This window comes from Rhodanobacter sp. C05 (assembly GCF_002001165.1).
Lineage (GTDB): Bacteria > Pseudomonadota > Gammaproteobacteria > Xanthomonadales > Rhodanobacteraceae > Rhodanobacter.
Genome location: NZ_MUNQ01000005.1, coordinates 113,411 through 171,081, shown reverse-complemented (window position 1 = coordinate 171,081; position 57,671 = coordinate 113,411). Strand labels below are relative to the sequence as shown.

Below are 57,671 nucleotides of genomic sequence, written 5' to 3'. Positions count from 1 at the left end.
TTTCATCGGATCAACGCCGCCGGCGGCGCCACACGATCAGGCCGCCGATCAGCAGCAGCAGCGCAGGCAGGGCGATCAGGAAGCCGATGCTGATCGTGTTCAACTCGACCTGGCTCATCTCGATCAGCCGATCCGGCGCGCCGCGCGGGGGAAGGTCGACCAGCTTGTCGTCGCCGAGCAGCCAGTCGAACATGCGCTCGCCCAGCGCGCGATTGCCGCCGTTGCCGAGGAAGGTGTTGGAGAGGAAGTCGCCGTCGCCGATCACCACCGCACGCTGTTCGCTCTTGTCCGGGCTCGGCGACAGCCGGCTCAGCGCGAAGCCGAAATCCAGTGGTCCCTTGAGCTCACCCGAGCTGGCGTCGAAGCGGATATCCGAGGGCTTGTTGTTGTCGACCGGATGAAATTCGGTCCAGCTCTGCGCGCTGGAGCGCAGGAACGACTTGACTCCCCAGCCGGCCTGCGACACCTGGGCCAGCGCGGATACCTGCGGGAACAGCGTGGTCAGCGTGAAGCCGCGGGTAATCGCCTGTGGCGGATAGTCGCCCAGTGCGATCAGGCGCGGGTCGTGCAGGCCCAGGGCCGCACCGGAGCCGTCGACCAGGACGCCGGGCAGCACGTGTACACCGAGCGCGTCGGCCAGCGGCTGCAAGCCAAGATCGTCATTCGACGGCTCGGTCAGCCACAGCAGATTGCCGCCGCCCTGTACGTAATTGACCAGTGCATGCACCGCGCCTGGTGGCAGCGCCAGTGTGGGGCTGGCCAGCACCACCAGATCGGTGTGCTGCGGCACGTCGGTGACCTGGGCGAAGTTCAGCGGCACCGCGCGCATGCCGCGGCCTTCCAGCTGGGTGATGAAGGTGCCGAGGTCGGCGTTGCCTGGGCCATCGGTGCGGCGCTCGCCATCGCCGGTGACAAACGCGACGATGCGGTCGTTGCCGCGGATCAGTCGCTCCAATGCATTGGTGAGGCTGCGCTCGGACAGTTCGTCCAGTCGCTGCTCGCGGTCCTGGTAATGCAGGATCAGCGCGCCATCGACGGTGATGCCCAGTTCGCGCATCTTCGCCGGATCCTGCTGCGGGTCGACGAAGCGCAGGCTGAAGTCGGGCTTCACCGTCTGGTAGCGCTGCAGGAAGCCGGCCACGGTCTGGCGCAGGTCGCCCTGCGGATTCGCGTAGCTGACGATCTCCACCGGACCGTGCAGTTGGGCCAGCACCGCGCGGCTTTCCGCCGACAGGCTGGTGCGACCATTCGCGGTCCAGTCGGCCTCGTGCATGTAGCGTGTGCTCAGGTAGCCGATCGCGCCCGCTGCCAGCAACAGCAGCAGCGCGAACAGCCAGCCGTCCAGACGTCTGAACAGCATGCCCATCAGTTGCGCTCCTTGTCGGTGGCCAGCCGGCGCGTGGCCAGCGCCAGTGCCAGCACGATCAGCAGCACGAACCAGACGATGTCGGTGGTCGATACCAGGCCGCGCAGCAATGGCTGCAGGTGCGAACTCATCGCCAGCCAGTTGATCGCACCATCATTCATGCCGGCCATCTGCGCGCCAAGGTTCACGCTCCACAAAGCCAGTGCAATGACCAGTGCGGCGCTGGCGGCAATCGCTGGATGCGAGGCAAAAGCAGAACAGGCCACGCCAATTGCCCCGAGGGCGGCCAACATCAGCGCCAGACCCAGCGTGGCGGCTGCCAGCTTGCCCCAGTCGAAATGGGTGGAGTGCATCAGCGTCAGCGGCATCGCCAGAGTCAACGCCAGCCACACCAGCAGCCAGCCCAGCACGGCCAGATATTTGCCCAGCACGATGCGGGAAGCGGGCAGGCCGGCGGCGAACAACAGCGGCAGTGTGCCGTTGCGGCGCTCGTCGGCAATCACCGACATGGTGATCAGCGGTACCACCAGAAAGGCCAGTTGGGCGAGCTGACCGAGCAACGGGACGCCGACCAGATCGATGAAGCCCGGACCATCCGGCTGTGCGGCACGCTGGATCTGCGAGGATAGAAAACTGCCAAGCATCAGTGTGAAGTTCCATGCCAGCCACGCCAGGGTCAGCGCTGCCAGTACCCAGGCCAGCGGACGAACCAGCAGTCGACGCCATTCCAGTCTCGTCACGGCAAACGGACTCACGAAGGCAGGAGTCATGCGGCGCGCGCCGGTTGGGGTTGGCCGTTCATCGCGATCTCGAAGAAGGTTCGTTCCAGTGCCGCGTGATCGTCACTGTGCACCGAGCCGTCGTGGCGCAGCGTGCCATCGTGCAGGATCGCCACGCGATCGCAGACGGCGGTGACTTCGGCCAGAAGATGGGTGGAAAGGATCACCGCGGTGCCGGCCGCAGCCTGTTCGCGGATCAAGGCACGCAAAGCAGCGACCTGCACCGGATCGAGCGCGTTGGCCGGTTCGTCCAGCACCAGCAGCGCAGGGCGATGCAGCAGTGCGCAGGCCAGGCCGAGGCGTTGGCGCTGGCCCTGCGACAGCACCCCGGCCAGGCGTCGGGCCAGCGGCTGCAGTTCGAGCCGTTCGATGATTGCCATGCGTGCCTGCTTCAGCGTCGCGCCACGCAAGCCGCGCAGGTGACCATGCGCGTCCAGATGCTCGCTCACCGTCAGTTCCGGCCACAGCGGGGCACGTTCGGGCAGCCAGCCGATCAGTTGGCGCGCCAGTTCCGGCTGCTCCAGGAAATCCGCCCCGTTCAGCTGGATGCTGCCGCTGTCTGGCCGCAGCGCGCCGGCAATCATCGACAAGGTGGTCGATTTGCCGGCACCGTTGACGCCGAGCAGGCCCAATACCTGGCCGCGGGGCAGCGACAGGCTCAGGCTCTGCACGGCCGGGCGACCGGCGCGGCGGCGGCTGAGCTGGTCCAGTTGCAGCATGGGCGCTGCGGATACGTCGGTTGGCAAGGTCATTGCCTGATTGTCACGGTGCCCCCACTGTTTAGACAACAGGTGATTGTCACGCGCGTGAACTAACGACGTATTAGCTTCTCCCTCTTGACTGGCTGTTATTATTGTGGGCTAGGCCATGCTGGCGGGTATGGAAGCCCCTCCACTAGACTGAATTCGTCCCCTACCCGGTGCTCTCCATGCTCGATGCAGTGCTCAATTTCCTGAACAACGGTCTCACCGGCGCAAGCTGGGGGCAGATCGTGGTCTACATGCTGATCGTGACCCAGCTCACCATCTTCACGGTGACGCTGTATCTGCATCGCAGCCAGACCCATCGCGGCGTGGATTTCCACCCGGTGCTGGCGCACTTCTTCCGTTTCTGGGGCTGGCTGACCACCGGCATGGTCACCCGCGAGTGGGTGGCAGTGCATCGCAAGCACCACGCCAAGGTCGAGACCGAGGAAGATCCGCACAGCCCGATGATCTACGGCATCAAGAAGGTGTTTTGGGACGGCGTCTCGCTGTACCGCGATGCCTGCGAGTCGAAGCAGGACATGGAACAGTATGGCCGCGGCACGCCGGACGACTGGGTCGAGCACAAGGTCTATGGCGCGCATCCGTATTGGGGTCCGACCCTGATGCTGCTGATCAGCATCGCGCTGTTCGGTGTTATCGGCGCCGCGCTGTGGGCCGTGCAGATGGTGTGGATCCCGTTCTGGGCCGCCGGCTTCGTCAACGGCATCGGCCACTGGGCCGGCTACCGCAACTTCGAGAGTGCCGACACCGCGCGCAACCTGATCCCGTGGGGCTTCTGGATCGGCGGTGAAGAGCTGCACAACAATCACCATGCCTTCCCCAGCTCGGCCAAGTTCGCGCTGCGCAAGTGGGAATTCGACATCGGCTGGGCGGCCATCTGCATGTTCCGCGCAGTCGGTCTGGCCAAGGTGCTGCGCGTGGCGCCGTCGCTCGATGTGCGTCCGAACGTGCGCCTGCCGGACGCTGACACGCTGAAAGCCGTGCTGACCCACCGTTTCCAGGCGATGACCGACTATTACCGCGGCGTGATCGTGCCGACCCTCAGCGACGAAGCCTTGCATGCCGGGGAAAGCCTCAAGTCGATGCCGCGCCGTATCCGCCTGGCCATGGCTGACGGCGGCCGCTGGCTGGACAGCGAAGGTCGCGAGCGCATGCAGGCCGTGCTGGCCAAGCGCCCAACCCTGACCATCGTGTTCGAGTTCCGCAACCGCCTCGCGGCGCTGATGGAACAGCGCGGTGCCGAGCAGGCGCTCAAGGGTCTGCAGCAATGGATCCACGAGGCGGAGGAAAGCGGCATCCGCGCGCTGCAGGATTTCGCCCAGCGGTTGAAGGGTTACGCGGTCGCGACGGCCTGATCGCGTAACCACCAAAGCCATTGGAACAAGCCCGCCGCATGGCGGGCTTTTCTTTTGTGCCGAGCTACGGCGTGCGAGAGTTGTGATGCACGAGTCGAGTATTTCTCAGGGAGCGGGTATGGCTTTGCGGGTGGTCTTGATCGGTGCAACGGGCGTGTTCGGTTCGCGTATCGCGCGGCGGCTGACGGGTGACCCGCGCTTCGTATTGATCCTGGCGGGCCGACAACGGTCGGCACTGGAAGCGTTGCGTGACGAACTGGGCGACAGTGCGGCGCAAGTCGCCACGCTCGATGTCACGGGCGTCGAGCTGTCCACAGCGCTGGCGCGGTTGGCACCGCAGCTGGTGATCCATACCGCCGGCCCGTTCCAGAGCCAGGACTATAGGGTTGCGGAGGCCTGTCTGGCCTGTGGCAGTGACTACATCGACCTGGCGGATGGTCGCGATTTTGTCAGCGGCATCGGGCGTCTGGACGAACGTGCCCGCGAAGCCGGTCGACTGCTGGTGAGCGGTGCGTCGAGCGTGCCGGCGCTGAGTAGTGCGGTAGTCGACGCGTTGCTGCCGCGCTTTGGCGCCCTGCAGTCGATCGAACATGCGATCAATCCCGGCAATCGCACGCCGCGCGGTGATGCCACGGTGGCCTCGATCCTCGGCTATTGCGGGCGGCCGATCCGGGTCTGGCGCGATGGTCGCTGGCAGCACGTCTACGGCTGGATGTCCGGCAAGCGGCAGCTGTTTCCGTTCGGGCGTCGGCACGTCGGTGTATGCGAGGTGCCGGATCTGGAGCTGTTCCCGATACGTTACCCGCAGGTGCGCACGGTGTTGTTCCGCGCCGGACTGGAGTTGCCGCTGCTGCAATGGGGCACCTGGTGCGCGGCGTGGCTGGTGCGGCTGGGCTTGGTCCGCAATCTCGCCGCGTATGCGCCACGCTTGCGTCGCTTCGGTGAGCGCTTCATCCGTTTCGGCTCGGATGTCGGTGGCATGGTGATGGAGCTTGCCGGCCACGATATGAATGGTGCGCCGTTGCAACTGCGCTGGTGGCTCGATGCGGCGGCGGGCGACGGCCCACAGGTGCCGGTGACACCTGCCGTGCTGCTGGCGCAGCGGCTGGCCGATGGTCTGGTCACGGCGAAGGGCGCGCAGCCATGCACGGGTCTGCTTACCCTGGATCAGCTGGTGGATGGTTTCGCCGGTTATGCGCTGCGTACCGGGCTGGAGATGCTGGATTGAGTGGAATCAGTCCAGAAACCGTGCGGCATGCGCGGCTTCAGGCAAACGGCATTGCTCGCGTCGCCCGAACAAGCGGTAGCGATGCCGCGCAATCCAGCGATAGGCCGGGTCGCGCAGGAACCGCGGTACGGCACACAACAAACCGCTGACCAACGTCCAGCCACCGCCCAGTTGACGCAATACGCGTGCGATCGCGTCCGTATCGATATAGCCTTGGCCGTCCTGCACCAGCAGGAAGGACGACGGGTCATCCGGGGACAGGCCATGTGCCTGCAGCAGGAGCGTGCCGTGACTGCCCTGCATCGCGGCGAGCCGGAAACGGCCGTCACGATCGTGTCGCAGGATGAAGTCGACCCAGCGACTGCACAGCAGGCAGACGCCGTCGAACACGATGACCGGCCCATCTTCAGTCGCCATCGACGATCTCCAGCCAGCCGCGATAAGCGACCAGGCGGCCGAGCAACGGCAACCGGGTGTCGATGTGGAAGGCGTAGCGGCCGTCCTGCTCACCACTGCGCGACAGCACCTCGCCGAACAGTGCGCGTGGTAGTGGCAAACCGAACATTCGCGCACCACGCAGTTGCCAGTCGAGGGTCCTGTCATCGCGGAGCAACTCGAAACGCAGCGTGATCGGACCCAGTCGTTCGCTCAGCAGTGGTGAGTTGGTCGCGCGATCGAGTACCGAGCGCATTTGCTTGCCGGCGAAGCGGCGCGTCCAGATCTCACGCGTGCCGCGGCGCTCGATGCTCACTTCCAGTGGTTGTTGCAGGCCGGGCTCCGGCAGTCCCAGCAGGTGCCGCAACCAGCGTATGGGCAGGTTCGTGGCGCCTTCCACATCGGCTGCGCCGCGTGCCAGCACATGCGGTGTGTCGCCATGCATCTGCTGTATGGGCGCGGCCAGCTGCTGCCAGTGGTCGCCGAGCAAGGCAGGGAACAGGGCCGGGTTCGAGGTCATTGCGAAATGATGATGGTTGCGTTGCGCTGGCGGCAAGCGGGCAAAAGAAAACCCGCCACGGGGGGCGGGTTTTCTTGGGGGCATTTTAATGTCGCTATTGCAGATGCGGAAGCAAGAGCAAAAGCGATCCCTGCCTTCGCAGGGATGACCAAATGGCTAGCCACGCGCTGCGCGCGTGGGCCATTTGGTCACTTGATCTTGCCTTCCTTGTAGATCACGTGCTTGCGCACGACCGGATCGTACTTCTTGAACTCGAACTTTTCCGGCGTGTTCTTCTTGTTCTTCTGCGTGGTGTAGAAGTGGCCGGTGCCGGCCGAGGAGATCAGGCGGATCTTGTCTTGGGTCTTGTTAGCCATGATTTAAATCCTCAGACCTTGTCGCCGCGGGCGCGCATCTCGGCAATCACGGCTTCGATGCCATTCTTGTCGATCGTGCGCAAGGCGTTGTTGGACACACGCAGCTTGATCCAGCGGTTTTCGCTGGCAACCCAGAAGCGACGCTCATGCAGGTTCGGCAACCAGCGGCGACGGGTACGGTTGTTGGCGTGCGAGACGTTGTTGCCGCTCTGCACACCCTTACCGGTGACTTGACATACACGGGCCATGACGACCTCCGTTGAATGACTTCAGAAGCCGAGGCTTTGAAAGTCGGTAAACACCCGTTAGCCAGGGTGACATCGGCCCAGCGGCGCCGTGCGCCACGCGATGCTGGAGGTTGTTGCCACGCTTGATCGTGAGGTCCGTACCGCGTGGCGGACTGCCCGGAAACACCGGGTCGATCGAGGCGAGCCGCGTATTCTCGCAGAAAAACAAGGCTGTGCGCAATCTTTCCAGGCCCGGCGGATTCCGCTCGACGTGCGTCGCGGGGGGATGTATGGAACAATCGATCTCTTTTTGACGACCGAACTTGAGGGATTCCCGATGGCTGAAATGAACACCAACGACTTGTCCAACGGCCAGGACAACGAGCCGCAGCTGATATTGCAGAAGATCTATGTGAAGGATGTCTCCTTCGAGGCGCCGAATGCGCCGCAGATCTTCCAGGAAATCGACTCGCAGGAACAGCCGCAGGTGCAGCTCAACCTCGCCCAGCGGGCGACCGACCTGGGCAGCAACATGTACGAAGTGGTGCTCAACCTCACGCTGACCTGCACGGTCGGCCAGCGCACTGCATATCTGGCCGAAGTGGAGCAGGCCGGCCTGTTCGGCGTCTCCGGCTTCAACGAGACGGATCGTGCCGGGATCATCGGCAGCTATTGCCCGAACCTGCTGTTTCCGTATGCCCGCCAGGTGATTTCCTCGCTGGTGATCGAAGGCGGTTTCCCGCCGTTCCTGCTGCAGCCGATCAACTTCGACGCCTTGTTTGCCGAACAGCAACGCCGCTCGATGGGTAGTGGGCAGGCCCCGGCCACGCTCAACAGCTGATCGATCCGACATGGCTGAACGTCCGACTCTGGCCGTCCTCGGTGCCGGTTCCTGGGGCACTGCACTGGCGGCCCTGGCGGCGCGCAACGGAGTGCCAATCCGGCTGTGGGGGCGCGACCGGCAGGCGCTGGCGGCGATGGCGAGCAGCCGTTGCAACCAGCGCTACCTGCCAGACGTCGAGCTGCCGCCCGGGCTGAATTACGAAAGCGACCTGGCTGCCGCCGTGCGCGGTGCCGACATCGTGCTGATCGTGGTGCCCAGCCATGCATTTGCCTCGATGCTGGCCGAGCTGGCGCCGCTGCTCGACGCAGGCACGGCGATTGCGTGGGCGACCAAAGGTTTCGAGCCCGGTACCGGGCGCTTCCTGCATGAACTGGTCGCGGCGCAGTTGCCTGGCCGCGCAGCGGCGGTGATCACCGGTCCATCGTTCGCGCGCGAAGTGGCTGCCGGGCTGCCCAGTGCGGTCACCGTGCATTCGGAAGACGACGCGTTTGCGCAGCAGCTGGCCAGTCTGCTGCATGCGCCAAATCTGCGTGCGTACTCCGGCAGCGATGTACTCGGTGCCGAACTTGGTGGTGCGATGAAGAACGTGCTGGCGGTTGCCACCGGCATCGCCGACGGCATGCAGCTGGGCCTGAATGCGCGGGCCGGCCTGATCACCCGTGGCATGAACGAGATGCTGCGTCTCGGCGTGGCGCTCGGCGCTCGGCCGGAAACCCTGATTGGCCTGTCCGGCCTCGGCGATCTGGTGCTGACCTGCACCGGTGACCTGTCGCGCAACCGCCGGCTTGGCCTCGCGCTGGGACAAGGCGTGGCGATCGACGAGGCGGTGCGCCGGATCGGTCAGGTGGTCGAGAGCATCCTCACTGCCGACGAGGTGGCACGTCTGGCCGACAAGCATGGACTGGATCTGCCGATCAGCGCCGGTGTGCGCGCCGTGTTGCACGGCGAGGTCACACCGGTCGATGGGCTCAAGGCGTTGATGGCGCGCGAGCAGAAACCGGAATATCCGCGCGGCCTGTTCGGTACCGCCTGAGTCTCTCCCGGCGGCCCGTGGTGCGGGCTGATAAATCGTCCGCACGATGACGCCGCACGGAGCTCCGGCACTGCTAAGCTCAACGTTTTGGTTATCGCCACGGATCGCATGCGCATGCAGCAACCGGACGAGAAGCAGCACGACGCTACCGCGCCAGTCGGCGATGACGAAGCCTTGCCGCAGGCATGGCGACGACTGCTGGCCGCACCTAAACCGGTCGCGGTCGAGGATCGCGGCGTACTCGGTTTCTTTCTGGACGTGGTGCCGGAAGAAGGTGCCGCCTTTGCCCGGCTGGATGTGGCGCCGGTTCTGCTGAGCACGGCCGAACATGGTCGTTACGCGCGGCCGGTGCCGATGGACAGCCGGCACCTGGCACAGTCGACCCTGCCACCGCACGAGCAGCGGCTCGCCGCGACCATGCTCGGGTTGCCGCAGAACGTGCGCAAGAGTCGCAGCTATGCGCGCCTCGGTGGTCACGTCGGTGACACCTTGCTGGCCGAAATCCTCGACACGGCGCCGTGTTTTCTCGGTGGTCTGGCCGGGTTGAGGTTGTCGCGCGGCAAATCGCATCAGCTCAACTGGCACTGGCAGATGGAACCAGACGGCAGCCAGCGCCTGCTGCCGGTGCTGCCGCACAGCCAGCGTCTGCTGCGTCTCGACAGTCTGTGGTACCTCGACGCCGAGCGCGCCACCCTGGGGCTGCTGGATGCTGCGGCTGAGGAAACCCATTGGCTGGAGCTGCCGCCGCTCAAGCATGAGCACGGTCGCCGCCTTCGCAATCGTCTGCCGGGCAGCCGGCTGGCGACGCGAGTGCCGCTGCCGCAGGTATTCGGTGAACTGCGGCGCTCGCAACTGGCGCCCAAACCGGTGTTGATTCTGCACGCCTTGACCCGGCACGCGCGGTTGGCGGCCGGCACGCCGCCGCTGGGTTATGCGCGGCTGGCGTTCGACTATGCGGGCGAGCGTCTGCCCGGCCGCGGTGGCGAGCCGCTGGTACGCCGTGTACGCAACGGCCAGCTGGTCGAGATCACCCGCCGTCGCGCCGAAGAGCTGTCCGCCATGGAACAGCTCGAACGCGCCGGGTTGACGCCCGGTGTGGACACCGAAGGGCTGCCGTGGGACGTGGCCGACACCTTGCCCGATGATGCGTGGCTGTTTCCGGGCACCGGCTACGCCGGTGCGCTGGAGGTCAACACGCCGGCGCGCTGGCTGGCGTTGCGGCCGAAACTCGAAGCGGAAAATTTCCAGGTCGAGTACGCGCCAAGTTTTCCGTTCGAGGTGCTGGAAGGTCCGGTGCGCTGGTATGGCCATGCGGTGGAGGATGCCGACGACCACGCGTTCGATCTGGAGATCGGCATCGAGCTGGACGGCCAGCGGCACAACCTGCTGCCGGCCGTGGCGCAGGCTTTGGCCGAGCATCAGTTGAACCTGAGTCCCGCGCCGAACGAGCCGGAAGATGCTGTGTGGTATGCGCCGGTTGATGCGCGCCGTCGCGTGCCGGTGCGACTGAAGGAGCTGCGCGGCCTGCTGGCGCCACTGGCCGAATATCTGGAGAAGCCGCGCAAGAAGCTGCATCTGCCGCGGGTGCAGGCCGGGCGACTGGAAGAGCTGGTCGTGGCGATGCCCGCTGGCAGCACGCTGGAAGCATCAGAGCCGTTGCGTGGTTTTGCCGCGCGCCTGCGCGATGCCGCCGAGCGCGCCAGCGACGTGGCACCAGAAGGGCTTACCGTGGAGTTGCGGCCGTACCAGCGCGAGGGTCTGCGCTGGTTGAACGCGCTGGCCGAAGCCGGTGTCGGCGGCGTGCTGGCCGATGACATGGGTCTGGGCAAGACGCTGCAGCTGATCACCCATCTGTTGTCGCTGAAGCAGAGTGGCGCACTGACCCAGCCGGCGCTGATCGTGGTGCCGACCAGCCTGATCCCGAACTGGCAATCGGAGATCGCCCGCTTTGCGCCGGACCTGCATGTGCTGACCCTGCACGGGCCGCAACGCGCCGAGGAATTCATCCAGCTCGGCGCGCAGGACATCGTGCTGACCAGCTATGCCTTGTTGCCGCGCGACGTGGTGACGCTGCGCAAGCAACCGTTCACGCTGATCGTGCTGGACGAGGCGCAGCAGGTGAAGAACCCGCGCACGCAGGCGCGCCGTGCATTGCTCAGCCTGCGCACCTCGCGCTATGTCTGTCTTACCGGCACGCCACTGGAAAACCATCTGGGCGAGCTGTGGTCGCAGATCGATCTGGCAGTTCCGGGACTGCTCGGCGACGAGGGCGCCTTCCGCCGTTTCTACCGTGTGCCGATCGAGAAGCAGCACGACGAGGAATGCCAGCAGCGACTGAACCTGCGCCTGGCGCCGTTCATCCTGCGTCGGACCAAGGCGCAGGTCGCGCAGGAATTGCCGCCGAAGACCGAGATCACCCGCCGGGTGGTGCTGGAAGGCCGCCAGCGCGAACTGTACGAAGGCCTGCGCCTGTCGCTGGCGGAGGAACTGCGCGAGGTGATCGCCCAACGCGGCATCGCGCACTCGGGCATCGTGGTACTCGATGCGCTGCTCAAGCTGCGTCAGGTCTGCTGCGATCCACGCCTGGTGAAACTCGAGGTGGCGCGTGGCGTGCACGAGTCGGCCAAGTTCGAACTGCTGATGGACATGCTGCCGGCCCTGCTCGACGAAGGCCGCAAGGTGTTGCTGTTCTCGCAGTTCACCGGCATGCTGAAACTGATTGCGGCCGAACTCGATCGAAGGCGCATCCGCTACGTCACCCTGACGGGCGAGACGCGCGATCGCGCCGAGCCGGTGCAGCGTTTCCAGAACGGTGAGGTACCGCTGTTCCTGCTGTCGCTGAAGGCTGGCGGCGTTGGTCTCAACCTCACTGCCGCCGACACCGTGATCCACTACGACCCGTGGTGGAATCCTGCTGCCGAGGCACAGGCCAGCGATCGTGCGCACCGCATCGGCCAGGACAAGCCGGTATTCGTGTTCCGCCTGATCACCTCGGGCACGGTGGAAGAGCGCATCGAGGAACTGAAGGCGCGCAAGGCCGAGTTGGCCGCCGCCGTACTCGAGGGCGGTGGCAGTCGCGAGAAGCTCAGCTTCGACCAGGTCGATCTGGATGCGTTGTTGGCGCCGGCCTAGCGGCAGCGCCTTGCATGCAAGACGGAATGCCCGGTTTCAATGGTGCAGCAGCGAGCCACCCGACTCCATCACCGCCAGCGCGGCCGCGCCGAGCAGGCCCGGCTCGGGGTTCATGATCGCCTGGGTCGGCACCTTCTCCATGATGTCGCGGAAGCGGCCCTTGGCCTCGAAGCGCTCACGGAAGCGACCGCGCTCCAGCCAGGGCAACAGGACCGGTATCAGGCCACCGGTGAGATAGACGCCGTCCCAGGCGCCAAGCGTGAGCACCAGGTCGCCGGCGACGCTGCCGAAGATGCCGGCAAAGGTTTCCACGGTGCGGGTACATAGCGGGCACCCGTCCTCCTTGGCGCGTGCGGTGATGTCCTCGGGCTTGAGGTCGTCGGGGCGGGCGCCGACGATATGGCAGATCGCGTCGTAAAGATTCACCAGGCCCTGGCCGCAGATCAGCCGTTCGTTCGAGACGCGCCCATACTTCTGGTTGAGATAGTTGAGGATCGCGATGTCTTCCGGCGAATGCGCGGCGAAACCGGCATGACCGCCTTCGGTCTGCAGCACGCTGCAATGGCCGCCACGCACCAGCAGGCCGCCGACGCCGAGCCCGGTGCCCGGGCCGACGATGGCGAAGGTCTGCTCGTCTTCGGCGCCGACCACCGGGCGCGGTGCCGTACCCACGTCGACCAGATCATCGCCTTGCAGCAGCGTCACCGCCATGCTCTGCGCGGCGAAATCGTTGACCAGATGCACATATTCCAGGCCCAGCGCGGCGGCTGTCTGATGGGCCGAGATGGCCCACGGATTGTTGGTGACCTTGACCGTCTCGCCGTCGACGATGCGCCCGGCAGCGGCCACGATGGCGCGGCTCACCTGCCGGCCCGTGTCGGCCAGGTATTGCTTCGCGGTCGAGACCAGCGAATCGTGCTCGGCCACGCGATAGCGCCGGATGCTGTCGGTCAGCAGCGGCTTGTCGCGTGATGGATCGGCCACCCCGAAACGGACATTGGTACCACCGAGATCGACGAGCAGGGTGGGGGCGGCAGGCACGTGCATCGGAACTCCGTGGGAGTGAAGCGGGAAACAGCAAGCCTGCCGTGAATGCCGGCCAGCGTCCAGCACCTGGTGCAGCAAGAATGCCGACGTAGCGGACATAGTGCTTGCTGACCCGGCGGTTCCTACAATTTGCCCTTGTGTTTTTTGCCGCCCGAGGCAGGTGGTTTGGGCTTGTGTTTGTGCGGTGGGCTTGGTGCAGGTGCAGGTGCTGGCGCAGGGCTCGGTGCTGGCGCCGGACTTGGCGCTGCGCCTTGCAGGGCGCCGAGCAGGGCCTGCCCGTTAGGGCTGCCCAGGCCGGTGCAGGCATCCCAGCCCGGGCCGGCGGTGTAGCTGCCGTTGTTGCCCTGGGTGATGTCGTGGAACGCCGTTTCGCCGATGGCGTACAGGGCGGCATTGGCGGCACCCAGCGAGCGGCCGAGCTGCTGGTTGAGGCGCGCCACCAGCGCGGCCCACAGCGGCGCGACTGCACTGGTGCCGCCAATGACCTCGCTCTGGCCGTCGACCAGCATGCTGTAACCCGTGAGCGGATCCGCGTTGCCGGCCACATCCGGCACGCCACGGCCGACGAAACCGCCTGTTGCCACAGGCACCTTCGATGCCGATTGCCATGCGGGCAGCGCGAACACGGTGCTGACGCCGCCGCCGGTGGCGCCCTCGTTGCCGGCGGTCTCGTTCCATACCACCTCGCTGCTGATCGTGCTGCCGCTGCTGATCAGTTCGGTGCCGCCGCAACCCAGCACGGATGGGCTGGATGCAGGGAAATCCACCGTTGCTTGACCGCCGCTGACACCGTCGCTGGAGCCGTTGTCGCCAGCCGCCACGGTCACCGTTACATCGAGCGCGGCGGCATCCTCCAGCGCGGTTTCCATCGCATTGCGCGAGGCTGTGCTCCAGCTGCTTTCGGGACCACCCCAGCTGATCGACATCACCGTGGCCGGCTGGGTGGTGCTGTGTGCGGCCTGCGAGATCGCGTTGTAGAAACCCTGGTCGGTGTTGCCGCCGAAATAGACGACCAGTTTGGCTTTCGGTGCCAGCGCACCGGAAACCTCGATGTCCAGCATCACTTCCGCATCCGCGTCGCCGCCGGGCTGGTTGCTGCCGCCGTCGACGGACACGGCCGTGATGGACGGTGTCGCCAGGCCGAGTCCCTTGAAGTACGTGTCCAGATCGGCCTGCTGGTAGCCACCACCGAGTTCGATGATCGCGATGGTCTGACCACTGCCGTCACCGGCGGGGAAGTTGTACAGCTCGCCGATCTGCAGCGGCGTGTAGGTATTGGCCGGTGTTGCCTGTGCGATACGGAAATGCGGCTGCGCGACCGGGCGCTGATCCAGCCCGAGCACGGCGATCACCGCGGGATCGGGCAGCGTAGGTGCTTGCGCGGAGCCGACATAGGACGCCCCGCCGGGTGTCAGCTCGTAATGCCCCAGCTGCACACCGAACGCCTGCTGCAGCGATTGCACGGTGCCGCGCAGATGCAGCGTGCGCCGTCCCGGCTCGCAGGCCAGTTCCTGCAGGCCATGCTGGCGGCTGAAACTGCGCAGGCGTTCCACATCGGCCGGATCGGCGCCGTAGCGCGCCATGAAATCGGCATGCCGGGCGCTGCGCGATGCTGACGGAGCCAACGTGCCCAGCGGGCTCTTGCGGCGTAGCACCAGGGTCACATCGAGCGATGCATCCGGGGCATGCGGGCCCAGATAACGGGCGCTGGTCGGCAGATGCCAGCCGGCAGTCGAGGCGGTGGGCATGGTCTTGCTCATGAGACTTCCTCCGGCGGGGATAACGGCGGGTCGTGACGCCGAGCGTGCACCCGAAAACGTGACGGGAAAGTGTCGTGGTCGATCGAATCAGCGATGGCACGGATGCAACCAATGTCGCAGCGCGGCCGCAGGCTTTGCGTTGTGGCCTAAAATGCCCGGGATATCACACGTCAGGATCTGCCATGAGCTTTCCCGCCATCCGCATGCGCCGCATGCGCCGCGACGCCTTTTCCCGCGCACTGATGCGTGAGCACACCTTGCTGGCGAGCGACCTGATCATGGTGGCGTTCGTGATCGAAGGCGAAGGCCAGCGCGAAGCCGTGCCATCGATGCCGGGCGTGGATCGGCTGTCGATCGACGAGCTGCTGAAACTGGCCGGCGAATGCGTGCGTCTCGGCATCCCGGCGCTGGCACTATTCCCGTCACCGGGTTCGGCAGTGAAGAGCGAGGATGCAGCCGAAGCATGGAATCCGCAGGGCCTGATGCAACGCGCCACCCGTGCACTGAAGGCGGAGTATCCCGAGCTGGGTCTGATTGGTGACGTCGCGCTCGATCCGTACACCACGCACGGCCAGGACGGCCTGATCGACGACACCGGCTACGTGATGAACGAGCCCACCGTCGAGGCGCTGATCAAGATGTCGCTGGCGCAAGCCGACGCCGGCATGGATTTCGTGGCGCCGTCGGACATGATGGACGGCCGCATCGGCGCGATCCGCGAAGCGCTGGAGGAAGCCGGCCACATCCACACCCGCATCCTCGCCTACTCGGCGAAATACGCTTCCGCGTTCTACGGCCCGTTCCGCGATGCGGTGGGTTCCTCGGCGAACCTCGGCAAGGGCAACAAACACACCTACCAGATGGACGTTGCCAACAGCGACGAGGCACTGCACGAAGTCGAGCTGGACATCAACGAAGGTGCCGACGCGGTGATGGTGAAGCCGGGTTTGCCTTATCTCGACATCGTGCGCCGGGTGAAGGACACGTTTGGTGTGCCGACGTTCGTGTATCAGGTGTCGGGCGAGTACGCGATGTTGAAGGCGGCGTCGCAGAATGGGTGGCTGGATGAGAAGGCGGTGGTGCTGGAGTCGCTTACCGCGATGAAGCGGGCGGGGGCAGATGCGATTCTCACGTATTACGCGATTGATGCGGCAAGGTGGATTCGTGGGGAGTAGGTGAAGCCAGTTTTGCAATTTTTCGCGGAGGGGTCATGCGCACGAAATGGTTTGCGGTCTTTGCGGTAGCAAGTGTGTGGTTCGCCTCATATACATATGCAGCGTCGCTAAGTCCGCTGCAACGCGACGCGATATATGAGGCCTATTTCAGCACGTTCCACAATGCACTTCGAAACCTTCACTCGTATGACAAAAGCTCCGTCGACGGCACCAAGGGGTACGAAATGTATACGCCTGTCGGACAATATTTTGATGTTGCCGGCTTTGCGCCTTACGACAGCGAGGACGATGCGCAACTCCACGCTTGGTACTGTCATTCCGACGCTATCGTTTTCGCGACCAATGTTTCGTCCCAATCATATTTCGGGGGTAACGAGGGCACAATATTTACGGATTCGACGTTTGTCGTAGATGAAGTTATTAAAGGGCAACCGGGCGCCATTCGCGCAGGCTTTCCCGCTGACGTGGTTCGCATTGGAGGAACGGTCGAAGACGGTGCGGACACTCTCAAGGTAATGGTCGCCAATCGGCCCGATTTTGAGAAAGGAAAAGAGTACTTTCTCCTCCTGAATAAACCGAACCAGCCAGTCTTCCAGGCTTGGCATACTTCCGACTGGGTCACGGTTGAAGTTGCAGCCGATCGCTTCCATCCATCTATGAAGTCTCCCTTCGGCATCATGCCAGGCGAGAGTCCTGAAGCTCTACGTTCGAGAATCGACTGGCTTGCCCACAGATTTGCCTGTCATTGAGAACTTCATTTCTCTAAGCGGACCTTCACGCGTGCTGCGCGATCCCATTTCCAAACGACCAGTTCTCCTTCGCCACCTCGATCAGATTGATGAACACATCTTCGGGACGCAGGCCCGGGTCTGCGGAAAAATTCTCAGCGATGCCGCGATATAGCGCCTGTTTCTGTTCCACTGTACGGCCGCTGTTGCAGGTGATCTGCACGACCACCAGATCGTCGCTGCGGGCGATGCCGAGGTAGTTCGGGTCGTAGTCGAATTCGTCGGCGTCGTGCTGGCTGATCAGGATGAAGCGGTCGTTCTCCGGCACGTTGAAGGCTTCGCGCATGGCTTGGTAGATGCCGTTGCGCAGGGCGGCGATGTGAGCGGACGACTTGCCGCGGCGGAGCGAGATGCGAACCAGTGGCATGGGGACTCTCCACGAGGATGAAGCACGGTAGATGGGGGTAGGCAGTGCGTACCCCAACACCCATCTGCTTTCTGAAGTCCGGGTTCGCATTGTGCGCCCGGTCTTCGGTGCCTTGAGCTGTGGGATCGCAGTCGAAACAAACCGGGGTGGCGGCGCGATACCATGTGCCATTGGCAGCCATGCCGCGAGGCATTCGGCATGTGTCAGCCACGTGAGCAACACCGACACCTGCTGTGAGCTTCTCTCGATCCGCTATCCCGAGTCCGCAAACCATGACACCCACGCGTCTTGAAATCACCCGCCCCGATGACTGGCACCTGCACCTTCGCGACGGCGATGCGCTGGCCTCGGTGATCGCCCACACCGCGCGGCGATTTGCGCGCGCCATTGTGATGCCGAACCTGAAGCCGCCGGTGACGACGGTCGCACAGGCTGAAGACTATCGCCGCCGGATTCTGGCGAGTTTGCCGGTGGGCATGCGCTTTCAGCCGCTGATGACGCTGTACCTCACCGAGAGCACCCCGGCCGAGGAGATCGTCCGCGCCAAAGACAGCGACAGCGTCGTTGCGGTCAAGTATTACCCCGCTGGCGCCACCACCAATTCACAGTCCGGCGTGCGCGAGCTGTCGCGGGTGTATACCGTGCTCGAAGCCATGGAGAAGCACGAACTGCCCTTGCTGCTGCATGGCGAAGTCACCGATCCGGACATCGACATCTTCGATCGCGAACGCGTTTTCATCGAGCGCCATCTGCTGCCGCTGCAGGCCAGATTCCCGGCCCTGCGCATGGTTCTGGAGCACATCACCACCCGTGATGCGGTCGAGTTCGTCCGTGGTGCCCCGGCCAACGTGGCTGCCACGATTACCGCGCATCATTTGTTGCTCAACCGCAACGCGCTGTTCGAGGGTGGCATCCGCCCGCACAACTACTGCGCTCCAATCCTCAAGCGCGAGACGCATCGTGCCGCTTTGCTGCAGGCTGCCACCAGCGGTGATTCGCATTTCTTCCTCGGCACGGACAGTGCGCCACATCCCCGCGAAGCGAAGGAGTCGGCCTGCGGATGCGCTGGACTGTATACGGCCCATGCGGCGCTGGAGCTGTATGCCGAGGCGTTCGATCAGGCCGGCCGGCTGGATCGGCTCGAAGCGTTTGCCAGCTCCCATGGCCCGGACTTCTACCGCTTGCCGCGCAACCAGGATCGCATCGTGCTAGAACGCGCGTCATGGATCGTGCCGGACGAATATCCCCTGGCCGGATCCACCTGCAAGCCCATGCGAGCCGGCGAGTCCGTCGCATGGACGCTCGTGGAGGCGACCGCTTCCTGATTCGGATGGTATTGGCTCAAGCGTAAGAACCTCACATGCCGTCATTCCGGCGTAGGTCGGAATCGCTTCAGCACGAAACCGGTTATCGCATTTCGTCACACGGCCGGATGCCGCCAGCGAAGCCAAATGCGATTACCAGCTGCGCTGTTGTGAAGCTCCTTCGGCCTACGCCGGAATGACGCTATGTGGGAGTTTTCGGCGCAGTGGCGCCGGTGCTTTCAGTACGCAAACTCGCGGAATACCGGATCCACACTGCCGCCCCATGTGCTGTGGAATAGTTCCAATTTGCGCTCGGCCGGGGTCTGGTTCGCTTGCACGATCTCGATCATCGGTTCGAGGAAGATGCTTTCGTCGGCACCGTTCTTGTTGAGCCGGGCGCGACGCTTGAGGCCGTGGCCGGCGATCTTCAGCGCTTCCTCGGCGAGGTCGCGTACGCTGCGGCTGCGGAACGGCAGTTTCAGCGCATGCTTCGGCACACCGTCGCGTAGCGCGTGGCGTTCCTCGCGACTGAAATCCTTGACCAGATCCCACGCGGCATCCAGTGCCTCATCGTCATACAGCAGGCCGACCCAGAATGCGGGCAGCGCGCACAGCCGGTTCCACGGACCGCCATCGGCACCGCGCATTTCCAGGTACTGCTTGAGCCGTACCTCAGGAAACGCGGTGGTGAGGTGATCGGCGAAATCTTTCATGTTCGCCTTGGCGCCGGGCAGCATCGGCAGTTCGCCGGCCATGAACTGCTTGAAGTCCTGGCCGGCCAGATCGATGTACTTGCCGTCCTGGAAGCTGAAGTACATCGGCACATCGAGGATGTAGTCGACATAGCGCTCGTAGCCGAAGCCTTCGGCGAACACGAAGTCGAGCATGCCGGTACGGTCCTTGTCGGTATCGGTCCAGATGTGCGAACGATACGACAGATAGCCGTTTGGACGTCCTTCGGTGAACGGCGAATCGGCGAACAGCGCGGTGGCGATCGGCTGCAGCGCCAGGCTCACGCGGAATTTCTTGATCATGTCCGCTTCGGACGAGAAATCCAGGTTCACCTGCACGGTGCAGGTGCGCGTCATCATGTCCAGGCCGAGCGATCCGACCTTGGGCATGTATTCGCGCATGATCTTGTAGCGGCCCTTCGGCATCCACGGCATCTCGTCGCGGCGCCACTTCGGCTGGAAGCCCATGCCGAGGAAACCGAGGCCCATGCCGTCGGCGATCGAGCGCACTTCCTCCAGATGCGAGTTCACCTCGCAGCAGGTCTGGTGGATCGTCTCCAGCGGCGCACCGGACAACTCCAGCTGGCCGGCCGGTTCCAGCGTGATCGACGCCTTGTCGCGCGACAGCGCTACCGGATTCTCGCCTTCGCGGGCCACGTCCCAGCCGTAGCGGGTGGCCAGGGTTTCCAGCAGCAGCTTGATGCCGCGGTCACCCTCGAAGGTGGGAGGGCGCAAGGTGTCGGTGAGGAAGCCGAACTTCTCGTGCTCGGTGCCGATGCGCCACGCCTCGCGTGGCTTCTCGCCCGCGGCGAGATAGTCGGTGAGTTGCTGGCGGTCCCGGATCGGGGTGCTCTTGACGGCACTGGGTATGGACACGGGCAAAGCCTCGCTGGGTGAGCGAGTCACTATGGGGGTGTTGCGTGACAACGAAAAGGGGGTAACGGGAAATAATTGGACGGGACGGTACAGATGGCGGTCGCACGATGCGCGCACGAAGCGGATGCGTCGCGTCATGCAGATACCCGAAGGTTGCTTCAGTGTGTTGAGGTAACCGAGGGACAGGCCAGCCGCTGCACAAGCGTCTCGGGCAGGCCATTGCGACGCCCGATGCTCGCCAGTGAGGCGCCAGGCTTGCGCAATTGGATCTGGCGGTCGTCAATACACGGGTCGGCGCCGTGATCGAGCAGATGCTGCACGACGGCGGCATCACCGTGAACCGTGGCTACAGTTAGCGCATCGACGACATTCGGTGCCCGACGTGCCATGACGTTGGCATGGTGACGCAACAGCACATCCAGCGTGGCTACGTCGCCGCACTCGGCGGCTGTCGTGAGGGCCGGACCGAGGCGCTGTCCCTGATTATTCACTATCCCGGCTGCCGCGAGCCCCTTGACGCCGGCCGGCCCGCCAAAGCGCGGATCCTGCTGCATGTCGCCCAAGGTCTGCTGGTAGAAGCCGCCCTTGAATGGAGGTATCCAGCCGAGGCCGTCGACTGCCGCACCGTCGTCCAGCAGCGCATCCACGATGGCGGCTTGTCCGGCCCAGACGGCAGTGAGCATCGCGGCCTGTCGCCATTGCGGGACTTCAGCCGGTTTCAGTTCGGCGAGTTGTTGGCGTACCTGCGGCAACTTGCCATCGATCACGTTGACCATCAGCGCCGCTACCTCTGGAGGGGCGTCATAGAGATCGTGTAGCCACAGATCGCGGATCACCGGGGTGTTCTGGCGGCAAAATTCGCGCAGCGATGGCGCGTTGTCTTTGGCGTAAGCGGGAGTGATCAGCAGGAGCGCCCATGCCAGCCATGCGATACGTGAAAGCATCCGTGCGATCTCCCGTGATGTTGGCCGATTTCAACCCAAACTAACGCGGCCCACAAGTATCCGGAAGCAGAAAGGCCGGCGACGAGCCGGCCTTTCTGGGTGATGCGATGAAGCGGAATCAGCGCTTCATCGAATTGAAGAACTCGTCGTTGGACTTGGTGTTCTTCATCTTGTCGAGCATGAACTCCATCGCGGAGAGCTCGTCCATCGGGTGCAGCAGTTTGCGCAGGATCCAGATCTTGGCCAGCATGTCCGGGTCGATCAGCAGGTCTTCGCGGCGAGTGCCGGAGCGGTTGATGTCGATCGCCGGGTACACGCGCTTCTCGGAGATGCGACGGCTCAGGTGCACTTCCATGTTGCCGGTGCCCTTGAACTCCTCGTAGATCACTTCGTCCATCTTGCTGCCGGTTTCGGTCAGCGCGGTGGCGATGATGGTCAGCGAGCCGCCTTCTTCGACGTTACGTGCGGCGCCGAAGAAACGCTTCGGACGCTGCAGCGCGTTGGCGTCGACACCGCCGGTGAGCACCTTGCCGGAGCTCGGCACCACGGTGTTGTAGGCGCGGGCGAGGCGGGTGATCGAGTCGAGCAGGATCACCACGTCCTTCTTGTGCTCGACCAGGCGCTTGGCGCGCTCGATCACCATCTCGGCGACCTGCACGTGGCGCACGGCCGGCTCGTCGAACGTCGAAGAGATGACTTCGGCGCGCACGGTGCGGGCGATTTCGGTCACTTCCTCCGGACGCTCGTCGATCAACAGCATGATCAGGTGCGCGTCGGGATGGTTGTAGGTGATCGCCTGGGCGATGTTCTGCAGCATCATCGTCTTGCCGGACTTCGGCTGCGAGACGATCAGACCACGCTGGCCGCGGCCGATCGGCGCGATCAGGTCGAGGATGCGCCCGGTGATGTCCTCGCTCGAACCGTTGCCGCGCTCCAGCTTGAACGACTTGCGCGGGAACAGCGGGGTGAGGTTCTCGAACAACATCTTGTTCTTCGACGCTTCCGGCGGATCGCCGTTGATGTCGTCGACACGAAGCATCGCGAAATAACGCTCGCCTTCCTTCGGATGGCGCACGCGACCGGTGATGTAGTCGCCGGTGCGCAGGTTGAAGCGGCGGATTTGGCTGGGCGACACATAGATGTCGTCCGGGCCGGCCAGGTAGGACTCGTCGGCCGAACGCAGGAAGCCGAAGCCGTCCTGCAGAATTTCCAGCACGCCTTCGGCCCAGATGCCGCCGCCGGAGCGGGCGTGCGCCTTGAGCACGTTGAAGATCACGTCCTGCTTGCGTGCGCGGGCGATGCCTTCGTGCAGGCCCAGCGATTCGGCGAATTCCAGCAACTGGATCGCGTTCTTGCGCTTGAGCTCGGTGAGGTTGATCACCCGGTCATTGCTGCCCGGATCGGCGTTGTCGTCATCCACCGGCAGGCCGTTCGGGTTGTTGTAGCGCGGATTGCCACCGCCCTGCGGGCGCGGTTGCTGCTGTTGCGGGTTGCCGCCGCGCTCGTTGCGCCGGCGCCGGCCGCGGCCGTCACGACCTTCGCGGGGACCATTGTTGGGGTTGTTCGGGCCCGGGTTCTGGCCTTGGGCACCCTGATTCGGGTTCTGGCCCTGATTCGGATTTTGCGCCTGGACCGGATTCTGACCCTGACCCTGACCCTGATTCGGGTTCGACGTCGCGTCCTGATTCTGGTTCTGACCCTGGTAAGAGGCCGATTCGCGTGGTTCCTGCGGCGCCCGTTGCGGCGGCGCTTCGTTACGCGCTGGCGTCGTCTGGGTTGCGGGTGCTGATGTCGGTCGTTCGGCTGTAGCCGGAGGTGGCGCGGGCGGGGTGGCAGATGGCGCCTTGTCGCTCGTCGCTGCCTTCTCCGCGTTGGCCGCCGCGATCGCTGCCGCCGTGCGGCGCGGCGCGCGTGGGCGCGGCTCGGGCTTGCCTTCGCTCGCAGGCTTGGTATCGGCGCTCTTGGCGTCGTTCGGGATGTTGTTTTCGTTATCGGACACGGGCAATCCTCGCGGGGCGCCGTTGAATTACAGGAGGGAGGGTGTGCGTCGCGCGGAAGGCGCAAGGGGACAGGACTGTCCCGACGGACGCGATGAATCTAGCACCCGCTGCGTGTCGGCGTAAAGCCTCGCAAGCCGGCCGGCCTGAACCGGACCGGCTTGATGCAGCGGTTTTGCAGCGGGTGGATCAGATGGCCTTGTCGATCATCTGGGTCAGCTGACCCTTGCTGACGGCACCGATCTGGGTCGCTTCGACCTTGCCGTTCTTGAACACCATCAGGGTCGGGATGCCGCGTACGCCATAGGTGCGCGGGGTCTGCTGATTGTGGTCGATGTTCACCTTGACGATGCGCAGCTTGCCTTCGTACTGCTTGGCCAGCTCGTCCAGCATCGGGGCGATGGCCTTGCACGGGCCGCACCATTCTGCCCAGAAATCCAGCAACACCGGGGTTTCGGATTTGAGCACCTGCTCGTCGAAGGCGTCGTCATTCACATGGGTAATCAGGTCGCTCACCGGGGATCTCCGTGGCTGGGGCGAAAAAGGGCGGGTGCAAAACAATGGGGTGGCAAGGGCGGGAAAACAAGGAGATGGCGACGCCAGGGGCCGTCATCAGCTACACTCAGGCGCCCATGAAGCGCGGGTTGGGCAGGAAGAAGAGGTGCCATGGCGGCAAGTCTTCATTCCAGCGCAACTCCGGGCACGATTCAAGGGCAGCCTGTCAGGCTGCCCGTCAGACCGCCGGCAAACATGGCGTCGCCAGCCGCGGCGCGACCTTGTTGACCCTGACATTGAGCCGCTTCACTGCGCATTGCGCACCCGTCCTGCACCGCTCTGCGCCGATGTCCGGCGCCTGAAGCGGCACAGCACATCACGCCGCCGTCAGGCAAGGTTTTCAATCCCCTTATGTCACAAACCGTACTCACCGATACTTTCTTCGCCAATTTCGATTTGCAGCCGCTGCTGCAGCAGGGCCTGGACGACAGCGGCTTCACCCGCTGCACGCCGATCCAGGAAATGACCCTGCCGCTGGCGCTGACCGGCCGCGATGTCGCCGGCCAGGCGCAGACCGGCACCGGCAAGACCTGCGCTTTCCTGGTCGCCCTGATGAACCGCCTGCTGACCAGTCCGGCCGTGGCCGAGCGCAAGGACAGCGATCCGCGCGCACTGATCATCGCGCCGACCCGCGAGCTGGCGATCCAGATCGAGAAGGATGCCAAGGCGATCGGTCGCCATACCGGCCTGCGCACCGCGCTGATCTATGGCGGTGTCGATTACGACAAGCAGCGCCAGCAATTGAAAGATGGCTGCGACATCATCATCGCCACGCCGGGCCGCCTGCTCGACTATCACAAGCAGGGCGTGTTCAGCCTCAACAGCGTCGAGGTGATGGTGATCGACGAGGCCGACCGCATGTTCGATCTCGGCTTCATCAAGGACGTGCGCTTCATCTTCCGCCGCCTGCCGGCGCGCGAGCAGCGGCAAGTGCTGCTGTTCTCCGCCACGCTGTCGCACCGCGTGCTGGAGCTGGCTTACGAGCACATGCACAACGCCGAGAAGCTGGTGGTGGAGAGCGACAATGTCACCGCCGACAAGGTGCGCCAGCTGGTCTACTTCCCGGCCAAGGAAGAGAAGATGCCGCTGCTGCTGAACCTGCTCGACCGCACCAAGCCGAGCCGCAGCATCATCTTCGTCAACACCAAGGCCGCTGCCGAACGCATCACCGAGCGGGTCAAGCGCCACGGTTGCCGCGTCGGCGCGATCTCCGGCGACGTGCCGCAGCTGAAGCGGCAGAAGCTGCTGCAGCGTTTCCAGGACGGCCAGCTGGACATCCTGGTGGCCACCGACGTAGCCGCGCGCGGCCTGCACATTCCCGCGGTCAGCCACGTATTCAATTACGACCTGCCGCACGAGGCGGAAGATTACGTGCACCGCATCGGCCGTACCGCTCGCCTCGGTGCCGAAGGCGATGCGATCAGCTTCGCCTGCGACCTGTACGCGATGTCGCTGCCGGAGATCGAGACTTATATCGGCCAGAGCATTCCGGTGGCACCGATGGATCCGGAATTGCTGATCATGCCGAAGTCGCGCGAGATCGATGCCGAGTTTGCAGCCAACGCCGCCGCCGACAGCGCTGCGTTTGGCGATGTGGTGGCACCACGTCCTGGCGATAAACCGAGTCGTTCGCGTGGTCCGGCGGGTAGTCGCGATGGTGAGCGAAGCGGATCCCGCACGGGCTCACGCCCGCCGCGCGAGCGCAAGCCGGCCACGCCGGTCGTCGACAGTCATGTCGAAGCAGCGGCTGTCGTGCCAACCGCGAATGCGGCCAGCACCGCTGTGGATGCGGGTGGCAACGATGCGGCCGAGGGTGTGCGCAAACCGCGTCGCCGTCGTGGTGGCCGCAATCGCCGTCGCGAGGGCGGCGCCGTCGCTGTCGAGACGAACGGGCAGAACAGCGCGGTCACGGCAGACAGCAGCCGCGCCCCGCGTGGCGAGCGTCGTCCGTCACGTGAGCGCAATGCGGGCGAGTCTGGCGGCCATGCCGGCAATCGGCCGTCGCGTCAGGTGGCGGTAACGGCCGGAGTGCCCGCTGCCCATCCGCATCCGAAGAAGCCGGGCCTGTTCCGTCGACTGACCCGGTTGTTCACCGGGCGGTAGCCGCAGGTTGAGAGGGTGCGGCCTGCACTTTCTCGACGCGCCGAAGCCGGCACATGTCCGGACTCGGCTACGCCGAATCAAGCACCTGGATGCTTGATTCGCAGAGGATCACCCATGATCCGGTCGCTCCTTGCCGAATCCGCACGCTCTGACTGAATCGGCGACGATCGGCCGGTGCGTGAAGTCCGCATCTTGATGCCGGCTTCCCTTATCCTTGCCGCTGGTAAGACGGCAGGCAGGCTCGGGGATACTCGGTGATCCATTTTGATCAAGTCAGCAAACGCTACGAGGGCGGCCACGAGGCGCTGTCGCAGCTTTCGTTCGAGGTGCCGACTGGCGAGATGGCCTTCGTCACCGGCCATTCCGGCGCCGGCAAGAGCACGCTGCTCAAGCTGCTCGGCCTGATCGAACGCCCCTCGCATGGCACGATCAGCATGGACGGCAAGAGCCTGGCGAAGATCCGTCGCAGCGGCATTCCAAAGTGGCGCCGGCAGATCGGCATGGTGTTCCAGGATCACCGCCTGTTGATGGAGCGCACGGTGTTTGCCAATGTCGAGCTGCCGCTGGTAATCGGTGGCATTGCCCGCACGGAACGCGCCAGGCGTGTGCGCGCGGCTCTGGAGAAGGTCGGTTTGCTCGCCTACGAAAGGCAGTTGCCGGCAACCCTGTCCACCGGTGAACAGCAGCGTGTCGGCATCGCCCGTGCGATCGTGGCGCGGCCGACCCTGCTGATTGCCGACGAGCCGACCGGCAACCTCGATCCGCAGCTAGCGGTGGAGATCATGGGCCTGTTCGGCGAGTTCCAGCAGGTCGGCACCACGGTGCTGATCGCCAGTCACGATCTGCCGCTGATCAAGCGCATGAAGAAGCGCGTGATCGTGCTTGACCATGGCCGGCTGGTGGCCGATCTCGCCGCACAGGAGGTGTTGTGAACATGGCGCCGGAAACGCTGCAGGCACCCACGGCGGAGACTCCGCGCAACGAACACAGTCACAGCCGCCGTTTCGCCAACTGGCAGGAACACCATGGCTGGAGCGCAGCGGCCAGTCTGCGCCGGCTCGCCTCGCGTCCGCTGGGCAGTCTCTTGACGATTGCCGTGATGGGCCTGGCGCTGGCTTTGCCGCTGGCTTTCTACTTGTTGTTGGGCAATGTGCAGAAGCTTGGCCAGGCACTGGGCCAGAGTCAGGCGGTCAGCGTCTTCCTGCAGCCCGGTCAGACCGCACAGCAGGCTCAGCTGCTGGCCAGGCAACTTGGCGATCGCCCCGAAGTGGCTGCGGTCACGGTGAAAACCCCACAGCAGGGCATGGATGAGTTGGCGAAGATGCAGGGCTTCTCCGGTGCCCTGCAGACGCTGGACAACAACCCGCTGCCCTACGTGCTGCAATTGCAGCCGCGCGACGGCCTGGACGCCGCTGCCGTCGAGCGGCTGGTGAGCGACGTGCGTGAACTGCACAGCGTCGACCTAGTGCAGGACAGCGGAAGCTGGCGACAACGGCTGGACGCACTGCTCGGAGTTGGCAACCGCATAGTACTGGTGTTGGCCGCGCTGCTGGCGCTGGCGGCGCTGCTGGTGGTCGGCAATACGGTACGCGTGGATATCGCCAGTCGCAGCGAGGAAATCGGTGTGCTGCTGCTGGTCGGTGCCAGCAGTGCGTTCGTGCGCAGACCTTACCTTTATGCCGGCATCTGGTACGGCCTGTTCAGTGGCACCCTGGCGGCGTTACTGGCTGTGCTGATCGAGTTCGCACTGGCTGGACCGGTGGCGCAGTTGAGTCAGGCATATGATGGCAAACTGCAGGTTGGTGGCTTGCCGCTGTGGCTGTTGCTGGCGGTGCCACTGGCCGCTGCTGCGCTGGGCTGGCTGGGGGCGCGACTGGTAAGCGCATGGCAATTGCGCAAGGCGGTGTAGCGGTCTTGCGGCAAAGTGACACGAATCGCAACGGTTGAGGCGACGATCAGTGCACTATCGATATATATGGAAGCGGTCGCAGGGGGTGCGGCCGCAGGTTCATCGGCAAGGATCGCCACCGGTCAGGTGGATGAGCAGGGAATGAGTACAAATATCAGCAGCCGGCTGCTCACCGAGGCACCACGCGTGCTGGTGGTCGACGGTTCGCGTGTGGTGCGGCAGTTGATCACCCGCGTGCTGCAGGCCGAGCTGCCCGGCGTCGAGGTAGTCGGTTGTGGCAGCGGTGCCGATGCGCAGAAGATGCTTGGTGAGGGTGTGTTCGACTTCATCACCATCGCGCTGCGGCTGCCCGACATGGATGGGCTGGAGCTGGCGCGCTTCGTGCGCGAGTCGGCGCCGCAGATCTATGTGCCGATCGTGGTGGTGTCAGGTGATGTCGAGGATCGTCTGCACCGGCGTTCGCTGGGCGAGCATGTCACCGATTATTTCGACAAGGCGCTCGGTTTCCAGGCACTGGCCGAATTCATCCGCGGTTATGTGAGCGCGCAGACGACTGCCGAAGGCACGGTGCTCTACGTCGAGGACAGCCGCGTGGTGGCCTTGGCGACTCGGCGCATGCTGGAGAAGATCGGCCTCACCGTACGCCATGTGCTCAGCGTGGAGGACGCACTGGCGATGCTGGAGACTGACCGTGCCCTGGGCTGGGTCGGTGCCGACGTGGTGCTGACCGATGTCAGCCTGAAAGGTGAGTTGACCGGTGGCGATCTGCTCAAGCACATCCGCGGCGAATTCGGTTACGGCAAGGGCCGGTTGCCGGTGCTGGTAATGACCGGCGACGAGAATCCGGCCAACCAGGCCGCGCTGATCAAGGCCGGTGCCAACGACCTGGTCGAGAAGCCAGTCGAGGAGAAGCTGCTGATCACCAAGCTGCTGTTCCAGTTGCGCGTGGCAAAGCACCTGCGCAAGCACGCGGACAAGGCATGAGCGAGGCGGAGCGGATCCGGCTGGAGCCGTCGTGGAAGGCGCGTGTGGGCGAGTATCTGCAGCGCGCGGACATGCAGCAGCTGTCGGCATTCCTGCGTGCCGAGAAGCAGGCCGGCAAGCGGATCTATCCGCCTGGTCCGGAAATTTTCGCCGCATTCGAACACACGCCGTTCGATGCGGTGCGAGTGGTGATCCTCGGTCAGGATCCGTACCACGGTCCGGGTCAGGCACACGGTCTGTGCTTCTCGGTGCGCCCCGGCGTGCGAGTGCCGCCGTCGCTGGAAAACATCTTCAAGGAAATCCAGCGCGATCTTGGCATCGCGCGTCCCGACCATGGCTGCCTCACGCCATGGGCTGATCGCGGCGTGCTGTTGCTCAACAGCGTGCTCACGGTGGAGGATGGCCGTGCCGGCGCGCATCAGGGCAAGGGCTGGGAAGGTTTCACCGATGCGGCGATCGATGCGCTCAACCGCGAGCGCGAGGGCCTGGTATTCCTGCTGTGGGGTTCCTACGCCCAGCGCAAGGGCCAGTTGATCGACACCCGTCGGCACAGTGTGCTGAGCTCGGTACACCCCTCACCGCTGTCGGCCCATCGGGGGTTTATTGGCTGCGGCCACTTTTCTGCCGCCAACCGTTACCTCGAAGCCCGTGGCCAGATGCCCATCGACTGGTCGCTGCCGCCGCGTTCCGCATTGCAGGGCGGTTTCACGCCTACTTGAACAGCGCCATGCGACCCTCATGTCGGGGCATGTGAGGGGCTGGACAATGAGTGTAAATATATATACTATACGGTTCATTATAGCTCGGAGCCTTCCGGGCTGAACCAATCGGGGATTTAGCACTCATAGCACCCGACTGCTAAACTTCGACGTCATCTTAGGAGGTTCCACCCATGTCCCAAGCTTTGGTGACCGCCAACTTTCCGCTGCCGAGTGTGGTGGGCAGTCTGGATGCCTATATTTCCGCGGTTCATCGCATTCCTGTCCTGAGCCAGGAAGAGGAGCAGGAGCTGTCACGCGATTTCCTCGACGAAGCCAATCTGGCCTCGGCCAAGAAGCTGGTGATGTCGCATCTGCGTTTCGTGGTGCACGTAGCCCGTGGCTACTCCGGTTACGGCCTGCAGCTGGCCGACCTGATCCAGGAAGGCAATATCGGCCTGATGAAGGCGGTCAAGCGTTTCGACCCGGATCAGGGTGTGCGCTTGGTCAGCTTCGCGGTGCACTGGATCCGTGCAGAAATGCACGAGTTCATCCTCAAGAACTGGCGCATCGTCAAGGTCGCCACCACCAAGGCGCAGCGCAAGCTGTTCTTCAACCTGCGCAAGAGCAAGAAGCGCCTGGGCTGGATGAACGCGGCCGAGGTGCGCACGGTGGCGCAGGATCTGGGTGTGCCCGAGGCGACCGTACGCGAGATGGAATCGCGTCTGTCCGGCCGTGACATCGGTTTCGAAGCGCCGGCGGATGCCGACGACGATGCGAAGCCGGCACCGGCCGCGTTCCTGATCGACGAAGGTGCCGACCCGTACGAGAACGTGGCCGACGCCGACGATGCCGACAACCAGATGTCGACGCTGTCCAGCGCGTTGAAGAATCTGGACGAGCGTTCACGCAATATCATTCAGCGCCGCTGGCTCGACGACGACAAGGCCACCTTGCAGGATCTGGCCGACGAGTACGGCGTTTCCGCCGAGCGGATCCGTCAGGTCGAGGCGAATGCGATGAAGAAGATGCGCGGCCTGTTCGCCGCCTGAGCGATGCATACAGAAGTCATCACGAACGGCCTCCTTCGGGAGGCCGTTTCGTTATGCTGGTTACCCCACGTTGAATGAAACAAGGCCGATGCCACGCATTCTGGTCATCGAGGACGACGACGTCACGGCGCGCGAGATCGCGGCCGAACTGGCCAGCCATGGCATCGAGACCGACCGTGTGGCGGATGGCCGCGAAGGGCTGCGGCGCGCAGCCGATCCCTGCTATGACGCGATCACGCTGGACCTGATGCTGCCCGGCCTGGACGGACTGAGCGTGGTGACCCAGCTGCGCGGGCAGGGCATTGCCACACCGGTGCTGATGATCAGCGCGCTCAGCGACGTGAACGAACGCGTGCGCGGCCTGCGCGCCGGCGGCGACGATTACCTGACCAAGCCGTTTGCCCCCGACGAGATGGTGGCGCGGGTGGACGTGCTGCTGCGGCGCCATCGGCAGCAAGCGCAGCAGACCTTGTTGTGCGTGGCCGATCTCGAGCTTGATCTGGTGCGGCATGTGGTGCGCCGCGGCGACACCCAGCTGTCGCTGCTGCCTACCGAATTCAAGCTGCTGGAATTCCTGATGCGCCATGCGGGGCAGGTGCTGACCCGTACGATGATCTTCGAGACGGTATGGGGTTTCCATTTCGATCCCGGCACCAACCTGATCGACGTGCACATCGGCCGTCTGCGCAAGAAGATCGATGCCGCGGGTTGTGCGCCGCTGATCCATACCGTACGCGGCTCGGGGTACAGCCTTGCGCAGACTGACTGACAACTGGCGTTCCACCACCGCACGCCTGATCCTGATCTACGGCTCGTTTTTCGCGCTGTGGGGTATCGTGGTGATCGGCCTGATCCACTGGCAGGCGGCGAGCTATCTGACGCGCGTCTCCAACGAGCTGATCGGTCGTCAGGCGGATTATTTCTCGATGCTGGACGAGCCCACGCGGCGGCATGCGTTGAACGATTATGTTTCGCTGGAGACCCGGCAACTCAATGCGTGGGGACTATTCGACGCACATGGAAGGCCACTGGCAGGCACGATTACCGCGCTGCCGCCGAAGGTGGTGGTGAATGGCCCGGTAGCCATCGTGCCGCAAGGTCTCAAGCGCAACGATGGCCACGCACATGTCAGCGTGCGTGCGGCGGCCGTGCGTCTCGAGGACGGACACATCCTGCTGGTCTCGCGAGATACCAGCATCGTCGACCGGATCGGCACGATCATCCTGCAGGCGTTGTTGTGGGGCATGTCACTGACCGTGGTGCCTGGCCTGCTCGGTGGCTGGCTGCTTACCCGCGGGCCCTTGCGGCGCGTGCACGCGATTCGCGAAGCCACGTTGCCGATCATGCGTGGCGATCTGGCCCAACGCCTGCCGGTAAGCCGACGTGGCGATGAGCTGGACATGCTGGCCGGCATCGTCAATGCGATGCTCGACGAGATCGAACGCCTGCTCGGTGAAGTGAAAGGTGTCTGCGACAACATCGCGCATGACCTGCGCACGCCGCTGACCCGTCTGCGCGCGCGGATATACCGGCTGCAGCAACAGTTCGACGAAGACAGCAGCGAGAACGCGACGTTGGAGGCCTGCCTGGTTGACACCGATGCGCTGCTCAATCGCTTCCGTGCGCTGCTGCGGATTTCGGAGCTGGAGAATCAGCAACGCCGCGCCGGCTTCGACCAGGTTGATCTGGCCGAGATCCTGCGCGAAGTGCATGCACTGTATCTACCGCTGGCCGAAGATCGCGGCCAGCAATTGGAGCTTCAACTCCCGTCGCTGCCGATGATCAGGGCGGATCGGCACCTATTACTGGAAGCCTTCAGCAACCTGGTCGGCAACGCGATCAAATTCACGCCGCCAGGTGGCCGTGTGGTTATCCGCGCGCGTGCTGCCGAAGACGGTCCATGGGTAGACGTGTGTGACAGCGGGCCGGGTATTCCGGTTGACCAGCGCGTCGCCGTGACGCGACGCTTCTATCGGGCGGAGAGTTGCCGCAGCACGCCAGGTTCCGGACTGGGCCTGAGCATCGTCAGCGCGATCGCGCGCCTGCATGGCTACACGCTGCAGATTGCCGACAGCGAAAGTGGTGCGCGCTTGAGCCTGCATTGCCGCGACGTAGCCAGCGTGTAGCAACGGCGCAGCGCACCGTGGCGACCAGGCTTTTACATTGCGGAATGCATGATCGGCGCGGCATGTCTGTCGAATATGAAAATATCTTCATGCGTTGAATCGGTCCCGGCGAAGCGTCGCGTGTCAAAATTTGACGCTACGCAACATTCTCGCTGGATACTTCATGCTGGGCATTGTGCGGATCGCCTTGTCGCGACCCTATACCTTCGTCGTTCTCGCGCTGCTGATCCTGATCATCGGACCACTTTCCGCGCTGCGGACACCTACCGACATCTTTCCGGATATCCGCATCCCGGTGATTGCGGTGGTGTGGCAATACACCGGCCTGTCGCCGGATCAGATGGAAGGCCGCATCACCTCGCCCTACGAGCGTGTGCTCACCACCACGGTCAATGATGTCGAGCATATCGAGGCGAAATCCATCGCGGGCTTCGGCATCGTCAAGATCTTCTTCCAGCCGACGGTGAACATTGCCACGGCCAACGCGCAGGTCACCGCGGTATCGCAGACCCTGCTCAAGCAGATGCCGCCGGGCGTCACCCCGCCACTGATCCTGAACTACAACGCCTCGACGGTGCCGATCCTCCAGCTGGCCTTGTCGGGCAACGGGCTGACCGAACAAAACCTCGGCGATCTCGCGCTCAACATCCTGCGTCCGCAGCTGGTGTCGGTGGCCGGCGCGGCGGTCCCTTATCCGTATGGCGGCAAGACCCGTCAGGTGCAGATCGACATCGATCCGTCGGCGCTGCAGGCGCGCGGACTCTCCGCGGCGGACGTGGCCAATGCGCTGGCGGCGCAGAACCTGATCACGCCGGTGGGCACGCAGAAGATCGGTGCGTTCGAATACACCTTGCAGCTCAACAACGCACCGGGCGAGCTCAAGCAGTTGGGCGACATGCCGGTGAAGACGGTCAACGGCACTACCATCTATGTTCGCGACGTCGCGCATGTACTGGATGGCAGTCCACCACAGACCAACATCGTGCATGTGGACGGCAACCGCTCGGTGTTGATGAGCGTGCTCAAGAACGGTTCGACATCGACACTGGCGATCGTCGCCGGCATCCGCCAGCGTCTGGAAGATGCGCGGTCGAGCCTGCCGGACAACCTCAAGGTGGCGCCGATCGGTGATCAGTCGATCTTTGTGCGCGCAGCGATCAGTGGCGTGGCGCGCGAAGGCGTCATCGCGGCGGCGCTGACCAGCCTGATGATCCTGCTGTTCCTCGGCAGCTGGCGTTCCACGGTGATCATCGCCGTCTCGATTCCGCTGGCGATCCTCGCCTCGATCGCGGCGTTGTCGGCGATCGGCGAGACGCTCAACATCATGACGCTGGGCGGCCTCGCGCTGGCGGTGGGCATCCTGGTCGACGATGCCACGGTGACCATCGAGAACATCAACTGGCATCTGGAGCAGGGCAAGCAGGTCGAGCCGGCGATTCTCGACGGTGCCGCGCAGATCGTCACGCCAGCGTTCGTGTCGCTGCTGTGCATCTGCATCGTGTTCGTGCCGATGTTTTTCCTCGATGGTGTCGCGCGCTTCCTGTTCGTGCCGATGGCCGAAGCGGTGATGTTCGCGATGATCGCATCGTTCATCCTGTCGCGCACGCTGGTGCCGACGATGGCCAAGTACATGCTGCATCCGCATGTCGATGAGCATGGCCAGCATGTCGAGGCGCCGCTGACACGCAATCCGCTGGTGCGTTTCCAACGTGGCTTCGAGGCTTCCTTCGAGAAGGTGCGTGGCGGTTATCACGGCCTGCTGGCGATGGCGATGGAGCACCGGCGGATCTTCGTGATCGGCTTCCTCGCCTTCGTGGTGCTCTCGTTCGCACTGGTGCCTATGCTCGGGCGCAACTTCTTCCCCGATGTGGATGCCGGGCAGATCCTGATGCATGTGCGTGCGCCGGTGGGCACCCGGCTTGAGCAGAGCGCGGAGCTGTTCGCGCAGATCCAGAAGAGCGTCAAGCGGATCATTCCGGCCAGCGAGCTGGGTACCCTGGTCGACAACATCGGCCTGTCCAGCAGCGGCATCAACAATACCTACAACAACACCGGCACCATCGGCGAGCAGGATGGCGACATCCAGATCGCCCTGAACGAAGGGCATCATCCGACCGCCGAATACGTGCGGCAGATGCGCGAGCAGCTGCCGCGGGAATTCCCGGGCGTGACGTTCTCCTTCCCGCCGGCCGACATCGTCAGCCAGATCCTGAACTTCGGTTCGCCCGCGCCGATCACCCTGCAGATTCGCGGCAACAATCTGCCGGCGAACTTCAAATACGCCGACACCTTGCTGCGCGAGATCAAGCGCATCCCCGGCGTGGTGGATGCACGCATCCAGGAGTCGCAGGCCAATCCCGGCTTCAACATCGATGTGGATCGCACGCAGGCGCAACTGCTCGGTATCACCGAACGCGATGTCACCAACAGTCTGGTGGTGAACCTTGCCGGTTCCAGCCAGGTTGCGCCCACCTTCTGGCTCAATCCGGTCAACGATATTTCCTACCCGATCGTGATGCAGACACCGCAGTACACGCTCGACTCGCTGTCGTCGTTGCGCAATCTCTCGATCACCGGCAGCAATGGGGCATCCCAGGTGCTGGGCGGACTGGCGACGTTGCGGCGGCAGACCACCAATGCGGTGGTCGACCAGTACAACATCCAGCCGGTCGTGCAGATCTTCGCCACCACGCAGGATCGCGATCTGGGTGGCGTGGCCGGCGATATCCAGAAGGTATTGAACGATCACGTCAAGGAACTGCCCAAGGGTTCGCATATCGATCTGCTCGGCCAGGTGCAGACGATGAACAGCGCGTTCTCGGGCCTGCTGTTCGGCCTGCTCGGTGCGATGGTGCTGATCTACCTGCTGATCGTGGTGAACTTCCAGTCGTGGAGCGATCCGTTCGTGATCATCACCGCGTTGCCCGCCGCACTGGCTGGCATCGTGTGGATGCTGTTCGCCACGCATACCGCGCTGTCGGTGCCGGCGCTGACCGGCGCGATCATGTGCATGGGCGTGGCGACCGCCAACTCGATCCTGGTGGTGACTTTCTGTCGCGAGCGCCTGTTCGAGCATGGTCGAGCGCTGGATGCCGCGCTGGAGGCCGGCTACGTGCGCTTCCGTCCGGTGCTGATGACGGCGCTCGCGATGATCATCGGCATGGCGCCAATGGCGCTCGGCCTCGGCGAGGGCGGCGAACAGAATGCGCCGCTCGGTCGCGCGGTGATCGGCGGCCTGATCTTCGCCACGACCGCGACCCTTTTCTTCGTGCCGGTGGTGTTCAGCATCATCCACGCGCGTTATCACCATGCTTCTGCACCGGTGCCTGCTTCCGGAGAGCCCGTCCATGTCTGATTCAACCTTCCCCAAGGCGTCGCTGCCATCGCATCGCGGCATCCGGCTTGCCGGCCTGATCGCCGTGGTGGTGATCGTGGCCATCGTGATCATCGGCATCGCCACACGTATCGTTGAGGCCAAGCGTCTGCAAACCTGGACCGACGAGCAGACGGTGCCGACCGTCAATGTCGCCGCGCCCGAAAAGAGTGAGGCAGGCGCGCCGCTCGAACTGCCCGGACGCATCGAGGCGTACACGCAGGCACCGATCTATGCGCGCGTCGGTGGCTACCTGAAATCGTGGAAGGTCGATATCGGCGCACCGGTCAAGGCCGGCCAGCTGATGGCCGAGATCGAGACGCCCGATCTCGACCAGCAACTGCTGCAGGCCAAGGCGGATCTGGCCAGTGCCCAGGCGAATGCGGCCCTGGCGGCTACCACCGCGAAACGCTGGCAGGCGATGCTCGGCTCCGACTCGGTCGCCAAGCAGGAAGTGGACGAGAAGACCGGCGATTTCACCGCCAAGCAGGCACTGGCGCATGCGGCCCAGGCCAACGTGGATCGGATCGAGGCGATGAAGGGCTATACCCGCATCGTCGCGCCGTTCGATGGCGTGGTCACCGCGCGCAATACCGACATCGGCGCATTGATCAATCCCGGCAGCAGCAGTGGCCAGGCGCTGTTCGTGGTGTCCGATGTGCGCAAGCTGCGCGTTTACGTGCAGGTGCCGCAGAGTTACGTGCCATCGATTCCCGACGGCGCCATGGCCATGCTCAGCGTGCCGGAATATCCGGGCCGCACGTTCACAGCCAAGGTCGATGCCTCCGCGCAGGCGGTCAATGCCGGCTCCGGCAGCACGCTGATCCAGCTCTCGGTCGACAACGCCGACGGCAAGTTGATGCCGGGCAGTTTCACCAACGTGCGTCTCAATCAGGTTGCCAGTGGGTCCGCGCTACGGGTGCCGGCCAGTGCACTCATCTTCAACGCCAGCGGCCTGCGCCTGGCTACCGTGGATGAGGATAACCGGGTGAGCTTCAAGACGGTGACGATCCTGCACGACTACGGCAAGAGTGTGGAAATCGGCTCCGGACTGGACGCGGATGATCGTGTGATCGACAGCCCGCCCGACGGTCTCGCAGACGGTGACCAGGTTCAGATTGCCACTCAAGAAGCCACGGCCAAGCCTCATGCGAAAGCCTGAACTCGTCTTTCTACTGGTGGCTGGGGTGACGCTCGCCGGCTGCTCGTTGGCACCCGCGTACAAGGTGCCGGCCGTGCCGGTGGCGGCGTCTTATCAGGACAACGGGCCGTGGCAGCAGGCGCAGCCGTCCGACCAGTTGCCGCGCGATCATTGGTGGCAGCTTTATCACGATCAAGAGCTCGACCAGCTGCAACAGCGCCTGCTGGCCAACAACGCCGATCTTGCCGCGGCACTGGCGCATTACCGGCAGGCACAGGCGTTCAATCTGCAGGCACGTTCGGCGCTGTTTCCGCAGATCAGCGTCATGGGTAACGGGCAGCGCGACCGCCAGTCCGACACTAAGCCGCTGCGTGGTCCGCTGACGGGTCCCAGCGCATCGTCGGCCAATTACGACTCGTACACCGTCGGTGGCGAGATCGATTACGAGCTCGATCTGTGGGGCCGTGTACGCAACACGGTCGAAGCCGGCAAGGACGACGCCCTGGCCGCTGCCGCCGATCTTGCCTCGGTGCAGTTGAGCCTGCAGGCCCAGCTGGCCGACAACTACATCCAGCTGCGCGGCATCGACCAGCAGATCGCGTTGCTGCAGCAAAGCATCGATGCGTACCAGAAGGCCTTGCAGCTCACTCAGACCCTGCATGCTGGCGGCATCGTGTCCGGTCTGGATGTGGCGCGTGCACAGACGCAACTGTCCTCGGCCAGATCGCTATGGTCGCAGACGCTGGCGCAGCGTGCGCTGATCAAGGATGCGATCGCGGTGCTGGTTGGCGACTCTGCCGACCAGTTCATTCTTGCCACGCAGACCGCAGTGATCGAGCTGCCATCACTTCCCGCCAGCGTGCCATCGGCCCTGTTGCAGCGGCGACCGGATATCGCCGCGGCGGAGCGCCGTACGGCCGCGGCGAATGCACGCATCGGGGTGGCACGCGCCGCCTATTTCCCATCGCTGGCGCTGAGCGCGCAAGGGGGCTTCCAGAGCGCCGCCTATGCCGGCCTGCTGGCGGCGCCGAATCAGTTCTGGGCGATCGGCCCGACCTTGCTGGAGACCATCTTCGATGGCGGCCGCCGCAGGGCCGGCGTGTTGGCTGCCAAGGCGGCAACTGATGAGGCCGGTGCGCGCTACCGCAGTGTGGTGCTTAACGCCTTTGCCCAAGTCGAGGACAACCTGGCACAGATCGATCACGTCGGCATGGCGAAGAACGACCAGAAGGATGCCGCCGATGCTGCGCAGCATTCCGTGGACCTGGCGATGGATCGCTACAAGCAGGGCGCGGTCGGCTATCTCGATGTGGTGCAGGCACAGACAGCCGCACTGGATGCGCAGCGCAGTCTGCTCAGCCTCGATACGCAGCAGTTGCGCGCCAGCGTGCAGCTGATCCGCGCGCTTGGCGGCGGTTGGTCGATCGATCAGCTGGTCAGTCGGAATGCAGCGGTTCCAACCAGCCGCGATCGTTAGTCGCGGGTCAGCGGTCCGCGGGTGAAGGTGTCTTGCCCAGCGCCATGCCCTTCAGCACATTGAGTGCCTGCGACAGGGCGTAGTCGCTGGTGGCCAGCTTGCCGTCGGCCGCGCTGCCATCGTCGTCGATGTCGGTACCGTCCTTGGCGTTCTCGTTGACCAGATGATTCGGCAGATCAGCTTCGGAACTGATCAGCGCTGGCCCGCTGTCGGCCTTGTTCACGGTCAGGTCGGCCAGTGCGATGTCGGGCTTGATGCCTTCGGCCTGGATCGAGGTGCCGTTCGGCGTGTAATAGCGCGCGGTAGTGATCTTCACCGCATGGTCGGCATCCAGCGGCAGCACCGTCTGCACCACGCCCTTGCCGAAGGTGCGCTGGCCCATGATCAGCGCACGATGGTTGTCCTTCAACGCACCGGAGACGATCTCGGCCGCCGAAGCGGTGCCGTTGTTGGTCAGCACGATCATGGGTGCACCGTTGAGCTGGTCGCCGGGGTGCGCGCTGAAGCTCATGTTGGCGTCCTGCAGGCGTCCGCGAGTGGTGACGATGATGCCGGAGTTGAGGAAGTCGTCACTCACTCCCACCGCCGCCGTGAGCAGGCCACCGGGGTTGTTGCGCAGATCCAGCACGGCGCCCCTCTGCGGGCCGTCCTTCTTGATCAGCTCGCCCAGCTTGCGGATCAGGTCGCTGGCCGTGTCGTCCTGGAACTGGCTGATCCTGATATAGACATAGCCAGGCTCGAGCTCGCGTACCTTGATGCTGCTGATTGCGATGTTCTCGCGTACCAGATTCAGGTCGATCAGCTTGTCACTGTTCGGGTGCACGATGGTCAGCGTGATCTTGCTGCCGGGTTTGCCGCGCAGCTGCTTGAACATGTCATCGACATTCTGCGGGTCGATCACCGCGCCGTTGATCTTGACGATGTTGTCGCCTGCCTTGATGCCGGCGCGCGCTGCCGGGGTGTCGTCGATCGGCGAAATGATGCGCAGGCCGCCATCGACCTGCAGTACCTCGATGCCGAGGCCGCTGTACTGGCCGGTGGTGTCCTCGTTGAGCTGGGTCAGGCCGTCCTTGTCCAGGTATTCGCTGTGCGGGTCGAGCCCGCTGAGCATGCCGGTGATCGCCGCCTTCATCAGGGTCTTGTTGTCGACCTTCTCCACATAGGCCTGGCGCACCACTTCATAGACGCGACTGAAATTGCGGATGTCGTCCAGATCCACCTGATCGGCCGAGGAGCCGGCATGAGCCGGCAGGCCGACCGGTGGCGCGGCCACGCTGGCGGCGCTGGCCGGCGCAGATTGTGCGAACGCGTGGGGCGTGGACAGCAAAAGCGGCATGGCCAGCAACAAGGCGATCTGGCGATGGTTGGAAGCACGCATGCGGGCGACTCCGTACAGCAAGAACAAACAGGCATCGCGCGACCACGCGACGGAAAGGGCTGATCGTGCCTTGGACAACCGGATACCGGCGTAATTCATCCGATATCCGGCATCACAACTACACCGCTAGCCTGCGGCGCCGTGGCGCTGTCGTCAACGGCGCTGGCTCAGCCAGCTGCGCGGATCGACTGGCTGGCCGTCCTTGCGCAGTTCGAAATACGTGCCGGTGTTGACGCCGGTGGGCGGGCTGGCGGTGCCGATCGTCTCACCGGCCTCGACCTGGTCGCCGACGCCATGCAACAGCGTCTCGTTGTTGCCGTACATGCTCATCCAGCCGTTGCCGTGGCTGACGATGAGCAGCATGCCGTAACCGCGCAGGAAGCCGGCGTAGATCACCCGGCCGCGGGCCACTGCATGGATCTCGCTACCGCCGCTGGCCTTGATCAGCACGCCGCTGCCGTAGCTGTTGACCACGCCACTGGCCGGCCATGGCAGGTTGCCGCGGATGTTCGCGCTGGCGCTGCCGACCTCGAGCGGCGGTGGCGGCAGCTTGTGCCCGGGGTGTTTCTTCGCGGCCGCCTCGCGCGCTGCGGCTTCGCGGGCTGCCGCCTCGCGTGCGGCCTCGTCAATCGCCTTCTGCAGCTTGTTGACCAGGTCGTTAAGCGATTGCGCGTTCTGCTTCAGCGCGGCCAGCCGCTGCGCCTGGTCTTTGTACTGCGCATCGGTTTCGGCGGCCAGCTTCTGCTGCGCAGCGCGTTGCTCGGTCAGCGTCTTGGCCTGCTGCTCGCGTTGTGTCTTGGTCGCCTGCAACGCCTGCTGCTCGGTCGTGATCGCGGTTTCCAGATCCTGCAGCTTGGCCAGGTCGGTCATCAGCTGCTGCACGCGCTGCACCCGGTCCTGCTGGAAATACTTCGAATAGACCAGCGCCCGCGAGATGCGCGCGACGTCCTCGTCGCCCAGCAGCATGCGCAGGTCGGAACCCTGGCCAAGCGCGTAGGTAGCGCGCAGCAGATCCGCGATCGCCGCGCGTTGGCTGTCCAGCGTCTGTTTCAGGGTGGCGCGCTGCTGCTCCAGCTGGTCCAGCTGCTGCTGCTTGGCGCCCAGCTCGGTATCGGTCTGGTGCACCGCGCGTGCCGCAACGGCCAGCGCATTGGCCTGCTTGGCCAGTTCCGCATTGGCGCTGTCGCGCCGCTCGGCGGTATCGGCCTGCTGCTTCGCCAGTGCTTCCATCTTGCTGCGCAGGTCGGCCAGCTTCTGCTTCGCCTCGGCCTGCTCGGCCTGGCTTTGGCTGTCCTGGCGTGCCAGGACCGGAAGTGCCGTCAAGGCGCCGCCGATGACGATGCTGGCCAGCAGGCCGGGAAGGAAGGCGCGAGTGATGCGATTGGGCTTGGGCATACGCCGATTATCATCGAGCCGGGCGGTTGGAGCGAGCTGGGGACGGCGAGAAGATCGGGGCCGTGCCGAAGCTGCACCACTGGTATGGTCGAAAAGCCGCCGCAGACCGCCACATCGGCGCACTGGTTGTGAAGATGCCGAGGCAGCAACGAAGAGTTGCAGTTGATCCGGTGGGCATGATCAACGGACGGTAGTCGCATGCGCTGGCATATAGCCGTCCAAATAACTTTTGACGCGGCGCAACAACTATGCTTTAGTCGGACACACACCACGTGTGCAGCCACGGTGCTCATGCATCGCTGGCCGTGCGCGCCCAGCATATCCGTTCGCCGGAGAGGCAAGATGGCGCAGGCAGGCAACACCACGTTGTACGACGTCGCGTTCGAGCACGACAGCTGCGGCTTCGGGCTGGTCGCGCAGATCGATGGTCGCGCCAGCGCGTGGGTGGTCGACACGGCCTTCGCTGCCCTGGCGAAACTTTCGCATCGCGGCGCGGTGAATGCCGACGGGATCAGTGGCGATGGCTGCGGTGTACTGATTCATCGGCCGCGCGACTGGCTGCGCGCGTTGGCGAATGAATCGGGTATCGCGGTTGGCGAACGCTTCGCCGCAGGTCTGGTGTTTCTCGATCCCGCCGGTGGTGAGGCAGCGGTGCAGGTGCTGGAACGTCATCTGGTCGAGGAGGGCGTGGTCGTCGCTGGCTGGCGCGAGGTGGCGGTGCATGCCGAGGCTTGTGGTCCGCTGGCGGCCGCCGCGCAGCCGCGCGTGCGCCAGGTATTCGTGAACGCGGCCGCCGCGATGGACGACGAGGTATTCGAACTGGCGCTGTTCCGTGCGCGCCGCCGCGCCGAGACCGCACTGGCCGATGATCCGCAGTTCTACGTGGTGACCCTGTCGGCGCAGGTGATTGGCTACAAGGCGATGGCCGCGCCGGGACGATTGCGCGAGGTCTTCGCCGATCTCTCGCATGCCGCGCTGGTGGCGGACGCGGTGGTGTTCCATCAGCGCTTTTCCACCAATACCACGCCGCAATGGCGACTGGCGCAACCATTCCGCCTGCTCGCGCACAACGGCGAGATCAACACGATCCGTGCCAACCGGCGCTGGATGCAGGCACGCGAGTCGATCATGCGTTCGCCGCGGGTGGACCTTTCCGATATCGGTCCGCTGGTGCGCCAGCAGGGTTCGGATTCGGAGAGTCTGGACAACGCGCTGGAGGTGCTGCTGGCCGGCGGCCTCGACCTGCTTGCCGCGATGCGCGTGCTGGTGCCCCCGGCGTTCGCCGCGCGCGAAGGCATCGACGAGGATCTTGCCGCGTTCTACGAGTACTACGCGCTGCACAGCGAGCCGTGGGACGGCCCGGCAGGGCTGGTGATGTGCGACGGCCGCTACGCGGCCTGCACGCTGGATCGCAATGGTCTGCGCCCCGCGCGCTGGGCGCGGTCGGCCGACAACCACCTGATCGTCGCCTCCGAAGCCGGCCTTTGGGATGTGCCGTCGGCGCAAGTGATCGCAAAAGGACGGTTGGCGCCGGGCGAGATGATTGCGGTGGACTTCGATACGCATCGTCTGCTGCGTGATGCCGACATCGACGACATCAACCGCCGGCGAGCACCCTACCGCGACTGGCTGCGCGCCGGCGTGAGCTATCTGGAGTCGGATCTGATCGATCCCTCGCTGGCCGCCGAGCCGCTGCCTGCGGACGAACTGCACTGTTACCAGAAACTGTACGGCCTCTCGCGCGAGGAGCGCGAGACGGTGTTGAAGGTGATTGCCGAACTCGAAGCGGAGGCTACCGGTTCGATGGGCGACGATACCCCGGTGGCGGCGATGTCGCGCCAGGTGCGGCCGCTGTTCGACCGTTTCCGCCAGGCTTTTGCGCAGGTCACCAACCCGCCGATCGATCCGCTGCGCGAGAAGCTGGTGATGTCGCTGGTCACCCAGATCGGCGCCGAAGGCAACGTGTTCGAGTTGAAGCCGGAGAACGCGAAGCAGATCCTGATCAATTCGCCGATCCTCTCCCAGCGCAAGCTGCGCCAGTTGCTGGCGCTGCCGCCGTTCACCGGCACGCCGCGTTTCGACCTGATGTATGCGCCGGAAGAAGGACTGGAAGCGGCGCTGCGCCGGCTTTGCCACGAGGTGGCGGAGATGGTGCGCGCCGGTGGTGCGCTGGTGTTTCTCAGCGACCGCTATCCGGAACGCGACAAGTTGCCGATCCACTCCCTGCTCGCCACCGGCGCAGTGCATGCGCACCTGATCGAGCAGGGCCTGCGTTGCCAGTGCAACCTCATCGTGGAGACCGCCACGCCGCGTGATTCGCACCAGTTCGCCTGCCTGCTCGGTTTCGGCGCGACGGCGATCTATCCCTGGCTGGCCTACCAGAGCCTGTTCGAGCTGGGCCACGAAGGACACATCGACGGCGACCGGCTGGAAATCGGCCGCAGCTACCGGCGCGGCATCCGCAAGGGCCTGCTGAAGATCCTTTCCAAGATGGGCATTTCCACCGTCGCCGGCTATCGTGGCGCGCAACTGTTCGAGATCGTGGGGCTGGCGCCGGACGTAGTGGAACTGTGCTTCCCCGGCACACCCTCGCGCATCGGTGGCGCCGGCTTCGCCGAGCTGCAGCACGAGCAGCGCCTGCTGGCCGCCGAGGCTTGGAACCGCACGTTGCCGCTGCGCGCCGGCGGGCTATACAAGTTCGTACACGGTGGCGAGTACCACATGTACAACCCGGATGTGATCGCCAGCCTGCAGAAGGCCGTGCGCAGCGGCGATCCGGCCGATTACCGCACGTATGCCGATTACGTCGATCACCGGCCGCCGTCGGCCCTGCGCGATCTGCTCGGCGTGAAGCCGGCCACGTCGCCGATTCCGCTGGACGAGGTGGAATCGGCCGAGGCGATCCTCAAGCGCTTCGATTCGGCCGGCATGTCGCTGGGCGCGCTGTCGCCGGAAGCGCACGAGTCACTCGCCATCGGCATGAACCGGCTGGGCGCGCGCAGCAACTCCGGCGAGGGTGGCGAGGATCCGGCGCGCTACGGCACCGAGAAGATGTCCAAGATCAAGCAGGTCGCCTCCGGCCGCTTCGGTGTCACGCCGGCGTACCTGGTCAACGCCGAAGTGCTGCAGATCAAGATCGCGCAAGGTGCCAAACCGGGCGAGGGCGGTCAGCTGCCGGGCCACAAGGTCGATGCCACCATCGCGCGGCTGCGTTACGCCAAGCCCGGCATTGGTTTGATTTCGCCGCCACCACATCACGACATCTATTCGATCGAGGATCTGGCGCAGCTGATCCACGACTTGAAGGAAGTGAATCCAACCGCGCTGATCTCGGTGAAGCTGGTCTCGCATGCGGGAGTCGGTACGGTGGCTGCCGGTGTGGTGAAGGCTGGTGCCGATCTCATCACCATCTCCGGTCACGACGGCGGTACCGGCGCCAGCCCGCTCACCTCGATCAAGTACGCCGGCACACCGTGGGAGCTGGGTCTGGCCGAGACGCAGCAGACACTGCGTCGCAACGATCTGCGCGGCCGCGTGCGGCTGCAGACCGACGGCGGCCTGAAGACCGGCCTGGATGTGATCAAGGCTGCCCTGCTCGGTGCCGAGAGCTTCGGCTTCGGCACCGGCCCGATGGTGGCGCTGGGTTGCAAGTACCTGCGCATCTGCCATCTCAATAACTGCGCCACCGGTGTCGCCACGCAGCATCCGGTGCTGCGCAAGGAGTACTTCACCGGTCTGCCGGAGATGGTGATGAACTATTTCCGCTTCGTCGCCGCGGACGTGCGCGCGCATCTGGCCCAGCTGGGCGTGCGCAGCCTGGGCGAGATCGTGGGCCGTACCGATCTGCTGGAACAGCTCGAAGGTGTCACACCGGTGCAGCACAAGCTCGACCTCACGCCACTGATCGATGGCCGTGGGCTCGGCGAGCGCAGCGACTTCGCCTGCACGCTGGCGCGCAATCCGGTGCGCGACGAGGCAGCCCTGGCCTCACGCATCGCGGCGGACACGGCACCGTTGGTGGAGCTGGGTGAAGGCGGTCACTTCAGTTACGCGATCGCCAATACCGATCGCGCGATCGGTGCACGGTTGTCCGGTGCCATCGCGCGCCGACACGGTGACCACGGCATGGACGAACACGCGATCGTGCTGAAGCTGGAAGGCGCGGCAGGACAGAGTCTCGGTGCATGGAATGCCGGCGGCGTGCACATCGACCTCACTGGCGAGGCCAACGATGGCGTCGGCAAGGGCATGGCCGGCGGCCGCATCGTGGTACGCCCGCCGCAGGACTCGCCGTTCGCCAGCCAGGATGCCGTGATCATCGGCAACACCTGCCTGTACGGGGCCACCGGTGGCGAGCTGTTCGCCGCGGGCCGTGCCGGCGAACGCTTCGCGGTGCGCAATTCCGGCGCGCTGACGGTGGTCGAGGGCGCTGGCGACCATTGCTGCGAATACATGACCGGTGGCGTGGTGGCCGTGCTCGGCAAGGTCGGTCTCAATTTCGGCGCGGGCATGACCGGCGGCTTCGCCTACGTGCTCGATCTCGAGCGCGATTTCGTCGACTGCTACAACCACGAGCTGGTCGACATCCTGCGCATCTCGCCCGAGGGCATGGAGAACTACATGCAACATCTGCGTGGGCTGGTCACGCGCCATGTGGAGCTGACCGGCAGCGACTGGGGGCGCCAGGTGCTGCGCGATTTCCGTGGCCTGCAATACAAGTTCTGGCTGGTGAAGCCGAAAGCGGCGAGCCTCGCAGCGCTGGCCGAAGAACTGCGGAGGGCGGCATGAGCGACAAGCTGTTCCAGTTCCTCGACCTGCCGCGACAGCCGCCGAAAGCGGTGCCGGTGGCGATCCGCGTGCTCGGTTACGGCGAGATCAGCGGCGACTTTGCACCGGCCTCGGCGGTGGGTCAGGCCGAGCGTTGCCTCGACTGCGGCAACCCGTATTGCGAGCATGCCTGCCCGGTGCACAACTACATTCCCGACTGGCTGAAGCTGGTGCAGGACGGCCGTCTGTTCGAAGCGGCCACCCTGATGCACGAAACCAATCCGTTGCCGGAGATCTGCGGTCGTGTGTGTCCGCAGGATCGTTTGTGCGAAGGCGCCTGCACGCTGGAGCAGGGCGGCTTCGGCTCGGTGACGATCGGCAGCATCGAGCGCTCGATCACCGACGAGGCATTCCGCCAGGGCTGGCGGCCGGATCTGTCCGGCGTGGTGGAAACCGGCCGGCGCGTGGCGGTGGTCGGTGCTGGGCCAGCCGGTTTGTCATGCGCGGATCGTCTGCGTCGCGCCGGCATCACGGTGGACGTATTCGACCGCCAGCGCGAAATCGGTGGCCTGCTCACGTTCGGCATTCCGCCATTCAAGCTGGACAAGGCGGTGGTGCGCACGCGCCGCGAAGTACTGGAAGGGATGGGCGTGCGGTTCCATCTCGGTGTGGAGATCGGCCGCGACATCGCGTTCGATAGCCTGCTCACCGATTACGACGCGGTGTTCATCGGCACGGGTGCCTACACCTTCGTCGATGGTGAGCTGCCAGGTCGAGAACTCGCCGGCGTGCATGACGCGCTGCCGTTCCTGATCGCGAACGCGAACCGCCTGCTCGACGATCAGCCAATACCACCTGCGCTCGATCTCAATGGCAAGCACGTGGTGGTGCTTGGCGGTGGTGATACCGGCATGGACTGCAACCGCACTGCGATCCGCCTCGGCGCCGCTTCGGTGACCTGTGTCTACCGCCGCGATGAAGCGAGCATGCCTGGCTCGCGGCGCGAGGTGGGTTACAGCCGCGAGGAAGGCGTCAAGTTTCTGTTCCACCGACAACCGCTTGAGCTGCTGGGCGAGCATGGAAAACTGCGCGGTGTGCGTGTGGTGACTACCGAACTGGTCGACCATGGCGATGGTCGTGCACGCCCGCGCAATGTCGACGGCAGCGAAACCGAGCTGCGTGCCGACGTGGTGATCCAGGCATTCGGCTTCCGCCCGAGTCCGCAGGCATGGTGCGCCGAGCACGGCATCGCGTTGGATTCCACGGGTCGCATTCTTGCTGGCGGCAACGAGCGGCTGCCGTTCCAGACCAGTCATCGCCAAGTGTTCGCCGGCGGCGACAACATGCGTGGTGCCGACCTGGTAGTGCGTGCCGTGCATGACGGGCGCGAGGCTGCCGGCTCGATAGCGCAGATGTTGAGTGAACTGGCGGCGTCGGCGATCGAACAGATTGCCTGACCGCGGCGCTGTCCAATTCCGTGTCAGGTTCATTAAGCTCCAGCCTGATGAAGGCTGACGGCGTGCTGTGTGCTCAATAGACTCTGGTTCGGTTTTTTTCTGACTGCCGCAGTGGCGGCGTTGTCGCGCTGGCTGATCGGTGGCGACGAGAGCGTATTCGCTGCGGTGGTGGGTTCGCTGTTCGACATGGCCGACTTGTCAGTCAAGGTGATGCTGCTGCTGTTCGGTACGCTCACGTTGTGGCTGGGTTTCCTGCGCATCGCCGAACAGGCCGGCCTGGTCGATCGTCTCGCCCGTGCGCTCGGGCCGTTGTTCGCGCGGCTGATGCCGGGCGTGCCGCGTGGGCATCCGGCGATCGGCCTGATCACGCTGAACTTCGCCGCCAACGCGCTGCAGCTGGACAATGCCGCCACGCCGATTGGCTTGCGGGCGATGCGCGAGCTGCAGACGCTGAATCCTTCCGAAGACACTGCGAGCAATGCGCAGATCCTGTTCCTGGTGCTGAATGCCTCGTCGCTCACGCTGCTGCCAGTGAACGTGTTCATGTATCGCGCGCAGGCCGGCGCGCATGATCCGACGCTGGTATTCCTGCCGATCCTGCTGGCGCACTTTGCCGCCAACCTCACCGGTCTGCTGTCGGTGGCGTACATGCAGCGCCTGAAGTTGTGGGATCCGGTGGTGCTGGCATGGCTGGGTGGTGGTGCTCTGCTGCTCGGTGGCTTCATCGCGCTGCTGGCCTCGCTGTCGGCGGTCGCCTTGGCGTCGCTGTCGGCACTGCTCGGCAACCTGTTGCTGTTCGGCGTGATCATCGCGTTCCTGTGTGCTGGCGCGTACAAGAAAGTGCCGCTGTTCGAGAGCTTCGTTGACGGTGCGAAGCAGGGTTTCGAGGTGGCGAAGGATTTGTTGCCGTACCTGATCGCGATGCTGTGTGCGGTCGGTGTGCTGCGCGCGTCCGGTGCGCTGGATTTCGCGCTGGACGGGATCCGCTGGCTGGTGCTGCATGCGGGACTGGATGACCGTTTCGTTGACGCGTTGCCGACGGCGCTGGTGAAGCCGTTTTCCGGCAGCGCCGCGCGCGCGATGCTGATCGAGACGATGCATCACTCGGGCGTGGACAGTTTTCCCGCGCTGCTCGCTGCCACCATCCAGGGCAGCACCGAGACCACGTTCTATGTGGTGGCCGTGTACTTCGGCGCAGTCGGTATCAGGCGCGTACGCCATACTGTCGGTTGCGCGTTGTTGGCCGACCTGGCCGGCGTGCTCGCCTCGATCGCGGTGTGCTACTGGTTCTTCGGCTGAAGGAAGGGATTCATGTGCCTGATCGCATTTTCATGGAATGCACACCCACGCTGGCGGCTGTTGCTGGCCGGCAATCGCGACGAATTCCATGCCAGGCCCAGTGCTGCACTGGCGCGCTGGAGCGATGCGCCAATCATCGGTGGTCGCGACCTTGAAGCCGCTGGTACGTGGCTTGGCGTGACCGCTGATGGGCGTTGCTGCGTGGTGACCAATGTGCGTGATCCGCACGATCCGCAGCTGGGCGTTTCGCGCGGTCTGCTGGCGACCGACTACCTTGGTGGCGAGCTGGATGCCACGCAGCATGCCCGGCAGTTGCTGTCGTCGGCTGCCAGCTATCGGCCCTTCAACCTGCTCACCTTCGATGCGCAGGCGGCGTTCTATCTGGGCAACCGTCCCGAGCCTCGTGTGCAGGCAGTGACGCCAGGCGTGCATGGCTTGTCGAACGCCGACTTCAACACGCCATGGCCGAAGACGCGCACCTTGATGCAACGTCTGCAACACTGGATCGAGGCCGGCGACGCATTCGATTTCGCGCCATTGTTCGAGGCGCTTGCCGATGAGCAGGTGGCACCGGATGCGCAGCTGCCGGATACCGGCGTCGGACTGGAGCGTGAGCGCTGGCTCTCGTCCGCGTTCATCCGCGGTGCGGAGTACGGCACGCGGGCCAGTACGGTAGTGGCGATCGACCATGACGGTGGCGGTGTAATCGCCGAGCGTCGCTTCGGTCCACACGGCCGCTTCGAAGGCGAGACGCTGCTGCGGCTGGCCTGGCAGCTGGGTGACGCCACGTCGAGTCAGTAGCGACAGGTCCTGCCGCGACGAGAGGTTTCGCCCTACGTCTTGCCGCGGCATGAACGACTGCCGCTGGCTTCGCATGCAGGCTAGGTTGTCCGGTGTATCCACGGACAGGAATGACTCATGCGCCTGGGTTGGCTGTTGTCGTTTGCCGCGGTTGCCGTGCTCGCAATCCGTACCGGCCGTGCGGCTGATTGTCCCGAATGGTCGCCAACGCAGGCGCGACAGGAGTTGAACGCGCTGCATGACCGGCTTGATGGCTGGAACCATGCGTACCGGGTCGATGGCCAATCCCCGGTCGATGACGCCGTCTACGATCAGGCACTGCAGCGTTTCGCACACTGGCGACGTTGCTTCCCGGCACAGGCACCGGCCGAGCCTGCCCATCTGGCTGACGCCAGCGGTCGCGTGCGTGCGCCGGTAGCGCAGACCGGGCTGGCCAAGCTGCCCGACGCCAAGGCGTTGGCCGAATGGATGCGCGCTCGCGACAACCGGGATTTGTGGGTACAACCCAAAGCCGATGGTGTGGCGGTCACCCTGCTGTATCTGGACGGCCAGCTGCAGCAGGCGACCAGTCGCGGCGATGGCCTGCGCGGCTCGGACTGGACAGCGATGGCACAGCGCATCGATGCCATTCCCAAGCACTTGCTGCGTGCGCCGGCACGCGTGGTACTGCAGGGCGAACTCTACTGGCGTCTGCCGGGTCATGTGCAGGCGAACGATGGTGGCGTCAATGCACGCTCGGCGGTAGCCGGCGCGCTGGCACGCGACACGCTGGATGCACCCACGGCCGCGCAGATCGGTCTGTTCGTCTGGGACTGGCCCAGTGGCCCGGACGACATGCCGGCACGACTGGCTGGCATGTCGTCGATGGGTCTGGCCGACAGTGTGGCGTATGTCCATCCAGTCAAGACAATCGATGAAGTCAGGCAATGGCACGAACAGTGGTATCGCCATGCCATGCCGTTCGCGGCTGACGGCACGGTGGTGCGCCAGGGTCATCGGCCGTCGGCCACGACATGGCAGGCAGCGCCGCCGAGCTGGGCGATAGCGTGGAAATATCCGGCGGCATCGGCACTGGCCGAAGTGCGTGCAGTGAACTTCAAGGTGGGCCGCAGTGGCCGGATCACGCCCGTGCTGGAACTGGTGCCGATACAGCTGGACGATCATCGCGTGCAGCGGGTCAGCGTGGGTTCGGTGGCGCGCTGGCGGCAGCTGGATATCCGCCCCGGCGATCAGGTCGAGGTGGTGCTGGCTGGCCTGACCATTCCACGTTTGCAGTCGGTGGTATGGCGCACGCAGCAGCGTGTTGCCGTAACACCACCGGATCCAGGCAAGCATGATCCGTTGAGTTGCTGGCAAGCCATGCCTGGCTGCGAGGAGCAGTTCCGCGCGCGACTGCTGCGGCTGGGCGGCAAGCAGGGCCTGCAGCTGGATGGCCTGGGTGCGAGTACATGGCAGGCACTGATCGACGCCGGGTTGATCCACGGATTGCTTGACTGGATGAATCTCACGCCGGCGCAGCTTGCCACCGTACCGGGGTTTGGACAGGTGCGCGCCAACACACTGGCACAGGCGTTTGCGAGCGCCCGTCAGCGTTCGTTTGCCCAATGGCTGCACGCACTTGGCATGCCAGCCAGCGGTAGCGCCGAACTCTCGGATTGGGCCAGTCTGAGCGCACATAGCGCAGACGACTGGCAGGCGATCGATGGCATCGGTCCTGGCCGTGCGGATCGTCTGGTCGAGTTCTTCGCTCATCCCGAGTTGCGTGAGCAGATTGTGCTGCTGCATACGGCAGGCGTGCAGGGCTTTTGAGGCTTGCCGCGAAGCTGGCTCAGTTCTTCAGTTCGCCATCGAGGTAATACCAGCGACCCTGCTCGCGCACAAAGCGGCTGGTCTCGTGTTGTCGTTGTGCGCGACCACCGCCGAGGCGATAGCGGGCAACAAACTCGACTGTCGCATGGTCATCATCGACAGCCTCATGGCGCCGGATTTCCAGCCCAAGCCAGCTCGGTGCTGGCTGCTGCGCGGCCAGCCGCAAGGAAGCCGGTCGCGTATCGGCATGCCAGCTCGCCAGCAGGTAGTCCTCGCGTCGCAGCACATAGGCGCTGTAGCGCGAACGCATCAGTTCCTCGGCGGTAGCGGCGATTGCGACGCCATCGTGCAGCGGCGCGCAGCATTCGGTATAGCCGGCCGGGTTGCCGCAGGGACAGGGAGTCAGCGTGTCGATCGACTTCATGCCGCCTTTGTACCCGCTTCGGCGGGTTTGTGCAGGTGGGTGTTCAACCGTGCTGGCGTCGCCACACGCGGCAACGGTTGTTGGCCGGCATCGCGATATCGTCGATCAGGACGAAGCCGACCTTGCCTGCCAGCACATCGACGGCTTCGGCATCGCGGATCGCCATGTGCGCGCCGCGGGCCTGCAGCCATTGGTCAAACGCGGCGTTGCTGTCGCTGCTGTAGCGGCCCTGATAGTTGAACGGGCCGTAGATGATCAACGTGGCATCGGGCGCGGTGACGGTGGGCAGCTGCACGAACAGGCGCTCCACTTCGGGCCACGCCATGATGTGCAGGGTATTGGCGCTGAATACCGCGTCGTAGCATCCATCGGGCCACGCGCCAGTGACATCGAGTTCCAGGGGCGGCGGCGTGTTCGGCAGTGCTGCCTCGTCCAGCCATGCGCGGATGCCCGGCAGGTTTTCCGCGCGGTCCGAGCTTTGCCAATTCAGCAGTGGCAATGCTGTGGCGAAATGCACTGCATGCTGGCCGGTGCCGCTACCGATCTCCAGTACGTGCCGACGATCAGCGTAATGCTTGCGCAGCACATCGAGGATCGGCTCGCGGTTGCGTTCGCACGAGGGCGAATGCGGCTTCTCCATCAGGCCGCAGTCGGTCGAATCGGTGCGGTCAGACCGGTCGGCCGCGTAGTACGCGTGCCGGCAGGGTCAGCAAGGCACCGAGGAAGGCGAAGACCGCGCCGACGGTGATGCCGACCAGCCGGAAGGGCAACAGCAGCAACCACACGATCGGGTACAGCACCAGCGCCAGCAGGGCGAGCGGCCAGCAGAACACCAGGAGAAGCAACCAGAGCAGGAAACCGGCCATGAGGATGACCTCGGGATGGGTGGAGTGGGCAGACTCTAGCGCAGGCGGATGCGCCTGCGTAGATGACTGATGCCACTCCATTCAGGTCAACCGGTCAGTTCATCGGATTCACGCCAATCAGCCACAGGTGCAGCCAGAACGCGAAAATGGCCCAAACCACCACGCCGATCAGCACGGTCATCACGTCGCCCTTGAGCGTCCCCGCCGGATGCGTGGCGCCGGTCAGCCGGTCGCGCCGGCGCGATACGGCGAACAGCACGATCGCCCACAGCAGGAACGCTCCGAACAACACCACGTCGTGCAGCATGCCGGTGGCCAGCAGATGGCCGAATGCCCACACTTTCACCGCCAGCAGTTGCGGGTGGTGCAGCTTCGCCTTGATGCGGTTGTGCGGCACGCGTGCCGCGAAAAACAGCACGAAAGCGATCAGCGTGAACAGCGCATTGAGATGGCGCAGCGGCAGCGGCGGCACATACAGCAGCACGGGTTGCTGGCGGGCCAGCCCGAAGCCCCAGCAGATCAGCACGAAGCCGACGATCGACGTCAGAGCGAACAGGCCCTTCCAGTGTTTCGGGCCCAGCCGGACGATCTGCCGGTCGCGCCAGTCGTTGGCAAAGATGCGCAGGGAATGCATGCCGAGAAAGATCAGCAGGCCCAGAATCAGCACGGACATGACGGCTACCTCGCGGATGGGATCGGTCGAGTATAGGCGACCACCGGTTTCGGTCAGATGGCGTGTGGCTCGATCCGGATGATCAGCGCCAGGGTATTCTGGTGCAGCTTGACCGGGCTCGCCGGCGAAGGCTTCCACGCATCGCCCGTGTGCAGCTGGCCTTCGACGGTGTCGATCACGCCGCGGGCGCAGTAGACCAGCACGGTGGATGGATCAGGCATATGAGTGCCCGGCTCCTGCCAAACCCGTATGTCGCCACGAGCCTGCGCACGTCGCACCATCAGGTTGAAATCGCGCGTCGGCCCATCCACCAGGGTCACCGCTACCCTGGCCTCGCCGGCAAAGGCGAATGGCGTGAACGGGGTGGTCAACGCGTGCACGCGGTCATCATCCAGCGTCATCGTGAAGCCGTTGCCGTCGAGCAGCGCGATCTGCCGGTCGATACCGGTGAAACTGGAGAATGGTGCCGCACTATCGACCTCGGCGATGCTCACCCGCCACAGGAAATCATCGCTGCCGGCCCCGGATGGATGGATGGCTATTTCATGCGTGCTGCCGAGGCCGTTCTTCCATGGCTGCGGCGGGCAATCGGACAGGCGGATGATCATGGGGCGCGCTCGATGATGCGTTCGAACGGTGGCAATGCCTTCAGCATGCCGCTGCCGTAGCGTTTGGTCACCACGCGACGGTCCAGCAGCACGATACGGCCGCGGTCGGTCTCGTTGCGGATCAAGCGGCCGCAATACTGCGTCAGCAGTCGGGTGGCCTCGGGGATGCTGACTTCGATGAATGGGTTGCGCCCGCGCGATTCCAGCCATTCCGCATAGGTGGCGCCGACCGGGTCGGTCGGTACCGCGAACGGCAGCTGGGTGATCACCACCGTCTCGCACAGCTTGCCCGGCAGGTCGAGGCCTTCGCCGAACGAGGCCAGCCCGAACAACGTACTGCCTTTGCCAGCTTCGATGTCGGCGCAGTGTTCGGCGATCAGCTGCGACTTGCCCAGTGAACCCTGCGCGCGCACCTTGCGCACCTGGGCGATCGGCAGTTTCTGTAGCACCCGATCGAGTTTCACCCGCGAGGTGAACAGCACTAGGTTGCCGGCGTCCCAGTCGAGGTTTTCCGCCAGCCACTCGCTAATTTCCTCGGCGTGGGCTTCGCGCGCGTCGGGCAGGGTGCGCATCGCCGGTACTTCCAGTCGCGCCTGCGCGGCGAGATCGAACGGCGACGGCAGGCTCAGCGTCACCGCGTCGTCGGGCAGGCCCACCGCATCGGCGAAACCGCGGAAGTTGCCGCCCGCGCTCAACGTGGCCGAGGTCATCAACACGCCACTGGCATTGCCCCACAGCACGCTGCGCAACAAGCCACCGGCGGAGACTGCCGAGGCATGGCAGACCAGTTGCTGATCGCCGCTCAAGGTGACCCAACGCGCCAGCGGCGGTGCGCCCTCGGGATCGTCGTTGGCCCAGGCACGCCAGCAACTGGCCTGCTTGCCGATGCGTTCCAGGGCGATGCCCAGCTCGCGCGACAGCGCTTCCTGGGTCGGGCCGCCGTCAGTCATTTCAACCACCGCGCGACGTACCGCGGTCAGCCATCGCTGCACCTCGCCGGTGTACAGGCTGAGTGCGCGCGCATGCTCCACCCATGCTTCCGGCAGCTGGCCCAGCGAACCGCGGTACATCGGCTCGGTCTCGGCCGGATCGGGCAACCAGCCGAGGCGGATTTCCTTCTCCAGCTCCTCAAGCGTATTGCTCAGTTCCTGCAGCTTGGCGTCGCCGGCATCCAGCGACAGCTTGCCCAGCGTCTGCTTGTCGGTCAGCGAATACGCCGCGTGCACCTGGCGGCCTAGCCGGCTCAACTGGCGCACCGTGACGTTCATGTAGACCTCGCTGGCGCCGCGGTCGATCGCCTTGCCCGGCACATGGTGGCCTTCGTCGAAGATGTACAACGTCTCGTCGGGCCGCGGCAGAATGATGCCGCCCCAGCCTTCGTCCTCGCCCGGCATGGTGAGATCGGCCAGCACCAGATCCTGGTTCGCCACGATGATCTCGGCATCGTCCACCGCGCGGCGCGCGGCGAAGAACGGGCAGGTCATGAACTGGCCGCACTTGCGTCCGGTGCAGCCGCCGGCGCTGGTGGTCACCATCGGACGCAGCAGGTCACTGACCGCCTCTGGCGCGCTGTCCATGTCGCCGTTCCACTCGCCGTTGTCGAACGTGGCACTCAGCTTGGCCAGCGCCTGCTTGTCACGCGGCTGCGGCGGCTTCACCCAGAGGGTGAGGTCCGCATCGAAGCCGGCCAAGCCCATTTGAGCGGAATCGTTGAGGCTGTTCGCCGCCATGCGCAGGTTGCGCGGGCACAGGTAGCGACCGCGGCCCTTGGCCAGCGCCACCTTCGCCTCGATGCCGTTGAGTTGCAGATACAACGGAATATCGCGCTGCACCAGCTGCTCCTGCAGCGCCACGGTGGCTGTGGCGATCAGCAGCTTCTTCTTCTGAAAGCGCGCCACGGCCACGCCGGCGATCAGATAGGCCATCGACTTGCCGGTGCCGGTCGGCGCTTCGATCACCGCCACCCCGCCGGTGCGGCTGAATGCCTTGGCCACCTCGGCGATCATCCTTCCTTGCGACGCGCGCGCGCGAAAGCCCGGCAGGCCGTCCTTCAGACGTGCATAAGCGGCGCGAATCGCGTCTTTGGTGGTGTCGGCGAGCATGGGGTGAGGCCTGTGGCGCAAGTGATGCATGAAACCGGGTGGGGATGTCGGAAGACATCGGCATGCGCTTCGCGCCGGAAGCGCACCCAGGCCGGATGCAGGACGACAGTTTATCGGGATTGTGCGTCCACACGCATGCATGCCGGCCGGCGTTGTGGAGTACATACGAAGGGGTATGCTAGTTCTGGACAAGTGAGGGCTGGGCTTGGGGGGAGCTCTACTGATGATGCACGCGGGTGCGATCGAACCGATGTCGCAAGACGAGTCGTTGCAGCTGACGTGGCTGACGCGCCTGATCGCGACCAAGGCGCCCGATGAAGTGGGTGCGACGATTGTTGCCCTGGTGCAGGCATGGCCCGGTTGCAAGGTGGCCTGCGTGCTGTGGGGGCTGGACGAACCCGCCCATCATCATTGCGTGCCGGCGACGTGGATCGATGCGACGGACTGGGCATGGCTGGAGGATGCTGCCCGTTCGGAAGGAGTGCACTGGCATTCCGATCAGCACCGGATGGCGATTCGCCTTTGCCAGCAGCCCGAACCGGCGCTGTTGCTGCTGACCCTGCAGCCGGGCCATGACGGTGCCGGCTTTCTGGATACATTTTCGGCACTGCTTCAGTTTGCCGGCCAGCATTTGCAGCGGGCGCTGGAATGGGCTGAACTGCAGGATTCGCATCAGCAGCTCGAACGTTCGGAAAGCCTGCAGCGCGCGCTGTTCGCGATCTCCGATCTGGCTGGCTCCGAGCGTGACATGCCGGCGATGTTGCGCGGTATCCATGCCATCGTCAGTACGCTGATGTACGCCGAGAATTTCTTCATCGCGCAGTACAACGCCGAGCAGGAGAGCATCCGCTTCCTGTATTTCGTCGACGTCGAGGATCCGGCTGTCCCGGGTCTGGGCCAGGACATGCCGCTGTCGGCGATCGAGCGCACGCTCACCTGGTATGTGATCCGCGATGGCAAGCCGCGCATGGGCGACGCCGAGGAGCTGCGCAGCCAGGCACCAGGTCCGGTCGCCCTGATCGGTCCGGACAGTTATGACTGGCTTGGCGTGCCGATGCTGCGGGACGGCCAGCTGGGCGGCGTGCTGGTGGTGCAGAGCTATCAGCCGGGCATCGGCTTTACCGATGAGGACATGGCCCTGTTGCAGTTTGTCGGCAGCCACATCCTCACTGCGCTGGAGCGCAAGCAGACCAAGGCGGATCTGGAACAGCGCGTGCGCTTGCGCACCCTGCAGCTGGCCGAGGCCAACCGTGGCCTGCAGCTGGAAATCATCGAACGGCAGCGTGCCGAGCACCTGCAGGCGGCGTTGTTCCAGATCGCCCAGCTGGCCACCGCGGATATCGATCAGGCCGAGTTCTACCGGCGTGTGCATGCCGTGGTCGGCGAGCTGCTGAACGCGGAGAACTTCTTCATTGCATTGCTATCCGACGACCGCCAGCGGCTGACCTTCCCCTATTCGGTGGATGCCGTGCTGGCGCCACCGGCCGAACGTCCACTGGGGCGCGGTCTGAGCGAATACGTGCTGCGCCTGGGCGTGGCACTGCGTGTCGACAATGCACAGATCGAGGAGATCGTGCGTCGTGGCGAGGTTGCGCCGGGTCGCTCGAACTCCCCGGCGATGTACTGGCTCGGCGTGCCGTTGA

General features: G+C 64.6%; 48 protein-coding genes (2 of these 48 running past the window's edge). 25 read left to right on the top strand and 23 right to left on the bottom strand.

Translation table 11 applies throughout. The features are described from left to right. The 4 genes in view from B0E51_RS00785 to B0E51_RS00770 are tightly spaced (at most 4 nt apart) and all read right to left on the bottom strand, a layout consistent with a single transcriptional unit that may run on beyond the window. On the bottom strand, positions 1-6 hold the beginning of the coding sequence (locus B0E51_RS00785; RefSeq protein WP_077442925.1) for a hypothetical protein. The gene continues 486 nt to the left of window position 1, outside the view; only the first 6 of its 492 coding nucleotides appear in the window; its start codon is at positions 4-6; its stop codon lies off the left edge, out of view. Positions 7-10: 4 nt separating this feature from the next. Next, on the bottom strand, positions 11-1,366 hold the full coding sequence (locus B0E51_RS00780; protein ID WP_077442924.1) for a GldG family protein: 1,356 nt from the start codon (positions 1,364-1,366) through the stop codon (positions 11-13). Next, positions 1,366-2,136 carry an ABC transporter permease subunit gene (locus B0E51_RS00775; protein ID WP_077442923.1) on the bottom strand — a complete coding sequence of 257 codons (771 nt, stop codon included), beginning with the start codon at positions 2,134-2,136 and terminating at the stop codon, positions 1,366-1,368. Before B0E51_RS00775 ends, B0E51_RS00780 begins: the two co-directional genes overlap by 1 nt. Continuing rightward, positions 2,133-2,864, bottom strand: a complete 732-nt coding sequence (locus B0E51_RS00770; RefSeq protein ID WP_254424351.1) for an ABC transporter ATP-binding protein — start codon at positions 2,862-2,864, stop codon at positions 2,133-2,135. Before B0E51_RS00770 ends, B0E51_RS00775 begins: the two co-directional genes overlap by 4 nt. Before the next feature lie 209 nt (positions 2,865-3,073). Here B0E51_RS00770 and B0E51_RS00765 point away from each other — a divergent pair, with 209 nt between their 5' ends. Beyond that, positions 3,074-4,267 (top strand): fatty acid desaturase, encoded by a 1,194-nt coding sequence (locus B0E51_RS00765; protein WP_077442921.1) that lies wholly within the window; start codon positions 3,074-3,076, stop codon positions 4,265-4,267. 118 nt (positions 4,268-4,385) lie between these two features. After that, a complete protein-coding gene (locus B0E51_RS00760) occupies positions 4,386-5,495 on the top strand; it encodes a saccharopine dehydrogenase NADP-binding domain-containing protein (protein WP_077442920.1) in 1,110 nt (369 codons plus the stop codon). Positions 5,496-5,501: 6 nt separating this feature from the next. On the opposite strand, the gene B0E51_RS00755 is transcribed toward B0E51_RS00760, so the two are convergent. The 4 genes from B0E51_RS00755 to rpmB all read right to left on the bottom strand — a co-directional run bounded on the left by B0E51_RS00755 (position 5,502) and on the right by rpmB (position 7,054). Continuing rightward, positions 5,502-5,912 (bottom strand): thiol-disulfide oxidoreductase DCC family protein, encoded by a 411-nt coding sequence (locus tag B0E51_RS00755; protein WP_077442919.1) that lies wholly within the window; start codon positions 5,910-5,912, stop codon positions 5,502-5,504. Then, positions 5,902-6,450 carry a DUF4166 domain-containing protein gene (locus B0E51_RS00750; protein WP_077442918.1) on the bottom strand — a complete coding sequence of 183 codons (549 nt, stop codon included), beginning with the start codon at positions 6,448-6,450 and terminating at the stop codon, positions 5,902-5,904. The genes B0E51_RS00755 and B0E51_RS00750 overlap by 11 nt, the downstream gene beginning before the upstream one ends. A gap of 188 nt (positions 6,451-6,638) precedes the next feature. Beyond that, complete coding sequence (gene rpmG, locus B0E51_RS00745) at positions 6,639-6,806, bottom strand: 50S ribosomal protein L33 (protein WP_017463578.1); 168 nt, start codon at positions 6,804-6,806, stop codon at positions 6,639-6,641. 11 nt (positions 6,807-6,817) lie between these two features. Next, positions 6,818-7,054: a 50S ribosomal protein L28 gene (gene rpmB, locus B0E51_RS00740; protein WP_072759006.1), complete on the bottom strand. Its 237-nt coding sequence runs from the start codon at positions 7,052-7,054 to the stop codon at positions 6,818-6,820. Between the two features lie 316 nt (positions 7,055-7,370). Between rpmB and secB the strand changes: the two genes are divergently transcribed. The 3 genes from secB to B0E51_RS00725 all read left to right on the top strand — a co-directional run bounded on the left by secB (position 7,371) and on the right by B0E51_RS00725 (position 12,042). Beyond that, the gene (gene secB / locus B0E51_RS00735; protein ID WP_077442917.1) at positions 7,371-7,874 is read left to right on the top strand and encodes a protein-export chaperone SecB; all 504 of its coding nucleotides are present in this window, start codon (positions 7,371-7,373) and stop codon (positions 7,872-7,874) included. A 10-nt stretch (positions 7,875-7,884) separates the two neighbouring features. Continuing rightward, the gene (locus B0E51_RS00730) at positions 7,885-8,910 is read left to right on the top strand and encodes an NAD(P)H-dependent glycerol-3-phosphate dehydrogenase (protein ID WP_077442916.1); all 1,026 of its coding nucleotides are present in this window, start codon (positions 7,885-7,887) and stop codon (positions 8,908-8,910) included. Between the two features lie 114 nt (positions 8,911-9,024). Then, positions 9,025-12,042: a DEAD/DEAH box helicase gene (locus B0E51_RS00725; RefSeq protein WP_077443265.1), complete on the top strand. Its 3,018-nt coding sequence runs from the start codon at positions 9,025-9,027 to the stop codon at positions 12,040-12,042. 36 nt (positions 12,043-12,078) lie between these two features. Here B0E51_RS00725 and glk read toward each other — a convergent pair whose 3' ends face one another. Together glk and B0E51_RS00715 are read right to left on the bottom strand one after the other, a co-directional pair. Continuing rightward, on the bottom strand, positions 12,079-13,089 hold the full coding sequence (gene glk, locus B0E51_RS00720; protein ID WP_077442915.1) for a glucokinase: 1,011 nt from the start codon (positions 13,087-13,089) through the stop codon (positions 12,079-12,081). Between the two features lie 122 nt (positions 13,090-13,211). Next, on the bottom strand, positions 13,212-14,849 hold the full coding sequence (locus B0E51_RS00715) for a S53 family peptidase (protein ID WP_077442914.1): 1,638 nt from the start codon (positions 14,847-14,849) through the stop codon (positions 13,212-13,214). A gap of 182 nt (positions 14,850-15,031) precedes the next feature. On the opposite strand from B0E51_RS00715, the gene hemB reads away from it, so the two are divergent. Both hemB and B0E51_RS00705 read left to right on the top strand, forming a co-directional pair. Continuing rightward, entirely contained in the window at positions 15,032-16,024 is a 993-nt protein-coding gene (hemB, locus tag B0E51_RS00710; protein WP_077442913.1) for a porphobilinogen synthase, read from the top strand. A 35-nt stretch (positions 16,025-16,059) separates the two neighbouring features. Then, positions 16,060-16,773, top strand: coding sequence for a hypothetical protein (locus B0E51_RS00705; RefSeq protein ID WP_077442912.1), 714 nt, complete (start codon positions 16,060-16,062; stop codon positions 16,771-16,773). A gap of 25 nt (positions 16,774-16,798) precedes the next feature. Here B0E51_RS00705 and B0E51_RS00700 read toward each other — a convergent pair whose 3' ends face one another. Further along, positions 16,799-17,179 (bottom strand): tautomerase family protein, encoded by a 381-nt coding sequence (locus B0E51_RS00700; protein ID WP_077442911.1) that lies wholly within the window; start codon positions 17,177-17,179, stop codon positions 16,799-16,801. Positions 17,180-17,451: 272 nt separating this feature from the next. Here B0E51_RS00700 and pyrC point away from each other — a divergent pair, with 272 nt between their 5' ends. Next, the gene (pyrC, locus tag B0E51_RS00695) at positions 17,452-18,504 is read left to right on the top strand and encodes a dihydroorotase (RefSeq protein WP_077442910.1); all 1,053 of its coding nucleotides are present in this window, start codon (positions 17,452-17,454) and stop codon (positions 18,502-18,504) included. A 218-nt stretch (positions 18,505-18,722) separates the two neighbouring features. Here pyrC and B0E51_RS00690 read toward each other — a convergent pair whose 3' ends face one another. From B0E51_RS00690 to trxA, 4 genes are all read right to left on the bottom strand, one after another. Further along, on the bottom strand, positions 18,723-20,090 hold the full coding sequence (locus B0E51_RS00690) for a glutamate--cysteine ligase (protein ID WP_077442909.1): 1,368 nt from the start codon (positions 20,088-20,090) through the stop codon (positions 18,723-18,725). A 158-nt stretch (positions 20,091-20,248) separates the two neighbouring features. Then, complete coding sequence (locus B0E51_RS00685; protein ID WP_077442908.1) at positions 20,249-21,034, bottom strand: ankyrin repeat domain-containing protein; 786 nt, start codon at positions 21,032-21,034, stop codon at positions 20,249-20,251. 118 nt (positions 21,035-21,152) lie between these two features. Next, a complete protein-coding gene (rho, locus tag B0E51_RS00680) occupies positions 21,153-23,033 on the bottom strand; it encodes a transcription termination factor Rho (RefSeq protein ID WP_077443264.1) in 1,881 nt (626 codons plus the stop codon). Between the two features lie 187 nt (positions 23,034-23,220). Beyond that, on the bottom strand, positions 23,221-23,547 hold the full coding sequence (gene trxA / locus B0E51_RS00675) for a thioredoxin TrxA (RefSeq protein ID WP_077442907.1): 327 nt from the start codon (positions 23,545-23,547) through the stop codon (positions 23,221-23,223). Positions 23,548-23,937: 390 nt separating this feature from the next. Between trxA and B0E51_RS00665 the strand changes: the two genes are divergently transcribed. From B0E51_RS00665 to B0E51_RS00615, 11 genes are all read left to right on the top strand, one after another. Then, positions 23,938-25,689, top strand: coding sequence for a DEAD/DEAH box helicase (locus B0E51_RS00665; protein ID WP_077442905.1), 1,752 nt, complete (start codon positions 23,938-23,940; stop codon positions 25,687-25,689). A gap of 254 nt (positions 25,690-25,943) precedes the next feature. Beyond that, positions 25,944-26,621 (top strand): cell division ATP-binding protein FtsE, encoded by a 678-nt coding sequence (gene ftsE / locus B0E51_RS00660; RefSeq protein WP_077442904.1) that lies wholly within the window; start codon positions 25,944-25,946, stop codon positions 26,619-26,621. Positions 26,622-26,623: 2 nt separating this feature from the next. Then, positions 26,624-27,598, top strand: a complete 975-nt coding sequence (gene ftsX, locus B0E51_RS00655) for a permease-like cell division protein FtsX (RefSeq protein WP_143525740.1) — start codon at positions 26,624-26,626, stop codon at positions 27,596-27,598. Positions 27,599-27,739: 141 nt separating this feature from the next. Then, the gene (locus B0E51_RS00650; protein ID WP_077443263.1) at positions 27,740-28,582 is read left to right on the top strand and encodes a response regulator; all 843 of its coding nucleotides are present in this window, start codon (positions 27,740-27,742) and stop codon (positions 28,580-28,582) included. Further along, complete coding sequence (ung, locus tag B0E51_RS00645; RefSeq protein ID WP_077442902.1) at positions 28,579-29,301, top strand: uracil-DNA glycosylase; 723 nt, start codon at positions 28,579-28,581, stop codon at positions 29,299-29,301. The genes B0E51_RS00650 and ung overlap by 4 nt, the downstream gene beginning before the upstream one ends. 173 nt (positions 29,302-29,474) lie before the next feature. Further along, positions 29,475-30,332: an RNA polymerase sigma factor RpoH gene (rpoH, locus tag B0E51_RS00640; RefSeq protein ID WP_077442901.1), complete on the top strand. Its 858-nt coding sequence runs from the start codon at positions 29,475-29,477 to the stop codon at positions 30,330-30,332. An 88-nt stretch (positions 30,333-30,420) separates the two neighbouring features. Further along, positions 30,421-31,101 (top strand): response regulator transcription factor, encoded by a 681-nt coding sequence (locus tag B0E51_RS00635; protein WP_077442900.1) that lies wholly within the window; start codon positions 30,421-30,423, stop codon positions 31,099-31,101. Then, the gene (locus tag B0E51_RS00630) at positions 31,085-32,458 is read left to right on the top strand and encodes a HAMP domain-containing sensor histidine kinase (RefSeq protein WP_254424350.1); all 1,374 of its coding nucleotides are present in this window, start codon (positions 31,085-31,087) and stop codon (positions 32,456-32,458) included. Before B0E51_RS00635 ends, B0E51_RS00630 begins: the two co-directional genes overlap by 17 nt. Positions 32,459-32,621: 163 nt before the next feature. After that, the gene (locus B0E51_RS00625; RefSeq protein WP_077442898.1) at positions 32,622-35,813 is read left to right on the top strand and encodes an efflux RND transporter permease subunit; all 3,192 of its coding nucleotides are present in this window, start codon (positions 32,622-32,624) and stop codon (positions 35,811-35,813) included. Next, on the top strand, positions 35,806-36,993 hold the full coding sequence (locus B0E51_RS00620) for an efflux RND transporter periplasmic adaptor subunit (protein ID WP_077442897.1): 1,188 nt from the start codon (positions 35,806-35,808) through the stop codon (positions 36,991-36,993). Before B0E51_RS00625 ends, B0E51_RS00620 begins: the two co-directional genes overlap by 8 nt. Further along, a complete protein-coding gene (locus tag B0E51_RS00615) occupies positions 36,980-38,449 on the top strand; it encodes an efflux transporter outer membrane subunit (protein WP_077442896.1) in 1,470 nt (489 codons plus the stop codon). Before B0E51_RS00620 ends, B0E51_RS00615 begins: the two co-directional genes overlap by 14 nt. 7 nt (positions 38,450-38,456) lie before the next feature. On the opposite strand, the gene B0E51_RS00610 is transcribed toward B0E51_RS00615, so the two are convergent. Beyond that, a complete protein-coding gene (locus B0E51_RS00610) occupies positions 38,457-39,827 on the bottom strand; it encodes a S41 family peptidase (protein WP_077443262.1) in 1,371 nt (456 codons plus the stop codon). Between the two features lie 153 nt (positions 39,828-39,980). Further along, positions 39,981-41,222, bottom strand: a complete 1,242-nt coding sequence (locus B0E51_RS00605; RefSeq protein ID WP_077442895.1) for a peptidoglycan DD-metalloendopeptidase family protein — start codon at positions 41,220-41,222, stop codon at positions 39,981-39,983. 342 nt (positions 41,223-41,564) lie between these two features. Between B0E51_RS00605 and gltB the strand changes: the two genes are divergently transcribed. The 5 genes from gltB (at position 41,565) to ligB (ending at position 51,355) form a co-directional block, all read left to right on the top strand. After that, positions 41,565-46,010 (top strand): glutamate synthase large subunit, encoded by a 4,446-nt coding sequence (gene gltB / locus B0E51_RS00600; protein ID WP_077442894.1) that lies wholly within the window; start codon positions 41,565-41,567, stop codon positions 46,008-46,010. Further along, positions 46,007-47,446, top strand: a complete 1,440-nt coding sequence (locus B0E51_RS00595; protein ID WP_077442893.1) for an FAD-dependent oxidoreductase — start codon at positions 46,007-46,009, stop codon at positions 47,444-47,446. Before gltB ends, B0E51_RS00595 begins: the two co-directional genes overlap by 4 nt. A gap of 69 nt (positions 47,447-47,515) precedes the next feature. After that, on the top strand, positions 47,516-48,745 hold the full coding sequence (locus tag B0E51_RS00590; RefSeq protein WP_077442892.1) for a spore maturation protein: 1,230 nt from the start codon (positions 47,516-47,518) through the stop codon (positions 48,743-48,745). A 12-nt stretch (positions 48,746-48,757) separates the two neighbouring features. Next, on the top strand, positions 48,758-49,546 hold the full coding sequence (locus tag B0E51_RS00585) for an NRDE family protein (protein WP_077442891.1): 789 nt from the start codon (positions 48,758-48,760) through the stop codon (positions 49,544-49,546). Between the two features lie 117 nt (positions 49,547-49,663). Then, the gene (gene ligB, locus B0E51_RS00580; RefSeq protein WP_077442890.1) at positions 49,664-51,355 is read left to right on the top strand and encodes an NAD-dependent DNA ligase LigB; all 1,692 of its coding nucleotides are present in this window, start codon (positions 49,664-49,666) and stop codon (positions 51,353-51,355) included. 19 nt (positions 51,356-51,374) lie between these two features. Here the strand turns inward: ligB and B0E51_RS00575 are convergent, their stop codons facing one another. The 6 genes from B0E51_RS00575 to dinG form a co-directional block, all read right to left on the bottom strand. Then, complete coding sequence (locus B0E51_RS00575) at positions 51,375-51,779, bottom strand: YchJ family metal-binding protein (RefSeq protein WP_077442889.1); 405 nt, start codon at positions 51,777-51,779, stop codon at positions 51,375-51,377. Positions 51,780-51,822: 43 nt separating this feature from the next. Next, a complete protein-coding gene (locus B0E51_RS00570) occupies positions 51,823-52,419 on the bottom strand; it encodes a DUF938 domain-containing protein (RefSeq protein WP_077442888.1) in 597 nt (198 codons plus the stop codon). Between the two features lie 28 nt (positions 52,420-52,447). After that, the gene (locus tag B0E51_RS00565) at positions 52,448-52,645 is read right to left on the bottom strand and encodes a hypothetical protein (protein ID WP_077442887.1); all 198 of its coding nucleotides are present in this window, start codon (positions 52,643-52,645) and stop codon (positions 52,448-52,450) included. Positions 52,646-52,739: 94 nt separating this feature from the next. Beyond that, positions 52,740-53,318, bottom strand: a complete 579-nt coding sequence (locus B0E51_RS00560; RefSeq protein WP_077442886.1) for an NnrU family protein — start codon at positions 53,316-53,318, stop codon at positions 52,740-52,742. Between the two features lie 53 nt (positions 53,319-53,371). Then, positions 53,372-53,926 carry a HutD family protein gene (locus B0E51_RS00555; RefSeq protein ID WP_077442885.1) on the bottom strand — a complete coding sequence of 185 codons (555 nt, stop codon included), beginning with the start codon at positions 53,924-53,926 and terminating at the stop codon, positions 53,372-53,374. Continuing rightward, on the bottom strand, positions 53,923-56,028 hold the full coding sequence (dinG, locus tag B0E51_RS00550; protein ID WP_077442884.1) for an ATP-dependent DNA helicase DinG: 2,106 nt from the start codon (positions 56,026-56,028) through the stop codon (positions 53,923-53,925). Before dinG ends, B0E51_RS00555 begins: the two co-directional genes overlap by 4 nt. A 223-nt stretch (positions 56,029-56,251) precedes the next feature. Here dinG and B0E51_RS00545 point away from each other — a divergent pair, with 223 nt between their 5' ends. Continuing rightward, positions 56,252-57,671, top strand: partial view of an EAL domain-containing protein gene (locus B0E51_RS00545; RefSeq protein ID WP_077442883.1) — the beginning only. Its footprint extends 1,535 nt past the window's final position; the window shows 1,420 of its 2,955 coding nt (coding positions 1-1,420); its start codon is at positions 56,252-56,254; its stop codon lies off the right edge, out of view.

What these genes read in the sequence shown, in the direction of transcription:
- B0E51_RS00780 (WP_077442924.1), bottom strand. Translation starts at nt 1,366, where the DNA reads ATGGGCATGCTGTTCAGACGTCTGGACGGCTGGCTGTTCGCGCTGCTG.
- B0E51_RS00775 (WP_077442923.1), bottom strand. Translation starts at nt 2,136, where the DNA reads ATGACTCCTGCCTTCGTGAGTCCGTTTGCCGTGACGAGACTGGAATGG.
- B0E51_RS00770 (WP_254424351.1), bottom strand. Translation starts at nt 2,864, where the DNA reads ATGCTGCAACTGGACCAGCTCAGCCGCCGCCGCGCCGGTCGCCCGGCC.
- B0E51_RS00765 (WP_077442921.1), top strand. Translation starts at nt 3,074, where the DNA reads ATGCTCGATGCAGTGCTCAATTTCCTGAACAACGGTCTCACCGGCGCA.
- B0E51_RS00760 (WP_077442920.1), top strand. Translation starts at nt 4,386, where the DNA reads ATGGCTTTGCGGGTGGTCTTGATCGGTGCAACGGGCGTGTTCGGTTCG.
- B0E51_RS00755 (WP_077442919.1), bottom strand. Translation starts at nt 5,912, where the DNA reads ATGGCGACTGAAGATGGGCCGGTCATCGTGTTCGACGGCGTCTGCCTG.
- B0E51_RS00750 (WP_077442918.1), bottom strand. Translation starts at nt 6,450, where the DNA reads ATGACCTCGAACCCGGCCCTGTTCCCTGCCTTGCTCGGCGACCACTGG.
- rpmG (WP_017463578.1), bottom strand. Translation starts at nt 6,806, where the DNA reads ATGGCTAACAAGACCCAAGACAAGATCCGCCTGATCTCCTCGGCCGGC.
- rpmB (WP_072759006.1), bottom strand. Translation starts at nt 7,054, where the DNA reads ATGGCCCGTGTATGTCAAGTCACCGGTAAGGGTGTGCAGAGCGGCAAC.
- secB (WP_077442917.1), top strand. Translation starts at nt 7,371, where the DNA reads ATGGCTGAAATGAACACCAACGACTTGTCCAACGGCCAGGACAACGAG.
- B0E51_RS00730 (WP_077442916.1), top strand. Translation starts at nt 7,885, where the DNA reads ATGGCTGAACGTCCGACTCTGGCCGTCCTCGGTGCCGGTTCCTGGGGC.
- B0E51_RS00725 (WP_077443265.1), top strand. Translation starts at nt 9,025, where the DNA reads ATGCAGCAACCGGACGAGAAGCAGCACGACGCTACCGCGCCAGTCGGC.
- glk (WP_077442915.1), bottom strand. Translation starts at nt 13,089, where the DNA reads ATGCACGTGCCTGCCGCCCCCACCCTGCTCGTCGATCTCGGTGGTACC.
- B0E51_RS00715 (WP_077442914.1), bottom strand. Translation starts at nt 14,849, where the DNA reads ATGAGCAAGACCATGCCCACCGCCTCGACTGCCGGCTGGCATCTGCCG.
- hemB (WP_077442913.1), top strand. Translation starts at nt 15,032, where the DNA reads ATGAGCTTTCCCGCCATCCGCATGCGCCGCATGCGCCGCGACGCCTTT.
- B0E51_RS00705 (WP_077442912.1), top strand. Translation starts at nt 16,060, where the DNA reads ATGCGCACGAAATGGTTTGCGGTCTTTGCGGTAGCAAGTGTGTGGTTC.
- B0E51_RS00700 (WP_077442911.1), bottom strand. Translation starts at nt 17,179, where the DNA reads ATGCCACTGGTTCGCATCTCGCTCCGCCGCGGCAAGTCGTCCGCTCAC.
- pyrC (WP_077442910.1), top strand. Translation starts at nt 17,452, where the DNA reads ATGACACCCACGCGTCTTGAAATCACCCGCCCCGATGACTGGCACCTG.
- B0E51_RS00685 (WP_077442908.1), bottom strand. Translation starts at nt 21,034, where the DNA reads ATGCTTTCACGTATCGCATGGCTGGCATGGGCGCTCCTGCTGATCACT.
- B0E51_RS00665 (WP_077442905.1), top strand. Translation starts at nt 23,938, where the DNA reads ATGTCACAAACCGTACTCACCGATACTTTCTTCGCCAATTTCGATTTG.
- ftsX (WP_143525740.1), top strand. Translation starts at nt 26,624, where the DNA reads ATGGCGCCGGAAACGCTGCAGGCACCCACGGCGGAGACTCCGCGCAAC.
- B0E51_RS00650 (WP_077443263.1), top strand. Translation starts at nt 27,740, where the DNA reads ATGAGTACAAATATCAGCAGCCGGCTGCTCACCGAGGCACCACGCGTG.
- ung (WP_077442902.1), top strand. Translation starts at nt 28,579, where the DNA reads ATGAGCGAGGCGGAGCGGATCCGGCTGGAGCCGTCGTGGAAGGCGCGT.
- rpoH (WP_077442901.1), top strand. Translation starts at nt 29,475, where the DNA reads ATGTCCCAAGCTTTGGTGACCGCCAACTTTCCGCTGCCGAGTGTGGTG.
- B0E51_RS00635 (WP_077442900.1), top strand. Translation starts at nt 30,421, where the DNA reads ATGCCACGCATTCTGGTCATCGAGGACGACGACGTCACGGCGCGCGAG.
- B0E51_RS00625 (WP_077442898.1), top strand. Translation starts at nt 32,622, where the DNA reads ATGCTGGGCATTGTGCGGATCGCCTTGTCGCGACCCTATACCTTCGTC.
- B0E51_RS00620 (WP_077442897.1), top strand. Translation starts at nt 35,806, where the DNA reads ATGTCTGATTCAACCTTCCCCAAGGCGTCGCTGCCATCGCATCGCGGC.
- B0E51_RS00615 (WP_077442896.1), top strand. Translation starts at nt 36,980, where the DNA reads ATGCGAAAGCCTGAACTCGTCTTTCTACTGGTGGCTGGGGTGACGCTC.
- B0E51_RS00610 (WP_077443262.1), bottom strand. Translation starts at nt 39,827, where the DNA reads ATGCGTGCTTCCAACCATCGCCAGATCGCCTTGTTGCTGGCCATGCCG.
- B0E51_RS00605 (WP_077442895.1), bottom strand. Translation starts at nt 41,222, where the DNA reads ATGCCCAAGCCCAATCGCATCACTCGCGCCTTCCTTCCCGGCCTGCTG.
- gltB (WP_077442894.1), top strand. Translation starts at nt 41,565, where the DNA reads ATGGCGCAGGCAGGCAACACCACGTTGTACGACGTCGCGTTCGAGCAC.
- B0E51_RS00595 (WP_077442893.1), top strand. Translation starts at nt 46,007, where the DNA reads ATGAGCGACAAGCTGTTCCAGTTCCTCGACCTGCCGCGACAGCCGCCG.
- B0E51_RS00585 (WP_077442891.1), top strand. Translation starts at nt 48,758, where the DNA reads ATGTGCCTGATCGCATTTTCATGGAATGCACACCCACGCTGGCGGCTG.
- ligB (WP_077442890.1), top strand. Translation starts at nt 49,664, where the DNA reads ATGCGCCTGGGTTGGCTGTTGTCGTTTGCCGCGGTTGCCGTGCTCGCA.
- B0E51_RS00575 (WP_077442889.1), bottom strand. Translation starts at nt 51,779, where the DNA reads ATGAAGTCGATCGACACGCTGACTCCCTGTCCCTGCGGCAACCCGGCC.
- B0E51_RS00570 (WP_077442888.1), bottom strand. Translation starts at nt 52,419, where the DNA reads ATGGAGAAGCCGCATTCGCCCTCGTGCGAACGCAACCGCGAGCCGATC.
- B0E51_RS00565 (WP_077442887.1), bottom strand. Translation starts at nt 52,645, where the DNA reads ATGGCCGGTTTCCTGCTCTGGTTGCTTCTCCTGGTGTTCTGCTGGCCG.
- B0E51_RS00560 (WP_077442886.1), bottom strand. Translation starts at nt 53,318, where the DNA reads ATGTCCGTGCTGATTCTGGGCCTGCTGATCTTTCTCGGCATGCATTCC.
- B0E51_RS00555 (WP_077442885.1), bottom strand. Translation starts at nt 53,926, where the DNA reads ATGATCATCCGCCTGTCCGATTGCCCGCCGCAGCCATGGAAGAACGGC.
- dinG (WP_077442884.1), bottom strand. Translation starts at nt 56,028, where the DNA reads ATGCTCGCCGACACCACCAAAGACGCGATTCGCGCCGCTTATGCACGT.